Here is a 46,876-nt window from a genome sequence, read left to right on the forward strand (position 1 = left end):
AATGTTTCCCAATATAAAGATAATTCATGTTGTCTTTTTTCACTTGCACTTATGTTGCGTGTATCTAAACGATGAGTAAATTTTTGTTCCATTAAAAAATCCTTTCGTGGGAGGTCGGCTGGCCAAATAATGGTCAGCCTCCTATCCGAATGCCGAATATCGTTTTCAGCAAACCCCGCAACCCCCTCGGCGCTTTAAACACATAAATCTTCATAACAGCCCACACCTCCGCTACATGGATTTAACCGTAACGTAACCATACCATATAAGTAAACCGCCTAATATAAATAACCATACTTTTACCGGCACTATGATGCCTATTATAACAATGCCGCCAGCCATCAGCGCTATACCGATCACACGCTTTGTATTAAGAGAGTTCCACCCCATCGACGACTCTCCTCTCGAAAAAAAACTCCATATTTCATATTATGCAACTTATCGAAAAGTGACACAATTTTATAGCGCTGTATGCACTGCCAGCAACCAGCCCCCGCTCAGCCTTATTAAGGCCTCGGAACCCGTAAAAACATTGCTCACGCCGAATGGATACCCGAAAGGGAATTTTCTATCCTTTACGGCATAATAAAGCCCATCAGTAAATAAAATGGTAACCCCGTCGCCCAACGGGAGTAAAGAAAGCAGATCACCCTGTTTACCGCTTATTTTCAATTCATCGTCGCTCACATATAAAGCGCTGTCTCCATCCACTATGCAAGCCGATATGCCGCTCTGTTTAAGCATGGCAAGCAGTGAAACGTTTGCAAAGGCATGATCGAACCGCCCGCCCAACGCAGCATATAGCGTTATATCATCGCATCCATGTGCAATGCAATAGTTTATGGCCAAATGGGTATCGGTTTCATCTTTATCTTTGGGGTATTTTGAAAACTCCACTCCTTTTGATTCAAAATAAGCCCTTGCCTCGTCGCTTATCGAATCCAGATCGCCTATTATGCAGTGAGGTACGATTCCCGCCTTATAGGCATGATCGGCGCCGCCATCCGCACATACTATGAGATCCGCGCCGGCACATTTTATAGTATTATAATCCTCCGCTATTCCATTGCATATAATTATGCCTTTCATATCATAGCACCGCGCAGCATGTTATATTTGAAGTCAGCGGCAGCTTCGGCTATATCGGGTTGATTTAATATAGCCGATCCAGTGACTATAACATTGGCTCCGGCAGCCATCACACCATGCACATTATCCATCGTTATGCCGCCGTCTGTCTGTATGTCGAAGTTAAATCCACGCTTATCCTTTATCCTCTTTAAATCAGCTATCTTATCCAACATGGATGGTATGAACTGCTGACCTCCAAAACCCGGGTTAACCGTCATCAATAGTATCATGTCCGCCGCATCCATAATATAGTCCAGCACCGACAGCGGAGTGGCCGGATTCAATGCTATAGCCGCTTTTAAACCGTTTCTTTTTATAATATCTATGGTTCTCAGCGGATGGCGCAACACCTCTGCATGTACCGTTATGGAATCGGCCCCCGCTTTAGAAAATGCATCTATATATTCATCGGGGTTATCTATCATGAGGTGGACGTCCGTGAACATATTTATATGAGATTTTATCGACTTTACCACCATAGGGCCCATGCTAATATTAGGCACAAAGTGGCCGTCCATTACATCCACATGTATACCATCGGCGCCGCCTTTTTGCAACTCCTTAACTGCATGGCCCAAATCGAAGAAATCCGCCGACAATATGGATGGAATTAGTTTCACCATCGTACAAATCCTTTCTCCCGTTCCAGTTCGTTCTGAATATAGACATAGCGCTCATATCTGCCTCTATCTATCAATCCTTGTTCAACGGCCTGCCTGACAGCGCAATCAGGCTCTTTTAAGTGCAGACAGTTTCTGAAATGACATTCTGCAGCATATGATGAAAATTCTCTATAGAAAGCCGCCGCTTCTTCTTTTGTCAATCGGAGCTCGAATGCGCTAAATCCTGGTGTATCGGCTATCATACCGCCATCTACGGCCAGCAGCTCGACATGCCGCGTAGTATGTTTGCCCAATCCGGCTTTAGCGCTTATTTCTCCCACTGCCATACGGTTTTGACCGCATATAGCATTTATAATGCTCGATTTTCCTACGCCCGATTGACCTGCTATAACCGATATCTTACCGCGTAAAAAACGTTTTACATCCTCTATACCCCTCATAGAGCGGGCTACGCTGATATAAACAACGTCATAGCCCGCCGTCTGATAGGCCTTGCTGATAGCCTTACATTGAACCATTCCATCATCTAAATCTATTTTATTTATACATACTATAATATCCAGTTGTTGTTTTTCTGCAGCCAATATAAGCTTATCCAATTGCAACAGGTTTGGCTCCGGTTGCGCCACAGCTACCACCGCGACCATCTGATCGACATTGGCCACCGGAGGCCTCGCCAGCTCATTGCGTCTCGGCATTATTTCATCTATTACCCCTGTACCATCATCCAAAACCTTTATGCGCACCTTATCCCCTACCATAGGTATTATATTGAGTTTTCTAAACTTGCCTCGAGCTTTACAGTCATATATATTATCAGCTACCGCCACCTTATATAAACCGCCCACACCCTTTATTATAATACCTTCCAGGATCATGAATCCTCCTTGGTAAAATCTATTTCTATGCTTTTATAAAGTTGATCGAATATATATACTTCCACTACGGCTTTGCTCTTACCCTCCACATTTATTTTTATTTCATTTTCAGAAGGCTTATGAACTCCTTGATAGACAACTTCTGTTACATCGCCTTCTTTTTTAAGCACCTTTATAACAAGCTCTTCAGCAGGTTTTTCCGGATCTTCCGGATCCGGCCAGTCCTGAGGCAAGGGTATGGTTATCTGCTTGGGCGAGTATATCTTCGGCTTTCCGCTGCTCACCCAGAAGTCTACCGCACTGCCTTCGGTTACTTGAGTTTGTGGTTCCGGATTTTGCCTTAATATAACATCCTTATCATATGAGCTGTCTTCTCTGACAATACGCCCGATTTTAAGCCCGTATGATTCCAGAACTTTTTGAGCATCGTCCAAAAGCTGTCCCGAAAAATCCGGCAGCGTTATAGTAGTTGTCTCCGGACCATCGCTAACGACGTAATCCACCTTTATATTGTCTCCGGTTACATGTATACCTGCTTTTGGATTCTGGTCCATCACATACCCGGCAGGGTATTCGTCACTGTAGCTATGCCTTACCTCACCCGACTCTAGACCTGCCTCCTCTAATATTAATTTCGCTTCGGGTTCGGTTTTGTTTATTATAGATGGCACCTCTATATCCTGAGTGCCCTGGCTTACGACCACATTTACGGCAGCCCCTTTTTTTACCGTTGTATTGGGCTGGGGATCTTGCGAAATTATATATCCCTCCGGCACTTCATCATTGTACTGGCGATCGACGACATTCATAACTAATCCAAGAGATTCCAATTGCTGTCTAGCAACACTTTCTTCCTGACGCAATATAGATGGCACCGTTACATCAGGTACGGCAAAATAATCATTATATACCCTCATAGCCGTCGCTGCTCCGGCTGCCATAATAGCAATAATAGCAACCGTTATGATAACAACCTTCCACACCCTCCTAGCGGGACGTTCTTCGGCAGAAGGTTGCGGTTTGTCATGATCGCGCTCATGTATGGCAGGTACTACTCGCGTAGGCTCATCGACCATGGAGTCGCTAATACTGACGAATGTACCGTATGGCTCGCGCAGTACACGCCGCAAATCCATCATCATCTCCATAGCACTATCGTAGCGTCGATCCCTGTCCTTTTGCAAAGCTTTTGTTATAACTTGATCCAGCGCCGGCGGCACATCCGGATTAAGCTCCCTGACCGATCTTATATCATCATGTAAATGCTTAAGCGCTATCGCTACAGCGGTATCGCCTGTGAACGGCACCTGGCCCGTCACCATCTCATAGAGCACCACGCCCAGCGAATATATATCCGACTTGGCATCTACATACCCACCACGAGCCTGCTCCGGCGACAGATAATGCACCGATCCCATGGTATCGGTGTCGTACAGCGTGGTAGAAATATCGGCCACGGCTTTGGCGATGCCGAAATCGGTTACTTTCACCACACCGTCAGCGGTAAGCATTATATTCTGAGGCTTTATATCCCTATGTACTATACCGTGCTTATGGGCATGATCCAATGCCGCACATATTTGTATGGCTATATTTACAGCCCTCTCATATGTCAAAGGAGCGTCGCGTTTTATAACATCCTTAAGTGTGGGGCCGTCTATATATTCCATAACTATATATCTTAGATTGTTATCATTGCCTATATCGTATATATTAACTATATTATGATGGGAGAGTGAAGCGGCAGCCTGCGCTTCTTTTCTAAAACGCCTTATGAATTCCTCATTGTTGGCATACTCCGGCCTTAGGATTTTCACCGCCACATCGCGGCTAAGCAGATGACAATGTGCCCTATACACCACCGCCATGCCGCCTTCGCCTATCTTCTCCACTATTTCATAGCGCCCGCCCAATATCTTACCGATTAATGCATCCATTCATCTTTTTCCCCTATTCTAGATTGTTGAAAGAGGATAACGGTAATATTATCCAAACCACCTCTATCATTGGCAAGCCTAACCATAGCATCAGCCTTATAGCTTAATTCATTATCGGCGGCGCATATCTCCCATATCTCCTGATCGCTCAATTGACATGTAAGACCATCAGTGCACAGCAATAATATATCTCCGGCATTATAGGGAATTTCCACGCGGTCTATTTCTATATTATCCTCGCTGCCCAACGCCCTGGTTATCACATTGCGCTGCGGATGATTAAACGCCTGGTCTTTGGTAATAGTCCCCTTATTGACCATCTCTTGTACAAGTGAATGATCTTCGGTAAGCTGCTTGATGCAGCTTTCGTTTATCAAATAAGCCCTGCTGTCGCCGATATGCGTTATATAGATCTTGTCATCGGTTACCCATGCTGCTGTCATTGTAGTGCCCATACCCTCATATTGCTCATACTGCTCAGATAATTCGATGAGCCGTCTATTAGCGTATTGCATGGCATTGGCCATTAAATCGGCGAAATGGATGCGATCCGTTTTATGCTGTTTTATATAGTCCACCATAGCATTAATAGCTATATAACTCGCGACGTCACCCGCATTGTGTCCACCCATACCATCAGCGACCAATAGCACGTTATCGCATATTCTTTTGCCATCGGGTATAAAATAATAATCTTCATTATGGCTGCGCATCTTGCCCCTATCGCTTAAAGCTGCTATCCCCATATCATCCCTCCATCACTCATCGACAAAGCGGCGGCGCAATTGGCCGCACGCCGCATCTATATCAGTACCCAAACGCCTCCGTATGCTCACAGGTATACCTTTTTTATTCAGTATGCCATAAAAATGCTCTATTTGTTTCTGTGAAGACGGTTGAAATTCACGTCCTTCCACATCGTTAAACGGTATAAGATTGACGTGGCATATCATGCCCTTAAGCGCATCGGCCAGCATATACGCATGCTCTTCTCTGTCATTTATATCCTTAAGCATTATATACTCAAACGTAATCCTCCTGCCTGTTTTTTCAATATAATAATTGCAAGCTTTTATTATATCATCTATCGAATAAGCCTTGGATATAGGTATAAGCTGCTTGCGTATGTCGTCGTTAGGAGCATGCAATGATACTGCCAACGTAATAGGCATACCTTCTTTTGCCAGATCATATATGTGCGGTACCAATCCACACGTGGACAACGTAATATTCCTGTAGCTCATATTAAGGCCCTTAGGCTCATGCAGCAGACGCATAAAGGCTATGCTTTGCTCGTAGTTGTCCAATGGCTCGCCGCTACCCATCAGCACTACATGCGAAACCCTCTGGCCGATATCCTGCTGTATACGCAGTACCTGATCAATCATCTCACCTTTGGTAAGATTCCTCTTTACGCCTTTTATAGTAGATGCACAAAACGCACATCCCATGCGGCAGCCTATCTGTGTGGATACGCATACGCTGTTACCGTACTCATATCTCATCAATACACTTTCTATTATATTACCATCTTTTAATAAAAACAAATATTTCATAGCGCTGCCATCCTCAGACTGCTGGCGCTTATATATGCGGCATGAATCGGTATAGCAACGTTCCTTCAGCCTCTTGCGGAAATCCGCTGGCATATTGCTCATCTCATCTATATCGTCTATACCTTTATAAATCCAGCTAAATATTTGCTGGGCGCGGTATGCCGGCTGTCCGAGCTGTTGAACCAGTTTACTCATATCATCCATGCTCATATCCTTAAGAGCTATCGGTTCTTCCATACCTTCACCTCACTTTAAGCATTCTAGCCACGAAAAAGCCATCTATTTTATCCTCATTCGGATAAAATTGTACCCATTTATCCCTGCTGTCATGATAAACACTTAACGCATGCGGCAATTTTTGATAGACGTCGTCCAATATAAAGTCGCTGTGATCATTTAAAAAATTATTTATCATATTCTGATTTTCATCGGGGTTTATGGTACATGTACTGTAAATGAGTGCGCCTTGTGGTTTAACATAACGGCTGCATGTATCCAATATTCGCCTTTGTATCTGCAAAAGCTCTCCTATATCTTTTTCGGCCCTCCGCCATTTTATGTCCGGCTTATGCCGTATAATGCCTAATCCTGAGCATGGAGCATCTATCAGCACCGCATCGGCTATATCATACCAATCCTCATTATATACGGTGCTGTCATGGCATACGGCTTCTACACAATTTACACCAAGCCTGGCGCATTGTGCCTTTATAAGCTCTATCCTATGAGGATACACGTCGATCGACAGTATGCGTCCTTGGTTTTTCATAAACTGCGCCATATGGACAGCTTTGCCGCCGGGCGCACCGCAGGCATCAATTATGATTTGTCCCGGCCTAGGATCCACCGCATGAGCCACCATCATAGACGCCTCGTCCTGAACAGCAAAAAGCCCGTCGTTATAACCCGGCAGGCTTTGTACATCGACATTTTGTTCTATATTAAGCGCCTCGGGCAGATATACCCCGCAACTATGGGCTATATCGTGCCGCTCCAACAATTTTACAAAATCATCCTGCGATATCTTGAGCTCATTAGCCCTTATAGTCAAAAGCGGCCTGATATTTTGTGCGGCACAAAGCTCCTCCACAAACGTTTCATCCATAGTATTAAGCCATAAGCGTATCATCCATTCGGGAAAGGAATACTTAAGCGCTATTCTGGAAACACCATCCTGAGGAAAAAGGGAAACAATATCGTCTTTTTCTTGTATAAGGCGCCTTAATACGGCGTTAACATATCCGGCTTCTCTTTGGCCGGCGCGCTTTTTTGCCAATTCCACACTGCTGTCGCACGCGGCAAAATCAGGAACCTTGTCCATATACAGTATCTGATACATGCCCATGCGCAATATATTTCTAATCCAAGGCGATGCCTTACCTCCTCTGGAATAGCGCTTTATAAGCCAATCCAGCATCAGGCGGTAGCGCGTAACGCCATATACGATGTCGGTTATAAAAGCTCTGTCCAGCGTTGAAAGGCTATTATCTTTCAACGCCGGTTTAATCTCTAAATTTATATAGCCCTTTTTAATATCTATATCATGCAATAGCTTCAGTGCTGCGTCTCTTGCTTTATCTACCATATAATATCAGTCTCTGTCGCCTCTTATAAGAAGCAGTCTTAATAGTTGAGCTATAGATACCGCGGCTGCAGCCACATATGTCAAAGCAGCTGCGCTCAATACAGCCCTAGCCTTCGGTCGCTCGTCATCGGTTATAATACCGCTCTGGCTCATCATCGCTAACGCCCTATGACTAGCATTAAATTCCACAGGCAACGTTATTATCTGAAACAATACCGCTGCAGAAAACAATATTATGCCCGCATCTATCAAACTGGCCGAACTCATTATAAGGCCTAATATAATAAGTATCCAAGTAAACTGTGCGCTAAAATTCACTATCGGCACCAGTGCGTTGCGCGCTATGAGCGGAAAATAACCGCGCTGATGCTGTACGGCATGGCCGCTCTCATGCGCGGCGACGCTTATAGAGGCTATAGACGGTTGGGAATAAACCGGCTCCGACAAGCGCAGTACGCGTTTTGATGGATCATAGTGATCGGTCAAAGCCCCCGGTATGCGTTCTATGCGCACATCGTTCAAACCATTGGCATCCAATATATAACGTGCTACCTCAGCACCGGTATACCCTTTCCTGTTAGGTACCTTAAGATATTTGGCAAATGTGCTTTGCACCTTAAATTGGGCGTACATCGCCAATATAATGGCCGGTATAAAAAATAGCAAAAAACCTGTATCGAATCCATACAAATATGGCATATAAATTCCCCCTATCTTAACATTGTTCCTATTTCTATCTTATGCCCTCTTAAATATTCTTCAATATTCATGCGCTTTTTATTCTGTTGCTGTACCTCATCTACAGCTATGCATCCATCTTTGCACTTTATTATTATACCATATTCTCGATCTATATCAACTATTTGGCCGGGCAACGCATCCTTATAATCCGATACAATGCGGGCATGCCATATCTTGATCATGGTATCATCATAGAACACATATGCTCCAGGCCATGGTGTGACGCCGCGTATAAGGTTATATACGGTTTTAACGTCCGCATCCCAGTTTATGTGCCCCATTTCTTTTGTAAGCTTGCTGCAATAGGTGGCTTCATTATCGTTCTGCTTTATACGCGGCGCTCGGCCTTGCTCTATAAGCAGCAGTGTATCCTTCAGAACATCTTTGCTTAATGCCGCTAATCTGTCATGAAGCTGGCCTGCTGTTTCGTCGGGACGTATATCTATAGCTCGCTGCAGTATCATATCGCCCGTATCCATGCCCTCATCCATATACATTGTGGTTATGCCGGTTCGGCTTTCACCGTTTATTATAGCGAACTGTATAGGTGCCGCACCTCTGTATTTGGGCAACAGCGATGCATGGACATTTACGCAGCCTTTGGGCGGGATATCCAGCACTGATTTAGGCAGTATCTGACCAAAGGCTGTAACGACGATGACATCTGGTTTCATGTTTCTCAACTGTTCTACGAAATTCGTTTCTCTGATACGCGGCGGTTGATAAACTTGTATGCCTCGTTGCACAGCCACCTCTTTGACAGGAGGGGAGGCCAAACGACCTCCCCTTCCCTTTGGTTTATCAGGCTGCGTTACAACGCCTATCACTTCATGCCCCTGCTCCAGGATAGCCTCCAACGATGCTACCGCAAACTCAGGCGTACCCATAAACACTATCTTCACAGAGCGGTTTCCTCCTGTTGCTCATCCGGTTCTTGTTCGGATTCCGGCTCAGGTATAACTTTATCCAAAAATACTATGCCCTCCAAATGGTCTATCTCGTGGCAAAATGCCCTGGCTATAATCCCTGTGCCCGTTATTTCACGGATCTCACCGTTTCTGTCCATTGCACGCACAGTGACCTGCTCCGGCCTTTTTACAGTGCCGCTCATGCCAGGAAAGCTGAGGCATCCTTCAAGTCCTACCTGCTCGCCCGATTGAGCGATGATCTCAGGGTTTATGAGCTCGATTATCTTATCCTCATCCATATCAGCTATGATCACAACGCGCTTTAATATGCCCACTTGCGGGGCAGCCAAGCCTACGCCCTCGGCTTTTTTCATGGTCTCAGCCATGTCATCCAGCAGCGTCAACAGTCTCTTATCTATTTTAACAACCGGTCGCGCTTTTTTACGCAGTATCGGATCCTTAAACTTTCGTATTTCTCTTAATGCCATTTTATAATGCACCTCCTCACAGCATACTATACGGATTTATGTCCATGTCGGCATATGAATATCTGTCCACCATGCGCTTTATATCATATTTGATATCATCCATTATATTGACATCTACCTTTAATATTATCTGCCAACGATACTCATCCTTTATCTTTTCCATAGGAGCCGGCGATGGGCCTAATATCTCCACATTATTATTATAGCACATATTATTCAGATAGCAATGCAGTTCATTTGCCAGATCCTCGGCCGCTTTTATGATATCGGGCAGACGTTTGCCTGATAAAGATATTTTTATTATATCGGAAAACGGTGGATATTTAAGCCTTTCCCTTATCTCGATCTCTTGGCGGTAAAAGCTCTCGTAATCATGCCTTACGGCAGCCTGCAGGCTATAATGTTCAGGCTGATATGTCTGTACTATAACCATACCGGGTTTGGCTGCTCTACCGGCTCTGCCTGCAACCTGTGTAACCAATTGAAATGTATCCTCCGCACTGCGAAAATCCGGTATATTAAGCGCCGTATCTGCAGCCACCACTCCTACCAGCGTCACTTCCGGAAAATCCAACCCTTTGGCTATCATTTGCGTGCCTACCAATATATCCACCTCATGGCGCCATACCAAGCGCAATATATCTCTATGAGCGTTCTTCTTAGTAACAGTATCGGTATCCATGCGTACGACACGCGCTCGTGGAAAAATCTGCTTTATATCATGCTCTATTCGCTGTGTGCCGGCTCCGAAGTATCGTATATAGGGACTTTTGCATTTTGGGCATGCTTTGGGCACCGGCATCTTATAGCCGCAGTAATGGCATTGCAGTTGCCCTTTATCCGAGTGGTATACAAGCGATATATCGCAGTGGGGGCATTTCATCACAAGCCCGCAGTTCCGGCATGATACAAATGTAGAAAATCCTCGTCTGTTCATGAATAGTATGCTCTGCTGGCCGGCTTTCAAATTGTATGCTATGGCCTTGAGCAGTTTTGTGCTGAAAATGCTTTTATTGCCATATGCTATTTCCTGGCGCATATCCACTATCTCCACATGAGGCAACGGCTTGCCATTTATCCTGTCAGGCATGACCAACAAATGCATATCGCCTTTGCGGGCGGCATGATATGTTTCAAGAGATGGGGTAGCGCTGCCAAGCACCAGCACGCCTGCTTCTATATCGCAGCGCCGTCTGGCCACTTCCCTGGCGTCATATTTGGGCGTCATATCGGATTTATAACTGCTCTCCTGCTCCTCATCGAGCACTATAAGCCCCAACCGCCGCACAGGTGCGAATACAGCCGAGCGCGCGCCTACCACCACACGTGCTTGTCCGTTTTTTATACGCCACCATTGGGCGTATTTCTCGCCCATAGAGAGGCGACTGTGCCATACCGCTATGCTGGAGCCGAATCTTGCCGTAAAAAGCGCTACCATCTGTGGTGTAAGCGATATCTCCGGCACCAGCACTATCGCATCTTTGCCTATATCCATGGCATGTTGTATGGCTTGCAGATACACCTCTGTCTTACCGCTGCCCGTCACACCATGCAGCAAAAAAGAACCTTCGCCTTTGTCCACGGCTTTGTTTATAACCGTTATGGCTTGAAGCTGCTGTTGTACCGGCCGGACTGTGCCGATGGAGCCGGACGCCGCAGTCTCATCGTAGTCATCTTTTATGCGCACGCTTTCTTTTACAGTATACTCATATGCTATTACGCCATCCCGCTCTAATTCAGCCAACACGCTACTTATATTTTTTACGGGCACGACCTTTTTCAAAGCATTTAAAGCCATGCGACCTTTATTATCTTTTAATGCATTGATAATTGAGGATTTGGTATTATCGATAGCATCCGTCTCGTTTGTCAGTACTATCATTTTTTGAATCCTGGCCTTGACGCCCGGAGGGAGCATGCATGCCAATGCCGCACCCAGGGGGCATAGGTATTGCTCTTTCATCCATAAAGCCAAATCCAACATAGCCCTGGTGAAAATAGGCTCTTTATCCAACAACGCCTCTACAGGCTTTATTTTATCTTCTTCTATGTCAGCATGATCGGTTATATCGACGATATAACCTTCCACAAGACGGTTACCTAGCATTACTACGGCACGACGCCCTATCAGCATATCATCGCTTACATCATCGACTATTCTATATGAATACGTATCGCTGCCTGCCGGCACATTCAGCGCCACGCTGGCAAAACGCGGCTTCATGTGATATCGACCTCAAAAAGACCTGCTAATTCATCCAGTATAATATGAGCCACTTGCTCTTTTGACATTCTGGGTACTTCTTTCAAATTGCCGTCATGGCGTATTATCTTGACGGCGTTATAGTCGCTGCCAAAGCCTACTCCAGCAACGCTTACGTCATTGGCCACTATCATATCCATATTCTTATCTACCAGCTTCTGGCGCGCGTACTGCTCGATATCTTGAGTCTCAGCTGCAAAACCTACCACCTTCTGCTTGGTTTTGGTCTGTCCCAGCGTTTTTATTATATCAGGAGTCCTGATAAGAGTTATGGTCATGGTATCTTCTGTCTTTTTTATTTTGGTTGGGCTCACTTCAGCCGGCTTGTAATCGGCAGGCGCTGCGGCGCCTATTACGGCATCTACTTCTTCAAAACGGCTCACCACCGCCTCATACATGTCCTGAGCCGACATCACAGGTATAACCTCCGCCCTTGCCGGTGGCGTAAGGGCTACCGGTCCCGATATGAGCAGAACCTTTGCTCCTCTATCCAATGCTGCTCGAGCTATTGCATACCCCATTTTACCGCTGGAATGATTGCTTATATACCTCACAGGGTCTATGGCCTCGCGCGTAGGCCCTGCCGTAACCATAACGGTTTTGCCGTCAAGGTCGTTCTTGACGTTTAGCATCCTTATGACAGTCTGAACTATGACCTCAGGAGAGGGCAGTCGTCCCGTACCGTAATCACCGCATGCCAAACGCCCGCTCTCGGGTTCTATCACCTCATAGCCTTTATCTTTGAGAATGCTTATGTTATGTTGGACGATAGGATTTAAGTACATATTGGTATTCATAGCAGGAGCCAACACAACTTTGGCATGCGTAGCCATAACAGTGGTGGATAACATGTCATCGGCTATACCGTTGGCTATCTTGCCTATTATATTAGCAGTAGCCGGCGCTATGAGGAATAAGTCCGCCCTCTTAGCCAGCGCTATATGCTCTATCTCATCGGCCATAAAAGGCTGAAACATATCCACCGCCACCGGATGTTCCGATATGGACTGAAATGTCAAAGGTGCGACAAATTGTGCCGCATGTCGCGTCATTATAACGTAGACATCGACGCCGGCTTTTTTTAAGCGGCTGACTATATCCACAGCCTTATAAGCAGCTATACCACCCGTTACCCCTAAAACGACCGTTTTATTATTTGACCCGTTCATATGTGATCTTACCCTGGGCTATCTCGCATGCAGCTATAGTAACGGGATTATTGGACGGAACATTGGATACCAGTCTAGGTTCTCCCTCCGCCAATTGTCTAGCCCTTTTTGCTACCATTACTACCAATGTATATTTGCTATCAACCCTACTCAGCAAATCCTTAAGAGGTGGATAAATCATTTTTCTAATCCCTCCAAATAATTTATGTAAAGATCCTTATTGCGTTCCACCCTGCATTTTTCAGCGGTTATTATCGCGTTGATTTTTCGAGCGGCCGCTTCTACTACATCGTTTATAACGACGTAGTTATATCGGTTTATAAAATTAAGCTCTTTATAAGAACTGTTAAAACGCTTTAATAGCTCCTCCTCGCTCTCAGTGCCCCTTTTTACTATGCGCCGTTTTAACTCTTCCATGGACGGCGGTAATATGAATATGAATACGGCATCGTCGAATTTTTCTTTTATATTGAGCGCACCCTGTATATCTATCTCCAGTATTACATCCTTGCCTTCCATCAAACGCTCGCGCACATACGATTTGGGTGTGCCGTAATAATTGCCGTACACCTCGGCGTATTCCAAAAATTCACCGTCTTCTATCATTCGCTTGAATTCATCGACTGTCTTAAAAAAGTAATTTACGCCATCCCTCTCTCCGCGCCTGGGTGCTCTTGTAGTTACCGATATGGACAGCTCCACATTATGATTAAATCGGCACAAAGCACGGCATATGGTTCCTTTCCCGGCCCCGGACGGGCCGGAAATAACGATAAGCAGCCCCTGTTGCATATTCCTTTATTCATCCTCTTCATTATAATCTTCTTCGTATTTTATGCCTTCCTGAACATTCAGCCTATGAGCCACCGTCTCAGGCAGAATAGCCGATAGTATTACATGATCGCTATCGGTAATTATTACCGCTCTGGTCCTTCGGCCATAGGTTGCGTCTATAAGCATGCCTCTATCCCTCGCATCCTGTACTATGCGCTTTATAGGAGCTGATTCCGGACTAACTATAGCTATAAGTCTATTGGCTGATACTATATTGCCAAAACCTATATTTATCAACCGTATATTCACAAAAATGCCTCCAAATCATTCAATATTCTGTATCTGCTCCCTTATCTTTTCGGTGACTGTATAGCCTGGTTATCTCCTCGCTTATATCGCTTTTATCGGCATAGAGCGCTATCTCAAGCATAAGTCGATCGTTATCTAACAGCGTATCACCCACCATTTCCTGTATCCGAGCAGCCAGCTTATCCTTGTACGCAGCTACGACTCCATCGGCTTTCAATTTTATACTGTCTACTATAGCGCGCAATCCCTCTAAGCATTCGTATATATTAGCATATAGGTTTCGCCCTTCATTGCTACGCATGGTTATAAGCTCTTCTAATGCCTTGCCCACGCATCGGAGAACCGCCTCGGACAGTACAGATTCATCGGCCATGCCATCCCATCCCGTATTCAATACGCCAGGTAAGCCTAATATATCCGCCACGCTTAATCCGCTATACAATCTGTAATCATCGGCCAATCTTCTGGACAGCTCTATATATGCCTTAAATGCCGTTTCATCGAATCCGGCTGTTATATTGGCTTCACCCCGCCTTTCGCATGATATCGATACATCGATTTTGCCCCTGCCCACGCTTTTCTGTATGAGCTTTTTAATATCGTTTTCCATAAACATAAGCTGCCTGGATACCCTTATATTTATGTCGGTATAACGATGATTCACCGCCCTTATCTCAGCCAAGACATCCCATTCACCAGCGCTGCATTGGCCTCTACCATATCCGGTCATGCTTTTTATCATAATAGAAATCCCACACCTTCCAAATTGAAAACAGACGCTTTATAAAGCATTATCGCGTTAAAGCTCGCTATATCATTATAACATATGCTAATCGATAATTAAACCTTTTTTTAAGGTTTTTTATTCAAATACGACCATCACACAATTCGATGCAGCTTTTTCAACAAATCGGCATTCGGAGTCACATACAGCGTTTTGTAATTTGTATATATCACCTTGCCGGGTTTGGCACCGGCCGGCTTATTTACGTATTTGCATTGGGTATAATCCACAGCAACATTGCTGGAATCGCGCCCTTTGCTGTAATGCGCCGCCAATATAGCCGCTTCAAGCAGCGTTTGCTGATCCGGCAGTTTGCCCTGGCTTCTTATTATAACATGTGAACCGGGCAAATCTTTAACATGAAACCAATAATCACTCTTAGCGGCCCATCTCAATGTCAGCATATCATTTTGAACGTTATTCTTGCCTACATATATGTCCATGCCCGTCGATGATACAAAGTGATGAGGCTGCGATGGTTTTGCCTTGCTCTTAGCGTTATTTTTATGCCTGTGCTTTATATAACCCTGCTCCGATAACTCCTGGCGTATCTCATCTATATCAGCCTCTTCGGTGCATCGCTCAAGATTATCCAATTGGCTTTCCAGATACTCTATTTCGTCCCTAGTCTGTTCTATCTGGGGTATTAAAGCTGCTGCAGCATTCTTGGCCTTATTATACAGCTTAAAATAACGCTGTGCATTTTCAGCCGGCGTAATTGACGGATCCAATGGGATGCTCACCTCGTCCATTGTTTGACTATAGAAATTGCTCAGTGTCGCCTCGCTCTGTCCATGTTGCAACTGATATAGATTGGATGTTATGAGTTGACCGTACAGCTTATAGCGATCCATATCTTCAGTCTGTGCAAGCTCCCGCTGTTGTATCTCCAACTTCCTTTTTGCCCTTTCTAAATGGGTATTGAGCAGCTTACGCAAGTCTGACGATTTTTGTTTTATATGGTCTGAGGCATCCTTCTGAGCATAGTATTGGTCTAGTACCTGGCTTATGGACCGCATATAAACCACTTGACCGTTTACACGGCGGTGTACATGCAGCGGGGAAAAATCTACAGGATTACCTTGCTCGTCATATATTATAGCAGGCTGCCATCTTTTGTCGACCACATCGCTCCTGAAGCGCTCAAATGCATCCCATAAAACATCTAGGGCTTCCAAGGTAATCTGTTCCAGCTTCAAATTGCCGTCCATACCAGCGATAGCCGCAATTTCAGCCGCAGTAGAACGCGATATCCCATTTATGATGCCGGAAAGGGCCTGCTCCAAGCTCATCGACGCAGGTTGGCCAGGCAATCGCGAGGCCATCTCATTCTTACTGATTGAAAATGGATCGATCTTATCCTGTTTCGGCGGGTAGACATAAGGCAGTCCTGGCAATACCTGGCGCACGCGGCTCATCTCATGGGTTATATGTTTTATGCTGTCTATGATAACGCCATCTTTGTTGATCAGTATTATATTGCTGTGGCGTCCCATAATCTCTATCACCAGCCGCTTTGAAGTCCTGTCGCCCAGCTCGTCGTAGCTCTCCACACCTATTTCTACGATGCGCTCGGTATCGGGCTGTTCCACTGAAACTATACGCCCTCCCTGCATATGCTTGCGCAACACCATACAGAACATAGGGGCATTCATGGGGTTTACCATAGAACACTCGGTTAAGTTAACCCGAGCATTGGCAGCATTGGCCGAAATCAGCAGTGTACCCCCTCCGGCCTTGCCTTTGGCATGAAGTATTATTTCATCCCTTTCGGGCTGATATATCTTATCTATGCGGCAGTCTAGAATACGGCTATTCAGTTCATCTACCACACACCGCACAGCTATTGCATCTAAAGCCATATCAAAATGTTCTCCCACTATCTATATTCTTTATACCTTATTATAACATAGTATTTATACCTTGTGTCAGATAAAGCGATAAGGTTGGAATAGAAATGGCGCGGCATAGAGCGTTTGGCCGCGGATAGAATTGTTATTTACGTTTAACCCCAACAAATAAGGTGCAGGATTATCCCGCACCTTTTATGTCTGATCGGTACCAGCCAATTCTTTATCGAATATCTTGCAGCTCCCATCATGCCAATGCACGCAATTGCTGCAACTTACCTCATCCTGATTAACAACATCGCTCATAGCCGAATTGATGGAGCGATACTCTTCGCATATCGAGGCTACGTACCTTCTCTGTTGAATACTGGGGGACTCCATAAATAGCGCCTCCTTTTTATATTAGTATTCGCCTCTTGAATCAAGTTTATGCCATAGCCTTATCTTTATCCCTGCGTTGCCTCTTCAGCAAAGCGTTGTGCCATTTGCCGCACCTGTCACCCCATCTGGCCACCACCTGTTTATCAGCCATAATCTGTACCACCTCGCATTGGTTGGCACAACCATCACAATCAAAGCTTTTGGTTTTAAAATCCATATCGACGAGATCAAATCCTCGAAAATCAGTATATCCTTTACGCTCGGCCTCTTCCTGAGCAAGTATGGCGGCTCCGATGGCTCCCATGACCTCGTGGTGTTCAGGTACATATACATCACATTTTAATGCCTCTTCAAATGCGTGTTTTATACCTACGTTAGCGGCCACTCCACCTTGAAAAACGACTTTGGGCAGTATCTCCTTACCTTTGCCCACATTGTTCAAATAATTTCTAACCAAAGCCTCGCATAAACCATTTATTATATCCTCGGGCTCATAGCCCATCTGCTGCTTGTGTATCATATCCGACTCGGCGAATACGGCACACCGGCCGGCTATACGTACTTTAGTAGTAGACCTAAGCGCCATCTCGCCGAATTGCTCTATTGGCACGTCGAGGCGCGCGGCCTGCCTGTCCAAAAATGAGCCGGTACCAGCCGCACATACGGTATTCATGGCAAAGTCCGTCACTATGCCATCGCGTATTATAATAATCTTAGAATCTTGCCCTCCTATTTCCAATATAGTAGAAACATCAGAAACTTTTTCCAAGGTTGCCACCGCATGAGCGGTTATTTCATTTTTCACTATATCCGCGCCTACCATCACACCAGCTAAATCACGACCGCTGCCTGTGGAACCTACGCCGGTTATATCAGCCTCTTCAGGCATTTCGTCTCGCAGCAACCTCAATCCATCCTTTATAGCTTTTATAGGTTGGCCTTGCGTCTTTAAATACAGTTTGCTTATAACATTATGCTCATCATCGATAAGCACGAAGTCGCTGCTTACCGAGCCTATGTCAATGCCCAAGTAATAATCCATAATGTTTTTTCGCCCTTTCTTTTTCCCTTTTACGTTTCAGAAGGTCTACAAAAGCCTCCAAGCGGGTCTGATAGCCCGCTTCGCCGGTCATTTCGTCAAGTATGAGCGTCATCACCGGTATATTTTCATCTTTGCTGACCTGCGGCAATATGGTTTCGGCCACTATTTCCGGCATACAACCGAAAGGCATGAGCTGTATAACCCCATCGTATCCTTTACGGCTGTAAAGAACCGTATTGCCTATACATTCCCTGCCATGCCCGCCGACGCACAGATCCAAATAAGGCTTAGCCGCTTTCTTTATCCTCTTCTCACTGCTCAAGCCCAGCAAGCCAAGGAATATATTATCTATTACCCACCCGCTTAAATCTATCGATCGGTTTACTTCTACGCCTAAATTACCCAGTTTTTGTTCGACATTGAGATTGACAAACGGTTCTATAAGCGTATATATTTCCCCTACTAATCCGATCTTAAGCGGTTGAAAGGTTTTATCAATCTTAATCGCTCTGACCTCATCCTTTGCTCGACGTATCACCTTCAATATTTCATATGGACCGAAGGCTTTTATCACATCAGCACGATACTTCCCCCATATAGCATCGGTTTGACCTTTATCTATCTCCCTAGGCCGAACTTTCAATATCATTCTATCCAATTCATCGGCCTCTTTTATAATCTTAAATCCTAAATAACCGGCCTTTATAGCCTTTCCCGCTGTGACGTTGGGACCGCCCAGTTTGGCCAGCCTGCTGAACAATGGCTTAAAATCGCCATCCTGAGGCGGATCCAATATCAATATCTCGGCATCATAGCCCAGATCATTCAGTATCTCCTGCTGAACCACCCCGTAATAGCCAAAACGACACGGCCCGCAACTGCCTGTGATAGCTATTGTATCCGCTCCACGCTCTATGCTCTCAATATAATTGCCTAGCGTCACTTTCAAAGGCAAACATGCCATCTCCGGCGCGTACCTGGTGCCAAGTTCCAGTGTACGACTGGTGCATAAAGGCGGAACTACTACCTCCACGCCCAACGCATCGAATACAGCCTTAACCCCTATGTAGGTATTACCTATATGCGGGAACGTCACCTTCATGTTGATCCCTCCATTTTATCATATCTAAGAAAGCCTCTACGCGCGTATCTACGCCGGCTTGACCGGTATGTTCATCTATATTCAATATCATAATAGGTATATTGTCCAAACGCCTGCCGCGGCGTTGCACGAGCTCGGTTATAAATGCATCGACGCCGCATCCGAAAGCCGACATATATATGACGCCTTTTACGCTTTTGGAGCGAATCATGTGCATAGCTGATGCGTAAATATTCTTGCCGAATGTATAAAACATATGTTTAGGCAGTTTATCGGCCTCTTCATCTATAACATCATCCGCCACATTTTCAGGCGTTATAACACCATAGCCGGCCTGCCTTACTTTATCGATCAGACCCATGCTCAAATAATTATCGTATATAACATAGGGATGCCCTATTATGCCTATAGCCTGGCTATAATCGCGCGCGCTTTTTATTTCGCGAAATGCTTTATCTTGTCTGTCGCCCAATAGATCTATTGGCAGAAAACCCGACCTGAGCAACGCATCGTAACCGCGCTGCGCCTTCACAGCCTCAGAATAGGCTTCGCTTATAGCGGATTTATCGTTCGTTATATGACGCCCTACAGACATAAAAAATCCGCGCATCTCCTCCATGCTGCCGTTCTTATGCATATTTAGAGTCTCATCTATTATCGGCGGTAGATGCGCTATGGAGTTTTTTATCATTTCCGGCAAGCCGCAAAATTTAGGACATATATATTCATGCTTGGCCACGCTAACCAGCCGCGGTACAAATATGACGTCTGATTTACTCGCTAGCTCCAGAATATGACCTCGAAATAGTTTTAAAGGCAGACAAGCATCATCAGCGAAATCCTTGATACCGCGATCTAGTATGTTTTTATTTGTATCATCAGAAACGATGATCTCGCAACCCAACTTTTCAAAAAACGTCCGCCACAATGGATAATATATATAATACAGCAAACCTTTAGCGATACCTATCTTCATATACTTGTCCTCCCAAAACATAAACCATAGGAATATTATAAACAATATCCGTAGAATTTATATCCTAATTACATTATACAAAATAATTATAGTACCATAATCTACAAAATTCAAGTTTGTTAGAGCAAAATATCACAATTTTATAGATGGGCTTTTATACATAATGCATATTGAACATATCTCAATATTATGATAGCCTATAATTGTAAACAACAAATATAAAGGGGGACTTTACGATGAAGACAGTAAATATAAGGCTGCAGATGGCTGAGAATGTCAAGAAATTTGTAGGCATAGTAAGCAAATATCCTTATGAGATCGATTTGCGTTCAGGCCGACATGTAGTGGACGCCAAATCTATACTGGGCATATTCAGCTTGGATTTGAATAAGCCGATAGTAATGGAAATATACAGCGACGACTGTGAAGATCTTTTGAATGAGCTGAAGGAGTTCATAGTGGAATAATCCACTACATACTAAAAAGAAATAGCCGCATGATATCATGCGGCTATTTCTTTTGATCACACCCGCTTTATACTGGATGGACTTTATTTTCCTCATCGAGCAACGTACTATCTATTTTATATTTCTGCGCTCTGCGGTACTTGAAGAAATCCAAGGCTACTTGTGGGAATGAGGCATAACTCAATACATCCTCTTCCTGTTCCATATATTCCTTTATCTCGTTGCGGAATTTATCCAACTGTGGTTCTAATAAATCTGCCGGCCGGCAATCTATAACAGGTTCATCCCCTATTATCTTCTTCTTTATTTCCTCCGATATGGGCACGGGTGGTCGCCCGTATTCACCGCGCACATAAGCTTTTACCTCATTCGGTATCATCTTATAGCGCTCACCGGTTATAACGTTGAGCACAGCCTGCGTGCCTACCATCTGGCTCATAGGGGTTACCAGCGGCGGATATCCGAGATCAGCCCTGACGCGCGGCACTTCCTTGAGCACCTCGTCGTATTTATCGAGCTGATTTTGTTGTTTAAGCTGTGATACAAGATTGGATAGCATACCGCCTGGTACTTGGTATATGAGCGCATTCACGTCTACGCTCAACACCTTGGGATCCAGCGTACCCATAGCCATATATTTCTCTTTTATAGGCGTGAAATATTCAGCTATTTCATTTAATATATCCAAATCCAGACCCGTGTCATAGGGGGTATCTTTAAGCGCCGCCACCAGCGTCTCTGTTGGTGGCTGCGATGTACCCATGGAAAATGGCGATATGGCGGTATCAACCACATCAGCTCCAGCCTCTATAGCCTTAAGGTAGCTCATTGATGCCAAGCCGCTGGTATAATGCGTATGGACTTGTATAGGAAGATCTACTACCTCTTTTAAGCGTTTGACCAGATCATATGCCGCATAAGGCGTTAGCAAACCCGCCATGTCCTTTATGCATATGGAGTCCACATCCAATTCCACAAGCTGTTTCGCAATATCCACATACGTGTCCAACGTATGCACCGGGCTTATAGTGTATACTATGGTGCCCTGCGCATGCCCTCCCGCGTCTTTGGTGGCGCGCACAGCCGTTTCAAGATTGCGCACATCGTTTAGGGCATCGAATATACGTATTATATCCATGCCGTTGCCCACTGCGCGCTTGACAAACTCGGTCACCACATCGTCGGGATAATGCTTATAGCCCAATAAATTCTGACCGCGCAGCAGCATTTGAAGCTTGGTATTCTTAGCGCTTTTGCGTATCTTGCGCAGCCGCTCCCACGGATCCTCATGCAGAAAGCGCAGCGCTGAATCAAATGTAGCGCCTCCCCACATCTCTATCGAATGATACCCTACCTGATCTATCACATCGACTATAGGGAGCATCTCATCGGTGCTCATGCGCGTGGCTATGAGCGACTGATGAGCATCCCTCAAAATCGTTTCTGTTATACCTACTTTAGCCATAAAATATCACCTTTCTCTATCCGAATATCGCTAAAAACACACCGGCGGCCACCACCGTACCTATAACACCTGCCACGTTTGGCCCCATGGCATGCATAAGCAGGAAGTTGCCGGGATTCTCCTGCTGGCCCACTACCTGACTCACGCGCGCGGCCATCGGCACTGCTGATACGCCGGCCGAGCCTATGAGCGGATTAACCTTGCCACCGCTCAGTTTATACATAATTTTGCCTAATAGCACACCACAGGCTGTACTGACCGCAAACGCCACCAATCCTAACGCTATGATAAACAGCGTCTGTGATGTCAGGAAATTGTCTGCGCTGGCCGTAGCACCTACCGTAACGCCAAGGAATATGACAACTATATTGTTGAGCTCGTTCTGCGCCGTCTTACTTAGCCGGTCTACCACCAGCGACTCCCTAAAGAGGTTGCCCAACATGAGCATGCCCAGGAGAGGTGCTGCCGACGGCAGCAAAAGCGAACCCACTATAGTAACAATTATAGGGAACAATATACGTTCAGTCTTGGTTACCGGCCTTAATTGCTCCATAACCACACCGCGCTCCTCCTTAGTGGTAAGAGCTTTCATTATAGGCGGCTGTATTATAGGCACCAATGCCATATACGAATATGCTGCTATAGCTATAGCTCCAAGGAGTTCGGGTGCCAGCTTAGATGCCAGGTATATGGCCGTAGGCCCGTCGGCACCGCCTATTATACCTATGGAAGCCGATTGTTGAGCGGTAAAACCGAATAACAGCGCACCTATGAATGTAGCAAACACGCCGAATTGAGCCGCCGCCCCCAGTAAAATGCTCTTAGGATTGGCTATAAGAGGGCCGAAGTCAGTCATAGCCCCCACGCCGAGAAATATAAGGGGCGGATATATATCGAGTTCCACGCCCTGATAAAGATACCACAAAAGGCCGCCTATATGGCCGTCGCCTGGCGGATTCATGAGCCCGGCCGCCGGCAGATTGGCCAACAGCATGCCGAACGATATAGGCAGCAATAACAGAGGCTCGTATTTTTTCTCTATAGCCAAATATATCAACACTCCGGCTATAACCATCATCAGCACCTGCTGCCACGTCAGTTGCAGTAAACCGGTCTGCTGCAACAGCTTTGCAAACATATCTCCCATGTCGCTTTCCCCTTCCCGGCCTTATTGCAATACGATCATGGGATCACCCGAATTGACCGATGCTCCTTTGCTGACGGCAACGCTTACCACTTTGCCGTCTTGCGGCGCCATAATCTCATTTTCCATCTTCATGGCCTCCAGTATGATAAGCACATCGCCCTTTTTAACGCTATCGCCTTCTTTTACCTTCACGTCCAATATGGTGCCTGGCATAGGGGCCGATACGGTAATGGCACCTGCCGGTGCTGTTATCGGTTTAGCCTTTGGCGCTTCGGCCTTAGGAGCTACCTGAGCCGGTGCTTCGGCCTTGGGTGCAGCGGGTGAAACGGGAGCCGCTGCAGGTTGTTGGGCGGTTACACCATCTCTTATCTCTTCGACTTCTACCTCATATGATTTACCATTTACGTTTATCATAAATTTACGCATAATTATCATCCCTCCACTTTTTCTATAATCTATTCATTAACTGTTGCTGTCTGCCCATTTTATTCCAAACCGGCGTATAAGGCGGCACACGCTTTATCGACTTTATATTGAGGTCATAAGCCGATACATTAAGGCTGGCCGCTATGGCAGCCGCTATAACGGCTACCAGTTCTTCTTCATCTTCAAGCTCGACCTCCTGTATAGCATCTTCGTCGGCATTGTATTGCACTGGTGCTGCCGCAGCCGTTTCTTTCTGTTGCTTTTTGTCATTCCTGCCTGCAAACGCATGTATGGCCTCTATGATGTATTGAAGCAGTATCAATACTGCAAAGACAACCAGCGCGCCTAATATGGCTATAAGTATATCTTCCCACAAATTCGTTCACCCCCCGTTATACCGGGAAATTCCCGTGCTTTTTAGCCGGTCGCTCTTCGCGCTTTCCAGCCAACATCTCTAATGCAGCTATAAGGCGCGGCCTGGTTTCCTCCGGAACTATTATATCATCCACATAACCTCGGGCTGCTGCCTTGTATGGGTTGGCGAACTGGCTCCTGTACTCTTCGATCTTCTGTTCTCTGGTTTCCACGGGATTATCCGATGCCTCTATCTCCTTGCGGAATATTATATTGGCTGCTCCATCCGGACCCATGACCGCTATTTCAGCCGTGGGCCATGCGAACACCATGTCGGCTCCCAGATGTCTGCTGCTCATGGCTATGTAAGCCCCGCCGTACGCCTTCCTCAATATAACGTTTATCTTGGGCACAGTAGCCTCTGAATAGGCATAAAGCAGCTTGGCGCCATGCCTTATGACACCGCCGTGCTCCTGATCAACGCCAGGTAAATATCCCGGTACATCAGTGAATGTGATGAGAGGTATGTTGAAAGCATCGCAAAAACGCACAAATCGCGCGGCTTTATCCGATGCATTTATATCCAGCGATCCTGCCATGACTTTGGGCTGATTGGCCACTATACCTACCGTCTTGCCATTCATGCGGGCAAATCCTACCACCATATTCTGCGCGTAATAGGGCTGTACCTCGAAGAAATCGCCATCATCTATAACCGCGGTTATTATATCCTTAACATCGTAGGGCTTATTTGGATTATCCGGCACTATGTAGTTCAAGTCAGGCACTAAGCGGTTAAGGTCATCATCGCATTCCTGCCACGGCACATCCTCCAAATTATTGGAAGGTAGGAAGCTCAACAGCTTTCGAATACCTTCTATGCAGCTTTTCTCATCGCCGTACATGAAATGCGCCACCCCGCTGGTGCTATTATGCGTCATAGCACCGCCCAATTGTTCGGCAGTCACAGCCTCGCCCGTCACAGCCTGTACCACCTGAGGGCCTGTGATGAACATCTGGCTGGTCTTATCGACCATGAATACGAAATCCATAAGCGCGGGTGAATATACGGCACCGCCGGCACAAGGCCCCATTATAACCGCTATCTGCGGTATAACACCCGATGCCATAGTATTCCTCAAGAAGATATCACCGTAACCTTTTAAGGCATCTACACCCTCTTGTATCCTGGCACCTCCCGAATCGTTTATACCTATGACAGGTACGCCGTTCTTCATGGCCATGTCCAGTACCTTGGCTATCTTCATAGCATGCATCTCGCCCAGCGATCCACCTACTACGGTGAAGTCCTGCGCAAATACATAGATCGGCCGGCCATCCACCGTACCATAACCGGTTACCACGCCGTCAGCCGGCGCTTCGGTTTTGTCCATGCCGAACTCGACGCTACGGTGCTGTACAAAAGCATCTATCTCTATAAAGCTGCCTTGATCCAGCAGCAGATCGATGCGCTCACGAGCTGTCAGCTTGCCGCTGGCATGCTGCTTGTCTATGCGGGCTTGCCCCCCGCCTTCTTTTAGTTTGAGCTTTTTGCTCTTCAGTTCTTGTAATTTGTCCTCGTTGCTCATGCTACTCCTCCTTAAAACAAAGCCAGTAAGGCTTCGCGTATTATTTTAGCAGCTAAAATAGCTGTTCTATTGGATAAATCATAATCGGGTGACACCTCTACAAGGTCAAAACCTACGACATCCAAACCTTGCATAACATGAATGGCTTCTAGGATCTCGCCCGATGTGCATCCCGCCGGTTCCGGCGTGCCGGTACCGTTGGCATATGCCGGATCTACAACATCTATATCAAGGGTTATATAAACCGGATGGCCTTTTAAGTCATGCAGGCACCGTTTAAGCGGCTCCAGCACTTTGAATTTAAACATGTGCATATACTGCTTGGCATAATCAAATTCCTCTTTAATACCCGAACGTATGCCGAATTGATATACGTGATCAGGCGGTAAAAAGTCTATTATTCTACGTATGGCCGAGGCGTGGGAATTCTTTTGACCAAAAAATTCATTCCTTAAATCGGCATGGGCATCAAAATGCACCAAATATATATCGTCGCCGTATTTCTCATAAACACTGCGCACAATGGGAGCGCTTATAAGGTGCTCACCGCCTATAAACAGCGGCTTTTTATTATCATTCAATATATCAGACGCAGCGTCCCCTATTATATCGAGACTTTGTTCAACATTGCCGAAAGGCAGCTCGAGATCTCCATAATCGAAGAACTTTATGCTATCCAAACTACTATCTAAATAAGGGCTGTACTCCTCTATTGAACACGAAACCTCTCTTATGGTCTGCGGGCCGAAACGCGTGCCTGGCCTGTAACTTACGGTATAATCCATGGGCGCTCCGACCATGACGATATCGGCGGCGTCATAATCTTCAATGCTGCTTAAAAACCGATTACCCCATTTTGTTTGATTTAACATATCCGCCTTATAATCCACCTTTTATAATATTTTTCACAAACTCTGGCAACACAAAGGCTGCTTTGTGCACTTCGGGCGTATAGTAGCGCATATTCATCCCTTTTACGTCTACTTGTGCGTCTATAGGATCATAGCTCTTTGAGCCTATGGTAAAGCTCCACATGCCGCCGGGATACGTAGGTACATGAGCCAGATACAGGCGCGTTATCGGAAATATTTCTGATATCGAGCGGTATATGTCCGATATCATCTCGGCATTATAAAAGGGCGATTCTGTCTGAGCCACAAATAGGCCATCATCGCTCAGCGCATCATATAAGCTTCTATAAAATTCTTGATGGAACAAGCCTACAGCGGGACCTATAGGATCGGTAGAATCAACTATGATGACATCGAATTCGCCTTTATGTTCTTGAACAAATTTTATACCGTCACCAATCTCCACATGGCATCTAGGATCATCCAAAGCACAGCTTATCTCCGGAAGATACTGCTTGCTCACCTCAACGACTCTTCCGTCTATTTCGGCCAGATAAGCGGCTTCTACGCTTTTATGCTTTATCACTTCTCTTATAACCCCGCCGTCGCCCCCTCCTATCACCAATACTCTTTTAGGGTTTGGGTGGGTGCATAATGGTACGTGCGCTATCATCTCGTGATATACGAATTCATCGCGTATAGTGGTCTGTATAATACCATCTAAAGCCAGCAATCTGCCGAACTGATATGTATCCAGCACCGCTATCTGCTGATATTGGCTCTTTTCCGTATGTAATACATCTTTAACCTTGCAGGTTATACCTAAATCGGGCGTTTGTTTTTCCGTAAACCATAATTCCATATTTTATCATCCTTTTTTCGACCTTTTTCCTTGCCATTATATCAAAATATAAAGAATAAATAAAGACCCTTATCGTAAATATTTTAAATATTCTATCTCTTTTGGAGCAAGATAGCGCCACTGCCCCGGCTGCAAGCCGCGCAATCCTATTTCGCCAATGGCTTCGCGCCTCAACCATATCACCGGATGGCCTATCATATCGCACATTTTACGTATTTGGCGATTTCTGCCCTCGCGCAGCGTTATTTTAACCACGCTTATCCTTTGATCTGCCTTTATCAATTCAAAATCGGCAGGTGCCGTAAGCCTGCCTTCCAATACAAGCCCATGTTCAAATTGAAATATATCCCGACTGTCGGGTATACCGCGCAGCCCTGCCATATATACCTTTTCTATCTCATGTTTCGGATGCGTCAGCCTGTAAGTCAAATCACCGTCATTGGTTAATAAAATTAATCCCGTAGTGTCATAATCCAGACGTCCCACGGGATATAACCTATATTCACCTGCAATAGGCACGAGATCAAGAACGGTAGGTCGACCGAATTGATCTTTGGCGGTGCTTACATAGCCTCTGGGCTTATTTATGGCTATATATATCATATCGCTTTTAGGCCTTATAATGCGACCATTTACCCTGACTTCGTCTTTTTGAGGATCAATCAAAACGCCCATATCTTTCACGACACGGTCATTGACCGATACCAGACCGGATTTTATCAGTTCCTCGCTCTTTCGGCGCGAGGCGACGCCGCATTGCGCCATATATTTATGCAACCTAATCAAATCGCCGGAATTAGCCATCTTTCTATAAGACCCCTCAATTCTCTGGAATAGTTTTTATCCTTTACATCTTGAACCGCTATAAGCTTAGTAGCGGCTATAGTTTGCCCATCTAATAAAACCTCTGCTGTACCATAATCCTTTCCGGTCGTTATCGGCGCTTCTATTGCGGGGGGATAATGGAACTCAACCCGCAGTCTGTTTATTTCTTCATCTGTGGCCGGAATTACCACAGCCCGAGCAGTTTTCAACGCCACCTTATCCTCTTTACCCTTTAATACAGGTACATCGATTATCGTCTCATCCTTAGGCAGTGCCTCATACATGCTGAAATTATCGAATCCGTAATCAAGCAGCGCCATGGAATCCTCCCACATAGGATCATCGTTTAACACCACCGCTACCAGTTGCATACCGTTCCTGTAAGCCGCGGCTACCAAACAGCGCCCTGCTTCTTTGGTATATCCCGTTTTCACCCCGTTAGCGCCTTCATATTTCCATAAAAGCTTATTCTTATTCTGCATAGCCCTATCCCATTGGTGGCCTTCCCAGGGTATCTTTCTGTATTTTGTGGATACGATCTGCTTAAATATGGGGTTTTTCATGGCATAGGCCGTTATCAGCGCCAGATTATACGCCGTGGTGTAATGGTCCTCATCCGGTAGACCATGCGGATTAGCAAAATGCGTATTTTTAGCTCCTATCATTTTGGCTTTTTGATTCATGATGTCTACAAATTTTTCGACAGAACCGCCTACATGTTCGGCTATTGCTACTGCGGCATCATTACCTGATCTAAGCATAAGACCGTAAAGTAGATCTTCCAGTGTCAATCTTTCTCCTACCTCCAGCCATATCGATGAACCTTCCACGCCACTGGCATTATCGCTCACTTCTACTATATCCGAGAGATCACCGTATTCTATGGCGGTTATTGCTGTCATTATTTTTGTAGTGCTGGCCATGGGATAGCGCTTATCGGCATCCTTGCCATATAGCACCCTACCCGTCTCAACCTCCATGAGCGCGGCGGCTGATGCCGATGTTTGCGGTGGATCTTCAACAGCCAGTGCTTCAGATGTTATCAAGCAGGGTGACATAAAAACACAAAAAATTAGCAAAAAAATCGCTACACGTTTCATGTGATACCATCCTCCATTATTGTAATTACAAATACAAGAATAGTATGAACAGCATAACTCTAACTATCCAGATTTTCTAATATAGCATTTACTTCCTCTTGACTGTTGACAACTATGCCTTCTTTAATCTGGTCTTGAACTATACCGGGCAATATATCTAACGGTATTCCGGTATCGCGCAACAGTTTACCGGCGGTATCATACACTGCCACCATGCCATTATCTTCTCTTATAATGAAATGATTTGGGCAGTAACCGCCTACTTCTCTTATCAAGACTACTTTATCCGGTTTAAATTCGTCTACTCGCCATTCAGCGTATTTTTCCGCTAGCTGTTTCTCATTTAATCCTACTATGTCAGATGATACGGGGCTTTCATCAACAACCTCGTGACCACATGACATATATACCGTCACAGTTTGCAGAACAGCATCCTGCGTTACCGTAGCAGCTTGATCTGATAAATATTGCTCTGCACCAGCCGGCTTATCATCCTCTTCAGCTTCGACCGGCATTAGCGGTTGGGGCTGAGGCACAGCGCGTCCATATGACGGGCTGCGCATTATATAATACCCTACCATGAAGCCGACTGCCAATGCAGCAACGCCTACTGTTAAACCTATAATGTATCTTTTTCGCATAATAAATACTACCCTCCGCTATTAATAGGCTTTGGATAGTATTATTGACGAAATTTTCTATATTATTCCTCTATCTCTTCTAACTCAGGCGGTATTTCCATATTATGATATACGTTTTGGACGTCATCGTGATCATCCAGTTTATCTATAAGATTCAATACCTTTTGAGCTGTTTCTACATCAGGCGATACAGTAACCTTAGGTATCAGCTCCAATTGAGCGGACATAAACGGGATACCTTGTTTTTCAAGGGCATCTCTTACCGATGCGAAGTCTTCGGGTGCAGTGCGTATCTCATATGCATCATCCTGCGTTATAAGGTCCTCTGCTCCGGCCTCCAGCGCTATCATCAGCATGTCGTCCTCATCTATATCTACGGCATCTCGGTCCACGACCAATACGCCTTTCCTATCGAACATCCACATGACGCATCCGGTTTCACCCAAGCTGCCGCCGCTTTTATCAAAAAGGTGCCGTATATCGCTGCCGGTACGATTGCGATTATCACTTGTAGCTTCCACTATTATGGCGACTCCTCCCGGTCCATATCCTTCATATACCAGCTCTTCATAATTTACCGAATCCAATGCACCGGCAGCCTTTTTGATAATGCGATCTATCGTATCATTTGGCATATTATTGGCTTTTGCCTTGGCTATAGCATCTCTCAAAGTCGAATTAGCTTCCGGATTATCTCCTCCGTGCCTTACTGCTATAGCCAATTCCCTGCCGATCTTGGTAAATATCTTACCGCGTTGAGCATCGGTAGCCTCTTTTTTACGTTTTATATTAGCCCATTTTGAATGGCCCGACATTATAATCCCTCCATACGTTATCTATAAACTTCAAACTTCCTATACAATATAACATAAGGAGGGCCTTTTAGCAACATACCCCTGCCGCTTATTCTGTTCCCGTGACTATTCATCCGGCTCTGTAACCGAATAGTTTCCGGCTCATATTGCTATCAAACTACTTATAAAACAATTGCTTCTGATAACTTACCACAAGTTCATCTAACTCTTTGCTGCGCTCCAATACGGAGAACGCTTGCATCTCATAGTTCTCACGTACTATGAGCTCATTGAGCTCTTGCACCAACATAGATATTTGTTCCTTTAGCTCCTTCATCTTTCTGTAGACTCACCTTTTATAAAATAATTTTTGCATTACGTACTGCAATATACTATCACCGATTCTAATCATTTTCAATAATATAAATAAATTTTTTGATTATACCAAGCGGGCTTTTAAAACGCATGTCCACAGCAATCTTTGATTGCGTACTTGCATTGGTTTCAGTCACATATTTTAGCCTTCTACAATGGCCTTGGTTTCACGTGCTATCATAAGTTCTTCATTAGTCGGCACAATCAATACCCTTACATTTGAATCTTTTGCGCTTATATCGGCTTCTATGCCTCGTACTTTATTTTTTTCTAAATCCAGTTTCACGCCCAAATTCTCCAAGCCCTGGCATATACCCTTTCTCACGGTAGCGTTATTCTCTCCTATGCCAGCGGTAAACACCAATGCATCAACACCATTTAACGCCGCAATATATGACCCTACATATTTCTTAGCCCTATAGCAAAGCATATCCATGGCCAACTGCGCCCTTTCATTACCTGCTGCCGCAGCATCTTCCACATCTCGCAGATCGCTGCTTACACCTGATATACCAAGTATGCCCGATTCCTTATTCAAGTAATCGTTCATTTCGGCCGGCGACATACCTTCTTTCTCCATGAGATATGTTACCACTGCAGGATCAAGATCACCCGATCTCGTACCCATTATAAGGCCTTCCAGCGGCGTAAAGCCCATGCTAGTATCTATGGCCTTCCCATGGCTTACGGCGCTGACACTTGATCCATTACCCAAATGGCATGTTATTAGTTTAATCTCTTCCGGCTGTTTACCCAACATCTCAGCGGCCCTAAGCGAAACATATTTATGAGATGTACCATGAGCGCCATAGCGCCTTATCTTATATTGTGTATATACATCATACGGTAAACCGTACATATACGCATATCGGGGTAAAGTTTTAAAAAACTCGGTATCCAGCACTACCACCATAGGCGTATCGGGCATAAGCTTGCGGCAGGCTTCCATTCCCATAAGAGCACCCGGGTTATGCAACGGAGCAAACTCTATAACCTCATTCTTCATGGTCTCTATTATCTCATCGGTCAATAACATAGGATCTATAAACCTCTCACCACCGTTTACCATCCTATGGCCCACTGCGGATATTTCCGATATATCTTTTATAACACCGTATTCGGGATCGGTTATAGCCCGTATAACAAGCTTAAAAGCCTCAAGATGGTCCTGCACATCTTGCTTTATCTCTACCTTACCATTTCCATTGTACTGGTGCTTTAGTACGGAACCATCCAATCCTATCCTCTCCACATTGCCTTTAGCCCTCACCGCTTCTGTAGTCATATCAATCAACTGATATTTGAGCGATGAACTTCCAGCATTTATAACTAATATATTCACTTTATAGTTTCAACCCCTTGTTCTTTCTACATAGATTGTACGGCTGTAATAGCCACTGCATCGACTATATTTTCAGGCTTGCAACCGCGCGATAGATCATTCACCGGCTTGGCTATACCTTGACATATAGGCCCTACTGCAGTAGCACTAGCCAAACGCTCTACCAATTTATAGCCTATATTACCTGCTTGTAAATCCGGGAATATTAATACGTTGGCCTTGCCTCCTACAGGACTACCCGGAGCTTTTAACTCAGCTACGCTTTCCACCAGTGCCGCGTCCACCTGCAATTCGCCGTCCAGCGCTATATCTGGAGCTAATTGTTTGGCTATTTGCGTAGCTTGCACTACTTTGTCCACGAGTTCATGCTGAGCACTGCCTTTGGTGGAGAATGATAACATAGCCACCCGAGGCTCAGCACCTATGAGGTTCTTAAAAGTATTCGCTGATGTAACGGCTATATGAGCCAATTCCTCAGCGTTTGGATTCGGATTTACGCCACAATCGGCAAAGATGAAAACCCCATCGTAGCCATAACTGCTATTCGGCACTTCAATAAGAAAGCATCCGGATACCAATGCTATTCCCGGAGCTGTCTTTATGATCTGCAGTGCGGGCCGCAGCACATCCGGAGTAGAATGTACAGCTCCAGCTACCATGCCGTCGGCTTGTCCCGTCTTAACGAGCATAACGCCATAATATAGCGGGTCGAGAACCAATTGACGAGCCTTCTCAATGGTAATGCCTTTGTTTTTGCGCAGCTCATATAGCTCCTGCGCTAATATTTCAGTATCCGGCGAGTTAGATGGATCTGTAAATTTTACTCCGTCGAGAACTGAAGACGGTGCCGTTTTCTTGAATTCGCCTTCATCTCCCAGCATTATCAATTCGGCTATGCCTTCTTTTAATATGCTTTCGGCCGCTTTAAGCGTTCGCTTTTCCGTTCCTTCAGCTAGTACTATGCGCCGCTTATTAGTTTTTGCTTTTTCCTTTATACTCTCTAATACGCTCACTCTATTTTATCCTCCTATCGTTCAGTATATATTATAATCAAATAAAAAGCTAATTTAAAGCCATAACTAGTTAAATATTCGTCAAAATTGCCTAAAATCCTTCAATTTTAATAAAGTTCTAATATTGTGATAATTTCGACTAATACTAGCTTTATCCGTAAACTATATTATCATGCCCAAAATGGGAATGTTTAATAGATATATTGATTACAATAGAAACATCAAGAAAACTAAAAAACATAAAATGGGGTTTAATAACGATGAATAGAAACATCCCTACGTGGAAGATAGCGGCTACATATATAGGTACAGTTGTCGGCGCAGGTTTTGCGTCAGGACAGGAGATATTGCAGTTTTTTGCCGTATTCGGCATAAATGGATTATTGGGTTTAAGCATAGCAACCCTTTTATTTATGGTGTTCGGGTATATAATTATGGACCTGGGCAGACGTCTCGATTCGCGTTCACATATCGAGATAATAAGGTTTTCGGGCAATATTTGGGTCAGTACCTTTATAGATTATTTAATCATCTTCTTTTTATTTGGAGCTTTGACCACCATGATAGCCGGTTCAGGCGCTATGTTAACCCAACAATTCAATATATCCGGCATGTGGGGAAATGCTCTTATGACTATAGCCGCGACTATAACGGTATTGACCGGCTTGAACGGCGTGGTTAACTCCATAAGTTTTGTAGTACCTTTTTTGCTCATATCGGCTGTAGGCATAAGCATGGCATCGGTATTAGCTCCATCATCTGCTTCGGAAATTACAACGATTGTATCAACATCCGGTGGTTTGGTTAACAATTGGTTGTTGTCTGCCGTTCTATATACTTCATACAATATGTTGCTTTCAGTATCTATATTGGCACCGCTCGGATCAGGAGCCGAAAGTAAAAAAACCGTCAGTCGAGGGGCTTTAATAGGCGGCATCGGGCTAGGATTGGGAGCCACAGCCATATATCTGGCATTGGCTAAAAGCATGGCTTCCGTAAAAAACCTGGAAGTACCCATGATATTTATAGCCGGCCGCATCTCGCGCCCCGTACAATTTATCTATGCCACAGTCCTATTAGCCGAAATATATACTACAACCGTAAGCAGCCTATATGGTTTTGCAGCTAGAATAATCGATTTGAAAAAAACATCGGCAAAATACCTTATAATAGGCACTGCCATATTGGCTTTTATCGCCAGTCAACTCGGATTCTCGACGATGATAAAATATTTGTATCCTTTGGCAGGCTACGGTGGTATTGTAATGTTGGTAGTGCTGGTTATAAATAAGATAAAGGTATCGGTGATAAGATAAATAAACATTTTATGGTGGAGATAAGGGGAGTCGAACCCCTGACCTCTTGAATGCCATTCAAGCGCTCTCCCAACTGAGCTATATCCCCGTATCATCACGTTAGTACCTGTTATCGCTGACAAAGGATATTATACAGATTATATACTGCGTTGTCAATACCCATTGGAAGAAATTTTTTATCCTCTTTGACAACCCTTTCGGTAGTAGCATAGATCGGCCTTAAGCCGTTAGCCAAGCAATGATCTACTACCATTAATGTAACGCCATAATCACCCTGGATCAACGCGAGATCACCGCAAACAGCATTAGCATCAATCCAAATGGTCAAACCTTGTTGATACATCTTATTGTCGAGGCACCATTTGGCGGTCTTCAAAACAACGTTAAAATCATCAGGCCCAAACCTGTTAAATCTTTCTTGTAGCATATCCATTATAGGCAAAAATGGCTTAATATATTTATATGCATCATTGGCTTTAGCATCATTTATGACATCTTTTAGAGGTGAAAACCGCAAGGCATATGACCTCACTTTAGAAAATTAACTAGTTTCAATTCCTCATAGGTAGGCTAAAAACAAAGCGGCATACCGTTGACTAAATCCGGTCGACAGCGGTTTCAATTCCTTATAGGCAGGCTAAAAACCTGAACAGCCGCCATAATAGTCATTACAATACATCTTTTATATATAATTCATAATGTTCCCGCAAATCTACAAAACTGCCGTTCGCAAGCTCTATAAGCGGTCTAGTAGGCAGCGCTTTATCCAAATATACAACCCTCCCAATCTCGCCATTATTTAACTCTACATTATCTCCGACAAATAAATCGACTATATGAGAGATAAATGTTCTAACTATGTCCAGATTCAATTTGCCTATGCAATTCCACTGCAGTACATCTATTACATAATAAGGCGAGTAATGTTCTTTATATGGACGTTGGCTTATCATAGCATCATATGTATCCATAACAGCTACTATCTTTGCTATAAACGGTATTTTAGAAGCATTTAAGCCAAATGGATAGCCGCTGCCATCTTCCCTTTCATGATGAAATAACACACCGTAATATATATTTTTATCAAAATTGCCAGATTTAGACATTATATCGTATCCGTATAACGGATGATTCTTCATCATAGCGAATTCCTTTTGAGTCAGTTTACCTGGCTTATTAAGTATATCTAGCGGAATTTTAGCCTTGCCTATATCGTGCATAAAACCAGCATAAACTAGGTGACGCAGGCTCCTGTCAGAGGCTTTAAGCCACCTTCCAATAAGCCCGCACAAAATAGCCACATCCACACAGTGCCTATATGTATATTCGCTTTCAGTCTTTAATTCCTGCAGACCCCGTACAATGTCAGTACAACTATTTATCTTATCCGCTATCTCCTCAACCACATTCATAGTAGATGTTATATCCACCTTGCCGTTATGCCGTACATTGTCCATGGTATTTTTGATTACATCATGAGCATTATAATATACCTCTTTTAACACGTCCTGACTTGCGGATTCTTGGGGTAAATTTGCATCGGATGACAATATATATACACCTTTTACATCCAGCATTTGTAATCTTTCTATCATACGTTGAGTAAGCTCGGTATCTTTTGGTATTAATACCGCGCCGAATTCCAACGATACATCTTCATTCAAAACCATCCCCGGTCTTAAATCTTCTGTCTTTACAAATATCCTATGCAAACTTTCTGCGCTCACAGTAGCCTCCGATAAATTATATCTTTATGAGTATAGTATCGGCACTTATGAATAAAAACTAAATAGGGTCTCGGAACCACATGGTTCCGAGACCCTATTTATACAAATCACTATTTGCCAGTTTCATACGCTACTATGATCGCTCTGGCTATATCGCGCATAGGCATGCCTTTATCCATACTTTGTTTCTGCATTTTACGAAAGGCTTCTTTTTCTGATAAATTGAGCACTTCCATCAATATTCCCTTGGCCCTTTCAATATCCTTCCTGGCTTCAAGATCGTTCCTTAATTTAGCAACCTCTTGTTCCAGCTTTGATATGCGGCGATAAGATATAACCACCAATTGCATGGCTTGCAGCAATGCCAATTTGGTAAGCGGCTTATTTATATAGGCGAAATCCCATTGATCGCGATACACATCAATGAAGGTACTTTGGGATATAGGTGCCATAACGAGAGCCGGCGCTATATGATCTTCCTCGGATATTTTAGCCACTTCAAGGCCTCCTGTAACAGGAAGATCAAAGTCTACCAAGACCAAGTCAGGATGAATCATGCGTATCTTACGTATAGCACTTGGCCCATCTGTTGCATAATCTATAATACGGTACTCGCTATCAGCCAAATACTGTTTTATCTTCTCCAGTTCCTGGGGTTCGTGTTCGGCTACAAATATATTCTTTCCATCCATCTAAACGGCCTCCACCCCCAAATCTTTCTTTATAAAGTCATTAAAACTGGCTTATATACTTGTCTATTTCCCATTGAGATATCTTTGTTCTATACTCATCCCATTCCAGCATTTTTGCTTCCACATATTTGGTATATATATGCTCGCCTAGGGTTTCACGAATAAGCGGATCTTTATCCATCTCTTTAACCGCTTCTTCCAAGCTGCCTGGCAGGCTATCTATGCCGCGTTCCAGCCTTGCATCTTCATTCATGTGGAATATATTTTCATCAACTGAAGCCGGCGGTTGAATCTTGTTCTTTATACCATCAAGCCCAGCTTTTAGCATGACAGCCAATGCCAGATATGGGTTGGCTGTAGGATCCGGATTGCGCAATTCCAGCCTGGTAGCCGCTCCACGTTTTGCCGGCACGCGTATCAACGGACTGCGGTTTTTTGGTGACCATGCTACATAGACGGGCGCTTCATAACCAGGCACAAGCCTCTTATAAGAGTTTACGGTGGGATTGGTAATAGCTGCCATAGCCTTGGCATGTTTCATAAGACCGCCTATATAATAATACGCTTCCTCGCTAAGGCCTAATACACCATTGGGGTCATCAAATGCATTCTTACCATCTTTAGATAACGATTGATTGGTATGCATACCCGAACCATTTATACCGAATACAGGTTTAGGCATGAATGTAGCGTGCAAGCCATGGCGTTTAGCGATAGTGCGTACCACCATCTTAAATGTCATGATTTTATCAGCCGTGGTCAATGCATCGTCATATTTAAAATCAATTTCATGCTGTCCCGGCGCCACTTCGTGGTGTGATGCCTCGATCTCGAAACCCATTTGCTGTAATGTTAAACACATATCGCGCCGCGCATCTTCTCCTAAATCCACAGGAGCTAAATCAAAGTAACCGGCATCATCATGAGTAATAGTGGTAGGCTTGCCTTCGGCATCAGTCAAAAATAAGAAGAATTCGCATTCAGGTCCCACCGACATGCCATAACCCATTTGAGCTGCTTCATCAAGCGCTTTTTTCAGTACATTCCTTGGGCAGCCCTGAAATGGTGTACCATCCGGATTATACACATCGCATATCAATCGAGCTACTTTACCCTCATTAGGTCTCCATGGAAATATCGCGAAACTTGAAGGATCCGGCCTCAGATACATATCGGACTCCTCAATGCGGACAAAACCCTCTATGGATGAACCATCAAACATGATCTCGTTATTGAGGGCTTTATCCAACTCATTAACCGTTATGGCCACATTTTTCAATACACCGAATATATCGGTGAACTGCAAACGTATGAACATAACATCTTGCTCCACGGCTATTCGCATTACATCTTCCTTTGAATACTTTGGCATAATATGCACTCTCCTTTTTATATTTTAATAAATATAAGAAAAAAGGCGTCTTAACTATTTAATGTTAAGAACGCCGTTGTTCTAAAATTATTCCTTTATTATATGATAACAAATACAGCGCATAAACGCAACAGAAATTTTTCACCAATTTCTATGCTTGCGAATGGTCACTACGCATAAAGCTTACCATATGGCCGTTTGCCGACCGGTACAAGCTTGGTAAACGTATCGCTTAGGATATCTTCAACATTATAGGCGAAATATCCTGCGAACTCCTCTATATACATACGTAATACCTTTTTATCTTTGTCATCTACAGGCTGCACGTCGGCCTCCTTGGCCAAACGGTATTTATCCACTTGTCCCCTGATATATATGACGCCCCCGTGCATACCAGTACCACAGTAATTACCTATTACAGATTCATCAGGGCGTAATCCGAGGCCTAATAGTATAAGTATACCGCCGGCCATATACGCGTATAAATATGGTACCACCGCGCATGGCGTAACCTACAGTATCACCGGCATGACCATGTATTATAACCTTGCCCTCATTCATGGTATTGCCTATGGCGTCCTGTGCGTTACCTTTTACAATAATCGTCGGACCGTCCATAAAAGCGGCCATATCATTACCCGGTACACCCTCTATCGTTATAGTCGCATCGTCGTGCATACCGTCGCCTATATATCGCTGACCACGTACATTCAGCACTCGTATATCGCCTTCACCCGACATTGCGGTCTGCTTGATTAAAGCGTTCAGTTGCTGATAATGAATAGCGTTGGCATCTATAACCTTCATTTACGTTTCACCCCCAGCAGCTTTTCCTTTCTGTAACTCTTCGGCATATATACGAAACCGAAGTCCTCATCTAAAAGTTTATCCTTAAAAGGCGATACATCGATTTTTTCTTTTATAAGCCCGGTCAATATCCCCGCCCGATCGATGTCCGTCAAGCGTATAAATCCTACCAATCTGTTACTTTTGAACACTGCTTTCTTATAGACCTTTTTGTCCGGTTGCACTATCGATGTAACCTCATATTCGTTCCCGACAGGTTTTATGATACCGGCCGTTATCATAGGCAAACCAAAGAAGGATATGGAATTCCTCGCAAAGCCACTATCGAATACAACATCGTCGCCGGCCATATTACGCCCCGCTACCTCGCCTTGCATATAAGCGTTGGGCCATATGGGCGTCACGCGTTGATCTTCATACACGATGTCATAAGCCTCGGCCACATCGCCCGCCGCATATATATCTTCCACATTGGCACGCATATGATCGTCTACCTTAATGCCGCGATTTATGCTTATATCGGTGTTTGCCGCCACATCGGTATTGGGCCGCACACCTATCGCCGTTATAACCATATCGCATTCGATACTTTGACCGTTTTTCAGTATAACCCCTGAAACAGTGTTATCCCCTACAACTTCCGTTACGGTATCATTCAATATAACGTTTATATTATGCCCTTCTAATACCTCCTGCACCATAGCGGCGGCCTGTTCATCCAATATAGTGCTGAGTATACGATCGGCCAACTCTACGACCGTCACGTCCACGCCGCATTTTACCAGCCCTTCAGCGGCTTTCAAGCCGATAAGTCCCCCGCCTATGACCACAGCTTTGGTTCCCGGTTTGGCAACCGCTTTTAATCTCTCGGCGTCGTCGCGTTTTATAAAGGTATATATACCTTTTTTGTCGCCGCCCTTCATAGGCGGGACAAAAGGTTTACCGCCGGTAGCTATGAGCAACTTGTCATATGTTACCGCCTTGCCGTTTGACAGTATAACCTCTTTTGAGGTCGTATCTATAGAAACAGCCTTTACGCCAAGCAATAAGGATACGCCGTTATCCTCATAGAAACCAACATCCCTATATGCCATTTTTTTATCATCAGCGGTACCGGCCAGCAGATATGATATCAGCGGCCTGGAATAAGCGTAATAAGGTTCTTCCGATATAACGGTTATACTACCGGTATTATCCCTTTGCCTTATACCTTCTATGGCGCCTACAGCAGCCGCGGAGTTACCTATAATAACATATTCCAACATGCTCTACCCCCTATCCACATATATAAGCGCTTCATTCGGGCAATTCGATACGCAGGCCGGTTGTGGTAAGTCAGGGCATAGATCGCACTTTGAAACCACATTGCCCTTATCCTCATTGCGCTTTATAGTGCCATAAGGACAGGCCATTATGCAGGTCCAGCACCCTACGCACTTATCGGCATTGCATACTACGGCGCCACGCTCATCCCTGTGCATAGCCCCTGTTATACATGACTTTATACATTCGGCATCATCGCAATGCCGGCACTGCAAACCGAAAGATATAGGTTTTACTTCTTCTACCAGTATGCCCGGCAAAGGACGCGGTTCTTCAACCTTAAAAGCCCAAATGATATCCTTGGACTCGGAATGGGCTACTGTACAGTTTATCTCGCATAAGCGACATCCTACGCAGTATTCTTCCAAAGCATATACGCGTTTCATATTGTGATACCCTCCTTATTCTCCGGCAGCCTTTATACCCAATATATCCATTTCTTTTTGGGTTAGCCCAACGCCCCTTAACATCTCGCGGTTACCGCGCAGACTTTCTATGGAGTTTATGCCCATGCCGCCAAGCATCTCTTTTATCTCATGTTCCCATGCTGTTATTAGATTTACCAACCGGCGCGCTCCTATATTCGGGTTTAACCTCTTGACCAACTGCGGGTCTTGAGTGGCTATACCCCAATTGCATTTGCCGGTATTGCACTTCTGGCACATATGGCATCCTATGGCTATCAAAGCCGACGTGGCTATATAGACTGCATCCGCACCCAACGCTATAGCCTTTATTATATCGGCGCTGTTGCGCATGCTGCCGGCAGCCACCACCGATACCTGGTGGCGTATGCCCTCTTCTTTAAGCCTGGTATCCACCGCCGCTATAGCCATTTCTATCGGTATACCTACGTTGTCGCGTATGCGCAGCGGCGCCGCTCCCGTGCCGCCGCGGAAACCGTCTATGGCTATGATGTCGGCGCCGGCGCGTGCTATGCCGGATGCTATCGCAGCAACATTATGCACGGCCGCTATCTTGACGATCACCGGTTTGGCATAATTTGTGGCTTCTTTAAGCGCATATATCAATTGACGCAGATCTTCTATGGAATATATATCATGGTGCGGCGCCGGTGATATAGCATCGCTGCCCTCGGGTATCATGCGCGTAGCCGATACCTCGGCTCTCACCTTTTCTCCGGGCAAATGTCCGCCTATGCCCGGTTTGGCGCCCTGACCTATTTTTATTTCCAGTGCTGCAGCAGCATTCAGGTAATCGGCATGAACGCCGAATCTGCCGGATGCTACTTGCGCTATGGTATTCTTGCCGTAACGATACAGGCTACTGTGGAGGCCACCTTCACCGGTATTGTAGTATATACCGAGCTGAGTAGCTGCACGAGCCAACGATTCACAGGCATTTAAGCTTATAGAACCGAAGGACATGGCGGAAAACATTATAGGCACATTAAGTACCAACTGCGGAGTAAGCTTGGTCACGAGCCTGCCGTTTTCATCAAACTCCAACTTATCCGGTTTGCGGCCAAGATACGTCTTAAGCTCCATCGGCTCGCGCAGCGGGTCTATGGAAGGGTTTGTAACCTGGCTGCATGTGTAGGGCAAAAAGTGACACAACGCTGGCAATTGACGCATTTGGCGTCATCGGCCTTTACTTTGCCATCCTTTTCATCAAGGTAATGTACTTCGTTGGAACATTGCCGAACACATACTTGGCATTGTATGCATCTATTCTCATCGCGTATCACCAAAAATTCAGGCAAAATGTAGCTTATCATGCTTTCACCTCCTCTAACATTCCTATAACCGGTTCTCCAGCTCTAGGCGCCCATATTTTGTCCGGCTGCGGACATATCTCTATAATAGCCGATTCCTCGCTGGAAACGTACAATACATCACCCTTCTCGGCAGCCACTAGCGGCCTTAGCTTTATTCTATCGTTTAGAGCAACCATGCCATTGGAAAAAGCTACTATGATGGAGAACGGACCGTTCATCAAGGCTTTTCCATATACCGTTCTCAAAGCGGTATAAAGCGCTTTATCATCATCGGGCATACGCTCTATCTCGTCCCACATAGGTGGAGCCATGATCTTACACGCCATTTCCAGAGGCATGCCTTGCCGGCGTGTAAACAGATCCAAAAGATAAGCTACTACCTCGGTGTCGGTCTGCATGGTACATTCGTAACCGAATTCATTGAGATAACGGCGATTTGTACCATAAGAAGATAATTCGCCATTATGAACCACCGACAGATCAAGCAGTGTAAATGGGTGCGCACCGCCCCACCAACCGGGCGTATTGGTCGGAAAGCGGCCATGTGCCGTCCATGTATATCCTTCATACTCATATAGGCGATAAAATTCGCCTATATCTTCAGGATAGCCCACGCCCTTAAAAGCGCCCATATTTTTACCGCTGGATACCACAAAAGCCCCGTCTATCTTTTTATTAAGGTTTATGACGCATTGAGCCACAAACTCATCCGGTAAAAGTCCCGATGAAGTCAATTTTTCTTCTTTGGGTAATGCAAAATAACGCCATATAATCGGCTCATTTTTTATCGAACTCACTTTCTTAGTGGGTATTGGCCCTGCCTCAGCGATGTTGAAATGCTCGTTCAAAAAGCGTTCACTGATCTCCCGTGCCTGTTCATCATCATAAAACATATGAAAGGCATAATGGTCCTTATATTCCGGATATATGCCATAGGCTGCAAAGCCGCCGCCCAGACCGTTAGAACGCTCTCGCATAAGCGCTATCGATTGTATTATATCGTTGCCGGAGAACCTTCGGCCGCTGCGGTCCATTATACCGCTGACCGCACAGCCCGACGGCACCCTCTCGTATTTCTCCCTCAACATTCATAAAACCCCCTCGTCGGATTATGAAATTCATTCATTAATCATAATGCATTTATAAGATTTCTCATAAAAGCATTTGTCTATATAACTGCATTCAATTGATTATATTCTTAGTATATAATTAATCAAAATGCATAATCATAACTTAAAACTTGCATGAAGGGTTAAAATTAAGCGCCTCATCAGAACATACGTAAATGTTCTAATGACGCGCCGAATAAACCTATCTCTGCGCACCTAATCACGCCATTGTGTTTAGGTAATGATATTTTAACACGCAAAACATAAAAATGCAAATATTTTTTCAGGCTTGGGGACACGTTTGCTGTTATGCGTGTGAATCCCTTTGTTTATTAGCAAATCGTTCCAGCGTATCTTCAAGATTCAGAACATCGGTCATATCATAAACGCCCTTTCGTCCGGCAATAAATTTAGCCGCTTTAATAGCCCCTTTAGCGAATGCAGAGCGGGTAAAAGACCGATGAATTATCTCCACGCTATCTTCACCGCTGGCAAACATCACTTTATGTACACCAACTATACCACCAGCCCTTAGAGAATGTATGGGTATAACATTCGCTCCCCTTAAAGATATGGCATCATTTTCAGTTAATATCTTAACGCTATCCTCTATATCACGCCCTTCGGATATGCTTTCCGCTATTTTTATAGCCGTACCGGATGGTATATCCTTTTTATCTTTAAAATGTTCCTCCATTATTTCCACATCATAATCATCCAATAATTGAGCTGCAATTTTGCATAAAAACTGCAATACATTTACGCCAAGCGTAATATTAGGTGCTATAACCATACCTACTTTGTTTTGAACGGCTATGCCCCGAAGTTTCTGAAACTGTATATCGGTAAACCCAGTAGTTGCTATTACCATATTTACCTTATTGCGTGCTAATACTGGCGCATTTGTCATACAAGCCTCCGGATTAGTGAAGTCTATAGCTACATCAGGTTTAAAAATCCTTAACCCTTCATTTAACAAGTCGCTACCCATTACTTTTATGCCTGTATCAGATATGCCCAATAGAGCTCCCACATCCAGTCCTATCTTATCACTACCGGGCCTACACACAGCCATAACCAATTGAATATCCTTTCTCCCTATCATGTTCTTCGCTACTATCTTGCCCGTTCTGCCTAATCCCATCATACATACTTTAAGCATCTTTCTTTTACCTCCTTAAAACGGTATTATTCAGACTTAAACATCGAATTTGCATCCATATTATTACATCTAGTGAGAAAAATAAAACCGTGGAGTTAACCACGGCTTTATTGTCCGTCATATAATCATATCACCGTTCACTCCCTTTCAACGCTTACGAGGTTAGCTGACAGGCTCGAGCTGAAAGAGTTGCTCTATCCTTTCGGAATACGCCTCATTGTCAAGCAAATATTCCCTATAATTGGTATAGTAAATTTGCCATTATAACAATCGCTTCTTTGACAGTTTGAAATAGAATAACAATCTATAAATTCCTTGCAATTAACGAGTTTGCAGGGATTTTTTTGCGCCAAAAATGTGAGAAATAATAGTAGCGTTCAGTAACGTATTGTGGTATAATTGGCATAATAGATTTTGAATATGAGGGTTTGCCATGTTCCTAAAATCAGCGACTAACAAAAAACCGGCCGCACATACTTAAGCATGGTTGAGAGCTATCGGCAAAAGGGAAAGAAGTATCCATGTACTTCGACTATTGAATCGTTCGGATATCTAGATGAACTCCAAAAGATCTACGATGACCCGATTGCGCATTTTACAGCCTATGTGGAGGAAAAGAATAAACAAAAAGCCAACGAGGATGCCGAGTATATCGTGAGAGAACGTAAGGATACTATGCTTCCAAAAAATACGGCAGGGCGCAAGAATTTCGGCTATATTGCCATCCTGAAAATATACTATGAGCTTGGTCTGGACCGCTTACTTGTCAACAGACAGAGAGGCAGAAATTTCGGCTACAATACAAGTTCTATCCTGAAGCTGCTTGTTGTTTCGCGTATCCTTGATCCTGCCTAGAAAAAGCACACTTTCGAACAGCGGGGTACTTATTTCGACTTTGAGAAATAAGATGCTTTCTCTCTTTCGGACATATACAGGTCGCTAACATTTTTTGCTGAGATCGATTCTGTTTTACAGCTTCACATTCACAAACAGATCACGGAAAAGTATGGTCGTAACACCAACTTAATCTATTACGATACTACAAACTACTACTTTGTGTAAACCGATAATAGCCGCAGATCCCTATATTTCTGGGGTTTGCGGCTATATTTATATTTATTTACTGCTAAACTCAAGTTATAACACGCAAAACATAAAAATGCAAATATTTTTTAAGGCTATATTATCATTCTATGATAATGTCATGTATGGAAGAGGAGGTGCGCCTGTTCGGCGCTAGATATATAGCTCGGTGAGATATCGAGTCCGGCAAAGTCCAGCCAACAGCCGGTACCCACTTCTGGAGCCGAAACCGCGAGGAAGGCTTAAGCGTGAATATTCAGGATCTATGTAAATCTTTCTTTATCTCCTGGATAATAGGTTCAGCAGCTTTTAAACCTATATTTATACATTTTTCTGCCTGATCAAATCTATACCACCTTATATTATTTACCTTTGACTTTATTACATAAACTTTTCCCCCATAATTTGTTTCTTTGTTACTTTCATATAAATTACTGTTTAATAATCTCATCGTTGTAACCGTAATAGCTATAATTTCTGGCAGTACTTTTTTTAAGTTAAAGTATATTTCAAAATATATTGTTTTATTATTGCTTAACAAAATTCTTTCAATATTATTCCCAAGCTGATAAAATGCTTTGTCAAATATTCTAGCATCTATATTTGAACTCACATCAGAAACTATAACTACATCTGCACCTAATCTGAATGCTAAATTTCTTGCATCAAAATTAATAATCGAACCATCAACCAATTTGGCACCATGAAATTCTACAGGTTCAAATATAATAGGTATAGAAATACTTGCCCTTACGGCCTTTATTACATTACCTTCTGAAAATATTATCTCTTTACCTGT

The 46,876-nt window shown here is 44.4% G+C and carries 48 protein-coding genes, 1 tRNA gene, 2 pseudogenes and 1 riboswitch; of the genes and pseudogenes, 3 read left to right on the plus strand and 48 right to left on the minus strand.

All coding sequences use genetic code 11. The features are described 5' to 3' along the window. Positions 1-231 precede the first annotated feature (231 nt). The 22 genes from JG770_RS05375 to JG770_RS05480 all read right to left on the minus strand — a co-directional run bounded on the left by JG770_RS05375 (position 232) and on the right by JG770_RS05480 (position 20,497). Complete coding sequence (locus JG770_RS05375) at positions 232-390, minus strand: hypothetical protein (RefSeq protein WP_291956180.1); 159 nt, start codon at positions 388-390, stop codon at positions 232-234. Between the two features lie 69 nt (positions 391-459). Then, on the minus strand, positions 460-1,089 hold the full coding sequence (locus tag JG770_RS05380) for a thiamine diphosphokinase (protein WP_291956182.1): 630 nt from the start codon (positions 1,087-1,089) through the stop codon (positions 460-462). Continuing rightward, positions 1,086-1,754 carry a ribulose-phosphate 3-epimerase gene (rpe, locus tag JG770_RS05385; RefSeq protein WP_363320930.1) on the minus strand — a complete coding sequence of 223 codons (669 nt, stop codon included), beginning with the start codon at positions 1,752-1,754 and terminating at the stop codon, positions 1,086-1,088. Before rpe ends, JG770_RS05380 begins: the two co-directional genes overlap by 4 nt. Beyond that, on the minus strand, positions 1,748-2,632 hold the full coding sequence (rsgA, locus tag JG770_RS05390) for a ribosome small subunit-dependent GTPase A (protein WP_291956185.1): 885 nt from the start codon (positions 2,630-2,632) through the stop codon (positions 1,748-1,750). The genes rpe and rsgA overlap by 7 nt, the downstream gene beginning before the upstream one ends. After that, positions 2,629-4,569, minus strand: a complete 1,941-nt coding sequence (gene pknB / locus JG770_RS05395; protein WP_291956187.1) for a Stk1 family PASTA domain-containing Ser/Thr kinase — start codon at positions 4,567-4,569, stop codon at positions 2,629-2,631. Before pknB ends, rsgA begins: the two co-directional genes overlap by 4 nt. Continuing rightward, positions 4,557-5,315: a Stp1/IreP family PP2C-type Ser/Thr phosphatase gene (locus JG770_RS05400; protein ID WP_291956190.1), complete on the minus strand. Its 759-nt coding sequence runs from the start codon at positions 5,313-5,315 to the stop codon at positions 4,557-4,559. Before JG770_RS05400 ends, pknB begins: the two co-directional genes overlap by 13 nt. A 12-nt stretch (positions 5,316-5,327) precedes the next feature. Beyond that, complete coding sequence (gene rlmN, locus JG770_RS05405) at positions 5,328-6,362, minus strand: 23S rRNA (adenine(2503)-C(2))-methyltransferase RlmN (RefSeq protein WP_291956193.1); 1,035 nt, start codon at positions 6,360-6,362, stop codon at positions 5,328-5,330. A gap of 4 nt (positions 6,363-6,366) precedes the next feature. Then, a complete protein-coding gene (gene rsmB / locus JG770_RS05410; protein WP_291956195.1) occupies positions 6,367-7,710 on the minus strand; it encodes a 16S rRNA (cytosine(967)-C(5))-methyltransferase RsmB in 1,344 nt (447 codons plus the stop codon). 6 nt (positions 7,711-7,716) lie between these two features. Further along, positions 7,717-8,409 carry a zinc metallopeptidase gene (locus JG770_RS05415; RefSeq protein ID WP_291956198.1) on the minus strand — a complete coding sequence of 231 codons (693 nt, stop codon included), beginning with the start codon at positions 8,407-8,409 and terminating at the stop codon, positions 7,717-7,719. A gap of 11 nt (positions 8,410-8,420) precedes the next feature. After that, positions 8,421-9,353, minus strand: a complete 933-nt coding sequence (fmt, locus tag JG770_RS05420) for a methionyl-tRNA formyltransferase (protein ID WP_291956201.1) — start codon at positions 9,351-9,353, stop codon at positions 8,421-8,423. Further along, positions 9,350-9,847, minus strand: coding sequence for a peptide deformylase (gene def, locus JG770_RS05425; RefSeq protein ID WP_291956204.1), 498 nt, complete (start codon positions 9,845-9,847; stop codon positions 9,350-9,352). Before def ends, fmt begins: the two co-directional genes overlap by 4 nt. A 16-nt stretch (positions 9,848-9,863) precedes the next feature. Further along, the gene (gene priA / locus JG770_RS05430) at positions 9,864-12,071 is read right to left on the minus strand and encodes a primosomal protein N' (RefSeq protein ID WP_291956207.1); all 2,208 of its coding nucleotides are present in this window, start codon (positions 12,069-12,071) and stop codon (positions 9,864-9,866) included. Further along, complete coding sequence (coaBC, locus tag JG770_RS05435) at positions 12,068-13,279, minus strand: bifunctional phosphopantothenoylcysteine decarboxylase/phosphopantothenate--cysteine ligase CoaBC (RefSeq protein ID WP_291956210.1); 1,212 nt, start codon at positions 13,277-13,279, stop codon at positions 12,068-12,070. Before coaBC ends, priA begins: the two co-directional genes overlap by 4 nt. Then, positions 13,263-13,460, minus strand: coding sequence for a DNA-directed RNA polymerase subunit omega (gene rpoZ, locus JG770_RS05440; RefSeq protein ID WP_291956213.1), 198 nt, complete (start codon positions 13,458-13,460; stop codon positions 13,263-13,265). The genes coaBC and rpoZ overlap by 17 nt, the downstream gene beginning before the upstream one ends. Further along, positions 13,457-14,071 (minus strand): guanylate kinase, encoded by a 615-nt coding sequence (gmk, locus tag JG770_RS05445; RefSeq protein WP_291956216.1) that lies wholly within the window; start codon positions 14,069-14,071, stop codon positions 13,457-13,459. Before gmk ends, rpoZ begins: the two co-directional genes overlap by 4 nt. A 6-nt stretch (positions 14,072-14,077) precedes the next feature. Continuing rightward, on the minus strand, positions 14,078-14,362 hold the full coding sequence (gene remA, locus JG770_RS05450; protein ID WP_291956219.1) for an extracellular matrix/biofilm regulator RemA: 285 nt from the start codon (positions 14,360-14,362) through the stop codon (positions 14,078-14,080). 19 nt (positions 14,363-14,381) lie between these two features. Then, positions 14,382-15,104 (minus strand): YicC/YloC family endoribonuclease, encoded by a 723-nt coding sequence (locus JG770_RS05455; protein WP_291956221.1) that lies wholly within the window; start codon positions 15,102-15,104, stop codon positions 14,382-14,384. Positions 15,105-15,241: 137 nt separating this feature from the next. Next, on the minus strand, positions 15,242-17,008 hold the full coding sequence (locus JG770_RS05460; RefSeq protein WP_291956224.1) for an NFACT RNA binding domain-containing protein: 1,767 nt from the start codon (positions 17,006-17,008) through the stop codon (positions 15,242-15,244). Positions 17,009-17,191: 183 nt separating this feature from the next. Beyond that, positions 17,192-17,377 (minus strand): hypothetical protein, encoded by a 186-nt coding sequence (locus tag JG770_RS05465; protein WP_291956226.1) that lies wholly within the window; start codon positions 17,375-17,377, stop codon positions 17,192-17,194. A 46-nt stretch (positions 17,378-17,423) separates the two neighbouring features. Next, a complete protein-coding gene (locus tag JG770_RS05470; protein ID WP_291956229.1) occupies positions 17,424-18,419 on the minus strand; it encodes an acyl-CoA dehydratase activase in 996 nt (331 codons plus the stop codon). After that, complete coding sequence (locus tag JG770_RS05475) at positions 18,397-19,521, minus strand: CoA protein activase (RefSeq protein ID WP_291956232.1); 1,125 nt, start codon at positions 19,519-19,521, stop codon at positions 18,397-18,399. Before JG770_RS05475 ends, JG770_RS05470 begins: the two co-directional genes overlap by 23 nt. After that, positions 19,493-20,497: an acyl-CoA dehydratase activase-related protein gene (locus JG770_RS05480; RefSeq protein WP_291956235.1), complete on the minus strand. Its 1,005-nt coding sequence runs from the start codon at positions 20,495-20,497 to the stop codon at positions 19,493-19,495. Before JG770_RS05480 ends, JG770_RS05475 begins: the two co-directional genes overlap by 29 nt. 236 nt (positions 20,498-20,733) lie before the next feature. On the opposite strand from JG770_RS05480, the gene JG770_RS05485 reads away from it, so the two are divergent. Next, complete coding sequence (locus JG770_RS05485; RefSeq protein ID WP_013780595.1) at positions 20,734-20,964, plus strand: HPr family phosphocarrier protein; 231 nt, start codon at positions 20,734-20,736, stop codon at positions 20,962-20,964. 67 nt (positions 20,965-21,031) lie between these two features. Here the strand turns inward: JG770_RS05485 and JG770_RS05490 are convergent, their stop codons facing one another. The 14 genes from JG770_RS05490 to pta all read right to left on the minus strand — a co-directional run bounded on the left by JG770_RS05490 (position 21,032) and on the right by pta (position 33,748). After that, a complete protein-coding gene (locus tag JG770_RS05490; RefSeq protein ID WP_291956239.1) occupies positions 21,032-22,429 on the minus strand; it encodes an oxaloacetate decarboxylase subunit alpha in 1,398 nt (465 codons plus the stop codon). A 16-nt stretch (positions 22,430-22,445) separates the two neighbouring features. Continuing rightward, entirely contained in the window at positions 22,446-23,576 is a 1,131-nt protein-coding gene (locus JG770_RS05495) for a sodium ion-translocating decarboxylase subunit beta (RefSeq protein ID WP_291956242.1), read from the minus strand. Between the two features lie 21 nt (positions 23,577-23,597). Then, positions 23,598-24,002, minus strand: a complete 405-nt coding sequence (locus tag JG770_RS05500) for a biotin/lipoyl-containing protein (protein ID WP_291956245.1) — start codon at positions 24,000-24,002, stop codon at positions 23,598-23,600. Positions 24,003-24,024: 22 nt separating this feature from the next. After that, complete coding sequence (locus JG770_RS05505) at positions 24,025-24,378, minus strand: OadG family protein (protein WP_291956248.1); 354 nt, start codon at positions 24,376-24,378, stop codon at positions 24,025-24,027. A 16-nt stretch (positions 24,379-24,394) separates the two neighbouring features. Further along, positions 24,395-25,945: a carboxyl transferase domain-containing protein gene (locus JG770_RS05510; RefSeq protein WP_291956250.1), complete on the minus strand. Its 1,551-nt coding sequence runs from the start codon at positions 25,943-25,945 to the stop codon at positions 24,395-24,397. A gap of 11 nt (positions 25,946-25,956) precedes the next feature. Then, positions 25,957-26,817 (minus strand): agmatinase, encoded by an 861-nt coding sequence (speB, locus tag JG770_RS05515; RefSeq protein WP_291956253.1) that lies wholly within the window; start codon positions 26,815-26,817, stop codon positions 25,957-25,959. Between the two features lie 7 nt (positions 26,818-26,824). Continuing rightward, complete coding sequence (gene speE, locus JG770_RS05520) at positions 26,825-27,658, minus strand: polyamine aminopropyltransferase (RefSeq protein WP_291956255.1); 834 nt, start codon at positions 27,656-27,658, stop codon at positions 26,825-26,827. A 69-nt stretch (positions 27,659-27,727) separates the two neighbouring features. Continuing rightward, a complete protein-coding gene (locus JG770_RS05525) occupies positions 27,728-28,462 on the minus strand; it encodes a pseudouridine synthase (RefSeq protein ID WP_291956257.1) in 735 nt (244 codons plus the stop codon). Next, positions 28,441-29,583, minus strand: coding sequence for a D-alanyl-D-alanine carboxypeptidase family protein (locus tag JG770_RS05530; protein WP_291956259.1), 1,143 nt, complete (start codon positions 29,581-29,583; stop codon positions 28,441-28,443). The genes JG770_RS05525 and JG770_RS05530 overlap by 22 nt, the downstream gene beginning before the upstream one ends. Positions 29,584-29,642: 59 nt before the next feature. Next, a complete protein-coding gene (locus JG770_RS05535) occupies positions 29,643-30,224 on the minus strand; it encodes a hypothetical protein (protein ID WP_291956261.1) in 582 nt (193 codons plus the stop codon). A 62-nt stretch (positions 30,225-30,286) separates the two neighbouring features. After that, positions 30,287-31,039: a YebC/PmpR family DNA-binding transcriptional regulator gene (locus tag JG770_RS05540; protein ID WP_291956263.1), complete on the minus strand. Its 753-nt coding sequence runs from the start codon at positions 31,037-31,039 to the stop codon at positions 30,287-30,289. A gap of 157 nt (positions 31,040-31,196) precedes the next feature. Continuing rightward, positions 31,197-31,355 (minus strand): aspartyl-phosphate phosphatase Spo0E family protein, encoded by a 159-nt coding sequence (locus tag JG770_RS05545; RefSeq protein WP_291956264.1) that lies wholly within the window; start codon positions 31,353-31,355, stop codon positions 31,197-31,199. Positions 31,356-31,535: 180 nt separating this feature from the next. Beyond that, complete coding sequence (locus JG770_RS05550; protein ID WP_291956266.1) at positions 31,536-32,735, minus strand: acetate kinase; 1,200 nt, start codon at positions 32,733-32,735, stop codon at positions 31,536-31,538. A gap of 26 nt (positions 32,736-32,761) precedes the next feature. Next, positions 32,762-33,748, minus strand: coding sequence for a phosphate acetyltransferase (gene pta / locus JG770_RS05555; RefSeq protein WP_291956268.1), 987 nt, complete (start codon positions 33,746-33,748; stop codon positions 32,762-32,764). Between the two features lie 260 nt (positions 33,749-34,008). Between pta and JG770_RS05560 the strand changes: the two genes are divergently transcribed. After that, the gene (locus JG770_RS05560; RefSeq protein WP_291956270.1) at positions 34,009-35,064 is read left to right on the plus strand and encodes a hypothetical protein; all 1,056 of its coding nucleotides are present in this window, start codon (positions 34,009-34,011) and stop codon (positions 35,062-35,064) included. 12 nt (positions 35,065-35,076) lie between these two features. On the opposite strand, the gene JG770_RS05565 is transcribed toward JG770_RS05560, so the two are convergent. From JG770_RS05565 to dapB, 11 genes and pseudogenes are all read right to left on the minus strand, one after another. Then, positions 35,077-35,152: transfer RNA gene (locus JG770_RS05565), tRNA-Ala, on the minus strand. Between the two features lie 21 nt (positions 35,153-35,173). Continuing rightward, positions 35,174-35,581: a TM1812 family CRISPR-associated protein gene (locus JG770_RS05570; RefSeq protein WP_291956273.1), complete on the minus strand. Its 408-nt coding sequence runs from the start codon at positions 35,579-35,581 to the stop codon at positions 35,174-35,176. Between the two features lie 151 nt (positions 35,582-35,732). Continuing rightward, a complete protein-coding gene (locus tag JG770_RS05575) occupies positions 35,733-36,791 on the minus strand; it encodes an HD-GYP domain-containing protein (RefSeq protein WP_291956275.1) in 1,059 nt (352 codons plus the stop codon). Between the two features lie 110 nt (positions 36,792-36,901). After that, positions 36,902-37,483 (minus strand): ANTAR domain-containing protein, encoded by a 582-nt coding sequence (locus JG770_RS05580; RefSeq protein ID WP_291956278.1) that lies wholly within the window; start codon positions 37,481-37,483, stop codon positions 36,902-36,904. 40 nt (positions 37,484-37,523) lie between these two features. Further along, positions 37,524-38,855 carry a type I glutamate--ammonia ligase gene (gene glnA, locus JG770_RS05585; protein WP_291956281.1) on the minus strand — a complete coding sequence of 444 codons (1,332 nt, stop codon included), beginning with the start codon at positions 38,853-38,855 and terminating at the stop codon, positions 37,524-37,526. 170 nt (positions 38,856-39,025) lie between these two features. Then, positions 39,026-39,662: pseudogene (locus JG770_RS05590) on the minus strand (hypothetical protein). Then, the gene (locus JG770_RS05595; RefSeq protein WP_291956307.1) at positions 39,659-40,924 is read right to left on the minus strand and encodes an FAD-dependent oxidoreductase; all 1,266 of its coding nucleotides are present in this window, start codon (positions 40,922-40,924) and stop codon (positions 39,659-39,661) included. The pseudogene JG770_RS05590 and the gene JG770_RS05595 overlap by 4 nt, the downstream one beginning before the upstream one ends. Positions 40,925-40,930: 6 nt before the next feature. After that, positions 40,931-41,371: a 4Fe-4S dicluster domain-containing protein gene (locus JG770_RS05600; protein WP_291956284.1), complete on the minus strand. Its 441-nt coding sequence runs from the start codon at positions 41,369-41,371 to the stop codon at positions 40,931-40,933. A 15-nt stretch (positions 41,372-41,386) separates the two neighbouring features. Next, positions 41,387-42,723 (minus strand): annotated as a pseudogene (locus JG770_RS05605) (glutamate synthase-related protein). After that, positions 42,720-43,811 carry a glutamine amidotransferase family protein gene (locus JG770_RS05615; RefSeq protein ID WP_291956293.1) on the minus strand — a complete coding sequence of 364 codons (1,092 nt, stop codon included), beginning with the start codon at positions 43,809-43,811 and terminating at the stop codon, positions 42,720-42,722. The pseudogene JG770_RS05605 and the gene JG770_RS05615 overlap by 4 nt, the downstream one beginning before the upstream one ends. 328 nt (positions 43,812-44,139) lie before the next feature. Continuing rightward, complete coding sequence (gene dapB, locus JG770_RS05620; RefSeq protein ID WP_291956295.1) at positions 44,140-44,994, minus strand: 4-hydroxy-tetrahydrodipicolinate reductase; 855 nt, start codon at positions 44,992-44,994, stop codon at positions 44,140-44,142. 135 nt (positions 44,995-45,129) lie between these two features. Beyond that, a riboswitch (cyclic di-AMP (ydaO/yuaA leader) is annotated at positions 45,130-45,264 on the minus strand. Between the two features lie 213 nt (positions 45,265-45,477). Here dapB and JG770_RS05625 point away from each other — a divergent pair. After that, positions 45,478-45,849: a hypothetical protein gene (locus JG770_RS05625; protein ID WP_291956298.1), complete on the plus strand. Its 372-nt coding sequence runs from the start codon at positions 45,478-45,480 to the stop codon at positions 45,847-45,849. 484 nt (positions 45,850-46,333) lie between these two features. On the opposite strand, the gene JG770_RS05630 is transcribed toward JG770_RS05625, so the two are convergent. Then, on the minus strand, positions 46,334-46,876 hold a 543-nt coding region (locus tag JG770_RS05630; RefSeq protein WP_291956301.1), incomplete at its 5' end, for a patatin-like phospholipase family protein.

The sequence above is a fragment of the Mahella sp. genome (assembly GCF_020054945.1).
In the GTDB taxonomy this organism is placed as follows: Bacteria; Bacillota; Clostridia; order Mahellales; family Mahellaceae; genus Mahella.

Bases quoted from the DNA above. Each gene is read 5' to 3' on its own strand.
- JG770_RS05375 (WP_291956180.1), bottom strand. From the start codon at position 390: ATGGGGTGGAACTCTCTTAATACAAAGCGTGTGATCGGTATAGCGCTG.
- JG770_RS05380 (WP_291956182.1), bottom strand. From the start codon at position 1,089: ATGAAAGGCATAATTATATGCAATGGAATAGCGGAGGATTATAATACT.
- rpe (WP_363320930.1), bottom strand. From the start codon at position 1,754: ATGGTGAAACTAATTCCATCCATATTGTCGGCGGATTTCTTCGATTTG.
- rsgA (WP_291956185.1), bottom strand. From the start codon at position 2,632: ATGATCCTGGAAGGTATTATAATAAAGGGTGTGGGCGGTTTATATAAG.
- pknB (WP_291956187.1), bottom strand. From the start codon at position 4,569: ATGGATGCATTAATCGGTAAGATATTGGGCGGGCGCTATGAAATAGTG.
- JG770_RS05400 (WP_291956190.1), bottom strand. From the start codon at position 5,315: ATGGGGATAGCAGCTTTAAGCGATAGGGGCAAGATGCGCAGCCATAAT.
- rlmN (WP_291956193.1), bottom strand. From the start codon at position 6,362: ATGGAAGAACCGATAGCTCTTAAGGATATGAGCATGGATGATATGAGT.
- rsmB (WP_291956195.1), bottom strand. From the start codon at position 7,710: ATGGTAGATAAAGCAAGAGACGCAGCACTGAAGCTATTGCATGATATA.
- JG770_RS05415 (WP_291956198.1), bottom strand. From the start codon at position 8,409: ATGCCATATTTGTATGGATTCGATACAGGTTTTTTGCTATTTTTTATA.
- def (WP_291956204.1), bottom strand. From the start codon at position 9,847: ATGGCATTAAGAGAAATACGAAAGTTTAAGGATCCGATACTGCGTAAA.
- priA (WP_291956207.1), bottom strand. From the start codon at position 12,071: ATGAAGCCGCGTTTTGCCAGCGTGGCGCTGAATGTGCCGGCAGGCAGC.
- coaBC (WP_291956210.1), bottom strand. From the start codon at position 13,279: ATGAACGGGTCAAATAATAAAACGGTCGTTTTAGGGGTAACGGGTGGT.
- rpoZ (WP_291956213.1), bottom strand. From the start codon at position 13,460: ATGATTTATCCACCTCTTAAGGATTTGCTGAGTAGGGTTGATAGCAAA.
- gmk (WP_291956216.1), bottom strand. From the start codon at position 14,071: ATGCAACAGGGGCTGCTTATCGTTATTTCCGGCCCGTCCGGGGCCGGG.
- JG770_RS05455 (WP_291956221.1), bottom strand. From the start codon at position 15,104: ATGATAAAAAGCATGACCGGATATGGTAGAGGCCAATGCAGCGCTGGT.
- JG770_RS05460 (WP_291956224.1), bottom strand. From the start codon at position 17,008: ATGGCTTTAGATGCAATAGCTGTGCGGTGTGTGGTAGATGAACTGAAT.
- JG770_RS05465 (WP_291956226.1), bottom strand. From the start codon at position 17,377: ATGGAGTCCCCCAGTATTCAACAGAGAAGGTACGTAGCCTCGATATGC.
- JG770_RS05470 (WP_291956229.1), bottom strand. From the start codon at position 18,419: ATGGATTATTACTTGGGCATTGACATAGGCTCGGTAAGCAGCGACTTC.
- JG770_RS05475 (WP_291956232.1), bottom strand. From the start codon at position 19,521: ATGAAGGTGACGTTCCCGCATATAGGTAATACCTACATAGGGGTTAAG.
- JG770_RS05480 (WP_291956235.1), bottom strand. From the start codon at position 20,497: ATGAAGATAGGTATCGCTAAAGGTTTGCTGTATTATATATATTATCCA.
- JG770_RS05485 (WP_013780595.1), top strand. From the start codon at position 20,734: ATGAAGACAGTAAATATAAGGCTGCAGATGGCTGAGAATGTCAAGAAA.
- JG770_RS05490 (WP_291956239.1), bottom strand. From the start codon at position 22,429: ATGGCTAAAGTAGGTATAACAGAAACGATTTTGAGGGATGCTCATCAG.
- JG770_RS05495 (WP_291956242.1), bottom strand. From the start codon at position 23,576: ATGGGAGATATGTTTGCAAAGCTGTTGCAGCAGACCGGTTTACTGCAA.
- JG770_RS05500 (WP_291956245.1), bottom strand. From the start codon at position 24,002: ATGCGTAAATTTATGATAAACGTAAATGGTAAATCATATGAGGTAGAA.
- JG770_RS05510 (WP_291956250.1), bottom strand. From the start codon at position 25,945: ATGAGCAACGAGGACAAATTACAAGAACTGAAGAGCAAAAAGCTCAAA.
- speB (WP_291956253.1), bottom strand. From the start codon at position 26,817: ATGTTAAATCAAACAAAATGGGGTAATCGGTTTTTAAGCAGCATTGAA.
- speE (WP_291956255.1), bottom strand. From the start codon at position 27,658: ATGGAATTATGGTTTACGGAAAAACAAACGCCCGATTTAGGTATAACC.
- JG770_RS05525 (WP_291956257.1), bottom strand. From the start codon at position 28,462: ATGGCTAATTCCGGCGATTTGATTAGGTTGCATAAATATATGGCGCAA.
- JG770_RS05530 (WP_291956259.1), bottom strand. From the start codon at position 29,583: ATGAAACGTGTAGCGATTTTTTTGCTAATTTTTTGTGTTTTTATGTCA.
- JG770_RS05535 (WP_291956261.1), bottom strand. From the start codon at position 30,224: ATGCGAAAAAGATACATTATAGGTTTAACAGTAGGCGTTGCTGCATTG.
- JG770_RS05540 (WP_291956263.1), bottom strand. From the start codon at position 31,039: ATGTCGGGCCATTCAAAATGGGCTAATATAAAACGTAAAAAAGAGGCT.
- JG770_RS05545 (WP_291956264.1), bottom strand. From the start codon at position 31,355: ATGAAGGAGCTAAAGGAACAAATATCTATGTTGGTGCAAGAGCTCAAT.
- JG770_RS05560 (WP_291956270.1), top strand. From the start codon at position 34,009: ATGAATAGAAACATCCCTACGTGGAAGATAGCGGCTACATATATAGGT.
- JG770_RS05580 (WP_291956278.1), bottom strand. From the start codon at position 37,483: ATGGATGGAAAGAATATATTTGTAGCCGAACACGAACCCCAGGAACTG.
- glnA (WP_291956281.1), bottom strand. From the start codon at position 38,855: ATGCCAAAGTATTCAAAGGAAGATGTAATGCGAATAGCCGTGGAGCAA.
- JG770_RS05600 (WP_291956284.1), bottom strand. From the start codon at position 41,371: ATGAAACGCGTATATGCTTTGGAAGAATACTGCGTAGGATGTCGCTTA.
- JG770_RS05615 (WP_291956293.1), bottom strand. From the start codon at position 43,811: ATGTTGAGGGAGAAATACGAGAGGGTGCCGTCGGGCTGTGCGGTCAGC.
- dapB (WP_291956295.1), bottom strand. From the start codon at position 44,994: ATGCTTAAAGTATGTATGATGGGATTAGGCAGAACGGGCAAGATAGTA.
- JG770_RS05625 (WP_291956298.1), top strand. From the start codon at position 45,478: ATGGTTGAGAGCTATCGGCAAAAGGGAAAGAAGTATCCATGTACTTCG.